Source organism: Cytobacillus firmus (assembly GCF_023715565.1).
Lineage (GTDB): Bacteria > Bacillota > Bacilli > Bacillales > Cytobacillaceae > Cytobacillus > Cytobacillus firmus_C.
Window position 1 is genome coordinate 1 of sequence record NZ_JAMBOJ010000012.1, and the last position, 57671, is coordinate 57671.

The window sequence follows — 57671 nt, forward strand, 5'->3', positions numbered from 1 at the left end:
AAGGAAATTCACTGCCAAAAAATAAGAATTTAAAGAATTAATACCCTGAAATAAGAGAAAGGTGAATTTGAGCGCACTCAAATTCACCTTTCTTACTATCTGAAGCTAGTTTTGTCCCAGCCCCTTTCGTTTATTTTTTAGCCGTTACTTTTGTCAGCAGTTGGTCAGAAGCTGCAATTTCCACTCCTTTATAATAATGGGTAACGATTTCTTTGTAGTTCTTTCCTTCAGCTGCCATGCCATTTGCTCCGTATTGGCTCATACCGACTCCGTGGCCATAGCCCTGGGTGTTGATGATGATATTGCCACCTTTGCGCTCCCAGGTAAAGTCTGTGGATTTAAGGCCCAGTTTCTCTCGAATGTCTTTTCCGCTGACTATTTTCCCGTTAATATCCACTTTGGAAACCCGCTGGCCGGCTGTTCGCTCAGTCACTTTGCCGATAGTGCTGTCATTTGGAAGCTTCACGCCCAATTTCCTTTCAAAATCCTGTACAGAGATCACCTCTCTGCCGTTAAACTTCGGCGACTGAAGGTCCCATTTGCTTTCTACACTCTTTAAATAAGGAACGGAATTTGGCCAGATGGCTTCGGAATTTTCGGTAAAGCCGTTGCTTGTTGAAAAGAAGGAAGCTGTTATCGGCGAGCCGTCAAAGGTAAGGATCTGGCCTCTCGTTTCACTAACGGCTTCTCTTACCTTTTCGATTTTCCACTTATAATCCTTTTTCCACTGCTGCCTCAGTTCCTCATCATTTTTATAAACCTGGTGGGTTACGGTATCATACACTAGTGCCCCTTCAGGAAGTTCCACGCTATCTTTGTTCATCATTTGTTTCACGATAAAGGTTCTTGCCGCCAATGCCTGCGCCTTTAATGCTTCTTCTTCAAACTCGGCCGGCATTTCCGATGCTACCACTCCGACAATATAATCTTCTAGCGGTACCGTTTCCACCTTCTTCTGTGCAAGGCGGTAGACTCCTACCTCTATGGCTGGCCCTTGAGGAATTTCTGCCGCCGTCTCCTTCTTTGCATCAGTCTTAAGTTCCTCGCCAAGCTTCCCGCTGACATTTCCTTCTGTAAAAGGAATAACAAGCAGGGAGGGAACGATGAGTGTGACGGCAAATAACAGTGCGGCTAGTACGATGAAAGGTTTGAATTTTGTCATGTTTTAAGCCTCCATAGCAAATAAATAATTCGAACTCAATTCATGTTTATGGCTATGGACAAGCTAATATGACAATAGATTAATATTTGCTTCATAAGTTCGGTGAAGGTGCAGATAAAGGGTAAATTTGCTGGTCCTTACTTAATTTAAAGCAGTGATTTCCAGCATTTTTAACAGGGAATCCATACAGATTTCTTTTTGTGTGCGGATAAGGCCAATTTGTGTGCGGATAAGTTTTTTTGTGTGCGGTTGGGCAAGATTTATATGCGGATAAAATTATTTGTGTGCGGAAACTAAGTTGATTGAGCGCTCGATCGAAAAAGCAGCAATAGCAAAAACCGCAGAATCGATTTGTCAGTCCTCTGACAGCTCGATTCTGCGGTTTCAGTTGAATATGCACGTAAGGTGACTATTATGACGACTCTAATGCAGCCGCCCTTGATTGCATTACTTATGCGTTCATGTCAGAAACAAGACCGTTGTTAACAGGTGCTTCTTCCACTTCTGTAATACGTTCAATATCTGCTCCAAGGCCTGCAAGCTTTTCGTGGAAGTCTACATATCCGCGGTCAAGATGCTTCAGTTCTGTCACGCGTGTTACACCATCTGCCACTAATCCAGTAAGGATTAAAGCTGCGGCAGCACGAAGATCTGTGGCAGCTACTTCTGCGCCCTGCAGATTGCTTGGTCCGTTCATGATTACAGAACGGCCTTCAATTTTAACATCGGCGTTCATACGGCGGAATTCCTCCACATGCATGAAACGGTTTTCGAATACTGTTTCTGTAATCACACTTGTACCCTGAGCGTGAAGCAATAGGGCCATCATTTGTGATTGCATGTCTGTCGGGAATCCAGGATGAGGCATTGTTTTAATATCAACAGCCTTCAACTTGTCTGGACCCATAACTCGGATGCCTTCAGCTTCTTCAATGAAGGTAACACCCATTTCTTCCATCTTGGCTATTAATGAAGCAGAATGCTCCATAACAGCACCTTTTACTAGGACGTCTCCGCCTGTAATGGCAGCTGCCACCATGAAAGTTCCTGCTTCAATGCGGTCAGGGATGATGTTGTGTTCTGCACCGAACAGTACGTCCACACCTTCAATGCGGATCGTGCCCGTTCCTGCTCCCTTGACCTTGGCACCCATTTTATTAAGGAAGTTAGCCAGGTCTACAATTTCAGGTTCCTTTGCTACGTTTTCCAAAACTGTTGTGCCTTTGGCTAGTGTTGCAGCCATCATAATGTTCTCCGTAGCACCAACGCTAGGGAAATCGAGATAGATTTTTGCTCCGTGCAAGCGGCCTTCCGGTGCTTCCGCTTCAATAAAGCCATTACCAACCTTTACTTTCGCACCCATCGCTTCAAAGCCTTTTAAATGCTGATCGATCGGGCGGGAACCGATTGCGCAGCCCCCTGGCAATGCCACACGGGCACGGCCATTTCTTGCTAATAAAGATCCCATGACTAAAACTGAAGCACGCATTTTGCGTACATATTCAAATGGTGCTTCTACCTTCAACTCTCGAGATGCATTTACTGTTACTGTATTATTTTCAAACTCCACTTCGGCGTTTAAATAGCGTAATACTTCATTAATAGTATATACATCGGAGAGTGTTGGGACATCACGAATTACGCTTTTGCCATCACTTGCTAACAATGTTGCGGCGATAACCGGTAAAACAGCGTTTTTTGCTCCTTCAACTTTCACAGAACCGCTTAACCTTTTTCCGCCGCGGACGATGATTTTATCCAAAGTGTATTCCCCTCCGCGTCCAATTTCTCTATATTAATATTCAATCGTTATGATGGGTGTGCCAATAACTATGTTTGTCTTGGCGCCCATTCCATTTGTCCGTAATCCAAGCTGCATGTTCATTTCATTGCCATTTGTCTCAATCAACTCACCAAAAACAGGTGAATGTGCTGATGTTGAAATAAAATGGTCTTCTTTTAATGACTCTATTTCTGTCGCATTAAAAGCGTCCAGTAGTTGATTTGCAATATCAGGCAAAGACTTATTAATCTTACCATTGAACTCACCCTGGATACAAGAGAAAATTGTGGCATTTCCTCGAAAAATGTCAGAAATCTTACTATTTAGTTCTGCAGCCAGTTTGCTCTGATCTTGTTTCCACCCCTGACCTTTGGCCTCATAAATCAGATACGTCTGAACTTGACCTTTTGTGGGGGTTGATAAAATTTTTATTGCTTCTGACTGAGCATCTGTCTGCTTATAAATAGCTTTTGCTTCCCAGGATTTTTCTGTTTTATGAAAATTCCATTCCCAATCAGGATATTTCGACTGCAGATCTTTGGTGAATGCTATTACTTCCTGAAGGTTCTGGTTTTCCATTTTTTCTCTCGCATGCAAAGTCCAATCTTTGATTAAGATATTCTCGTCCTGTAAAACCGAGGCCATCGTTAACAGGTCAAGCTCCCCTTTGGCTACAGTCGTCTTATTCCCAATGTTTATCATCATGAAACCAATAATGGCAATAATAGATAAAGTACTGAATGATTTTTTCATCTGTAAACCCCTCCCCTTAGTACCATTGTTACCAAGGATAGAGTGAGCATACTTGGGAATTGTCGTCACTTTTTGACAAACTGAAAAGGGTGTAAAATCACTGTTAATTTCGATGCTTTTTCTGCCTTTTTATGCATACTTTGAAAATCATTTCACATGATAGTATGTATGCTGGAAAACAAGCAACAAAAAAATTTTACTCAATAACTGTCAAATTGAAAACATGTATGAAGACCTATATTTATAAAAAATTTGGCTATCATATGCAGCGCTAAAAAAAGGTGATGTGCTGAAGTATAAGCGGAAGCTGCTGGGACCATAAAAGATAGTCGAGAAAGAAGTTGCTGACGGCTGATCCAATTACAATTGAAAGCAGAACATACAATACACGTGCCTGAAAAACATGATTCGCCTTCAATAGGGTTTCAAACCGCAATGCCTGAAGCGCCCACCATGCCAGCGCAATAAACACCAGATGAGACATAATACTGATGAGTGCCTGCTGCCCAAATCCTGATATCATCTTCTTCCCTCCTTTAATTCATTGCCATTTCGCTTACCTGCTTTGTGCGCTACAATACCATTTGACGTTAATACTATCAGGTAAGTTTCATGACTGAATATTTTTTGAAAATTAAGTTTCTTTATTTTTCGCAATTTATAAGTCCATTATATCGAATTGTCGAAAAAACACGAAATTTAAAGAAAGGCAAACAAAAAGAAGGGGAAATTCCCCCCTCCTATGAATACCCCTTTTGTCCCTTTTTCTTTAATAATCCTGACCGCTGCAGCCACGTGCTTTCCGCGGAGAGGAACAGAGCTCCCCGGCTTCGCCTGTGGAATCTCCCGCAGGACATTGAATAAGTTCCACGAATAAGCACCGCACGAAGAAATTGCGTTAGCATTGTCGAGGATCAAGTGGCCTCCGATCCATCCAACTCTGTGGAAAAACCTATGTTTGTTTAGAAAAAAATAACTACATTATTATATATGCTTATTGAAAAAAATCAGTAAACTGATTGAAATTGCCCTGCAGGAAGTCAAATGCGATATTTGGTGCAATTCCGAACAGGATGGTGGCTGCCAGGCTGATGCCGATAACAGCTGTTAAAGCCGCCGGAATCTTAACTTTTCCTGTATCAGCGGCCGGTCTGAAGAACATTTGCACCATGACACCGAAATAGTAGAAATATGAAACGACTGTGGTCGCGATCATAATCGATACCAGTACATAATGGCCTTCATTCGGCACTAATGCACCCATGAAAATATTCAGTTTGCCAATAAAACCGGCTGTCCCCGGAATGCCTGCAAGTGAAAGCAGGAAGATGGCCATGGCGATGGCCAGGAACGGTGCGCGGCGGTAAAGCCCGGCAAATTGGCCGATATCTTCTGAACCTGATTTATGTGTCACATGCTGGATGATTGCGAAAGCGCCAAGGTTCATGAATAAGTAGGCTCCAAGGTAAAACCAGAGCGTATCAAACATGAACAGTGACATGCTAGCAATCACGACCAGCAGGTAACCGGCCTGAGCAATGCTTGAATAGGCAAACAAACGCTTGATATTGCGCTGTCTTAGCGCAATCAGATTCCCAATAATCATCGTGGCTCCTGCAAGGAAGGCAATGTAATCCTGAAGTGCCAGAATCATTGGAAGCCCCTGTACATCACCGGATGGTGCGTTCGCAAAGATTGAGAACAGGATGCGGATAATGATGATGAACCCTGCAGTTTTAGAAACGACACTTAAAAAGGCTGTTACAGGTGTTGGAGCCCCCTGATACACATCCGGCGCCCACATATGGAATGGCGCTGTTGCCAGTTTAAAAGAAAGTCCCACTACAATCATAAAGAATGCAAGGCCTAACAGGTAAATATGCTGTTCGTTATAGATGGATGTCAAAAATCCGGACATTTCCTTTAAATTCGTCGTTCCAGTTAAACCGTATACATAACTCATTCCGAACAACGTGATTGCTGTGGCAATACTGCCGTTGATCACATATTTCATGGCAGATTCGTTTGAATGCAGATTTCTTTTTCTCATGCCTGCCAGAATGTAGGACGAAATGGAAAGAAGCTCAAGTCCCACAAACAATGTAATTAAATCTCCGCTTGAAGACATGATCATTGCCCCAAGTAATGCAGCCATGAACAGATAGAAAAATTCTCCCCTGAATTCTTCCAATCCTTCATTCGGCTCATAGCCAATGGCAATCAGCAGCACCATAGCTGATCCAATTAAGAGCAGAAGCTTAAAAGCTTTTGCAAAGGAATCAAGCCTGAACGTGTCAAATAAAATGGACTCCGGACTATGCCCAATATGGCCCAGTAAAGAAACGAGAGCCGCGATTATTCCGGCAAAGCCGACCCAGCCGAGAATTTTCCGGCTTTGGGATTTCGGCATAAACAAATCCATTAGTGAAAGAGCGGTCGCAACACCAAGGATGATGAACTCCGGCGTCATTATGCCCCATTCATACGATAATAATGTTTCGAGATCCATCCTTCATCACCCTCCTATCCCAAGCATGATCGTTTCAAGTGTTGAGGTCAGCGGTTCGCTCAGCACACTTGGATAAACACCAATCAGGACAATTAAGCCGACTAAGACCAGGACAGGCACGAACTCAAACTTTTTCATATCCGTTATGCCGGCAAAGTCCCGATGCGCTTTGCCATATGTGATACCTAGTACCGCGCGAAGCAGGTAAACAGCTGTCATAATGATTCCGATTGTACCGACTGCAGCGAGAATCGGCATTTCTTTAAACAGGCCAAGGAAGGCCATAAATTCACTCACAAACCCTGACATGCCAGGAAGGCCAAGGGAGGCCATTGCACCTGCAAGAAGGAAGCCTGCCGTAATCGGCATCCCCTTTGCCAAACCACCGAGATTTTGAATATTGGAGGTTTGAAAGCGTTCATAAAGAACACCGACAAGGAAGAATAATAGTGCTGCGATTAACCCATGAGAAACCACCTGGAAAATCGCCCCCTGTATTCCTGCCTCATTTAATGCACCTAACCCGATTAAAACGATTCCCATGTGGGAAATAGAAGAATAGGCAAGCACCATTTTGAAATCGGTCTGAACAAATGCCAGGAACGCTCCATACAGTAAATTCACAACTCCAAGCACTGCCAGCCATACAGCAAGGCTTTGGAATTGCTCAGGAAATATCCCCATTCCGAAGCGGATTAAACCGAAAGCTCCTATTTTCAAGAGCACTCCAGCATGCAGCATAACGATTGATGGCGGAGCTTGTACGTGGACCCTCACCATCCAGCTGTGAAGAGGGAAAATCGGAAGCTTCACACCAAATGCAATTAAAAGCGCAATCAGCATGCCCATTTTCATATTTTCAGAGATTGGCGCAACAAGCTGCGGATTATCTGCGTTCATTGCAGCCATCAAAGCATCAATATTGGCTGTGCCAGTACGGGCAAACAGCACCATAATGACAATCAGCAGAACAGCAGATCCAAGTCCGTTATAGATCAGGAAGCTGTATGCAGCATTTTCCTTTTCATAGTAACCCCATTTCCCGATCAGGAAGAAGGTCGGAATTAATGTGATTTCAAAGAAAATAAAGAAAAGAATCAGGTTTTCAGCGGCAAATACACCCAGCATGCCGACTTCAAGAAGCAAAAACAGCATGAAGTAGCCCTTCCATTCTTTTTTAATATGAATAGAAGCAATCGCTGCAAGTGTTGAAAGTACAGCTGTCAGGACAATCATGATCAGGGAGAATCCATCCAGCCCCAATTCATAATCAATGGAAAAAAGATTTCCAAGCTGGCCGGCATCGCCAAACTGAATCCAGCTTGCTTTTTCATTCAGCTGTTCCAAATCTGCACCTGCCCGGTATTGAAAATAGGCGATCAGCGCCAATACCAGCGCAGGAAGTGTGGCCAGAAAGCCAACTGTCTTGATCAATGATTCCTGCGTTCTCGGCAGGAAAGATAACACTAAAATACCAAGCAGCGGGGAGAAAACTAAAATGGATAGAAAATAAGCTAAGTTCATTTTAAGTACCCCCCTGTAAACGCATAGATGACCACTAAAATAGCAAGGCCGACAAACGCAACTGTTCCATAAGTCTGAATCTGGCCGTTATGGATTTTCGAACCAAGTTTTCCGAGTGCAGACGCAACTCCAGTTACGCTCTTAACAAGACCTTCAACCAGGAATACTTCCAGGAATCGTAGGAATGAACTGATGAATTTCGCCCCATTCACAACGGTCAGCGAATAGAATTCATCGATATAGTATTTATTGTACAGAACGTTGTATGAAAGCGGCATTCTGCTTGTCAGCCAATCGCGTGATAGCGAGCGTTTGCCGTACATTAGCCATGCAAGGAAAATTCCAAGCAGTGATACAGCCGTTGCGACAATCATAATCCATGCTGGCCCTTCAATATGGCCATGGCCCAGAGCATGGTTATCTTCCACGAGCCAATCACCAAGGAATGTTCCAAACCATGGTGTATTCACATATCCAGCTACTACAGCCAGCACCCCAAGCACCACCATCGGCAGTGTCATGACACTTGGTGATTCGTGTACATTCTTCATATCACTTCTTGCTTCACCAGCGAAAACCATGAAGAACAGGCGGAACATATAAAATGCCGTGAAGAACGCGGCAATTACTGCGAGCCAGAAAAGCGCCGTGTTCCCATGTGCCCACGCAGCAATTAAAATTTCATCTTTACTGAAGAATCCGGAAAATAACGGCACTCCGCTGATCGCCAGTGTTCCGATCAGGAATAGAGGACCTGTCACGCGCAGCTTCTTCCATAGGCCTCCCATATGTTCAATGTTCTGTGTATGAACGGCATGGATGACACTTCCTGCTGCAAGGAACAGCAAAGCCTTGAAAAAGGCGTGCGTCATTAAATGGAAGACACCAGCTACATATCCTGCTGATCCCAATGCCAGCATCATATATCCAAGCTGGCTGACGGTTGAATAAGCGAGAACCCGCTTAATATCCTTTTGAACCAGGCCAATGCTTGCTGCAAAGATGGCTGTGAAGGCCCCAATGACAGCAATGGTCATCAGTGCTGTCTCACTTGCCGCAAAAAGCGGGAATAGCGCAGCCACTAAGTACACACCTGCCGCTACCATTGTCGCTGCATGGATTAATGCGGAGACCGGCGTTGGCCCTTCCATCGCGTCAGGAAGCCAGGTGTGGAGCGGGAATTGGCCCGATTTACCGACAGCCCCTACAAAAATAAGAATCGCCGTTAACGTAATCATTGTGCCAGAAATGGCACCTGCTTCAACTGCTGCAAAAATTTCATCATACTCGAAGCTGCCAGCCTGCCAGAATAATAGAATCATTCCGATCAAAAGACCGACGTCTCCGATACGGGTCATGATAAATGCCTTTTTAGCCGCAGCCTTTGCTTCCTCTTTGTAAAAATAGAAACCGATCAGCAGGAAGGATCCAAGTCCGACAAGCTCCCAGAAGAAATACGTCTGAAGCAGATTAGGCGAGATAACAAGGCCCAGCATGGCAAATGTAAATAACCCTAAATAGGCATAGAATACAGGAAAACGATCATCCCCCTGCATATAGCCTTTTGAATACATATGTACCAGGAAACTGACAAGTGAAACAATCACCAGCATCAGTGCATTTAACTGATTAACTTCAAAACCCGCTGTTAACTGAACATCCCCTATAGTCAGCCAAACGCCTTCTGCTTTATAAGTTGGTGCCGAAAAACGGTCAACCAGCACCAATAAGGAATAGACAAGCGATGCCAGGGTAAACAAAATCCCGATATAAGCACTCGCTTCTTTTAGCCGTTTGCCGAATAAAATAAGGAACAAAAACGATAAAAGCGGGAAAAGCGGTATGATCCATGCATTCTCCATCATTATCACAATCCCCTTTTTTGAACACACCCCTTAGCACGGCGTGCCAGATTGGGACCTTATGAACAGGTCCTTTAAGGCGGGAGCCACTTAAGGCCGCCTTTTCATTTCTCTATTCTCAGCCAGTCCGGCTGCATTTTTCACAGTGTCTTTAGTGTTTCATGGCATCCATTTCATCAATGTTAACGCTCTTTTTGTTACGGTAAAGTGAAATCAGGATTGCTATACCTACGGCCACTTCTGCTGCAGCAACCGCAATGACAAATAGCGTAAAAATCTGTCCGGTAATGGACGGTGTGATGCCATATTTGCTGAATGCCACAAGATTAATATTAACCGCATTCAGCATCAGTTCGATTGAGATCAGGACAATCACAGTATTGCGCTTAGTCAAGGCACCATACAGACCGATGCAAAAGAGGATTAAAGCCAATGCCAGGTACGCTTGAACGGGAACTGTACTCATTCCTTTTCCGCCTCCTTTTCATCGTCTTTTTTGGCCAGAACAATGGAACCAATCAAAGCGACCAATAAGAGGACAGAGGTTACTTCAAACGGAATAATGAATTTTGAGTACAGTTCAATTCCGATTTGCTCTGTATTATTGACATGAAGGTCATTCGGCGCTGACGGCAAATCGAGGTTATATATTCCGATGTAGACCGCGAATGCAAAACCGAGAACCCCCACGAATACTAACAGCTTACGCCAGCGGCCGGTATTGGGCTCGCTTGTGTCGTTATGGCGCGTCAGCATGATTCCGAACAGCATGACGATGGTTATCGCACCAGAGTAAATCAAAATCTGGACCGCAGCCAGGAATTCAGCAGAAAGCAGCACATAAATTCCGGCGATGCTGACAAATGTAAATACAAGGGCGACAACCATATGCACAACTTTGGTAAGGTTCAATAAAAGCACGCCGCCGATGACCGCAACTAAAGCTAGAGACATAAACGCTAAAAACTCACCTGAAAACGTCATGCTTTATTCACCTTCCGTATATTTTCATCATTTTCATCGAGCCACTCAAGGTTTTTAAACAGCTCATCGCGGCTATATTCCGCCAGTTCAAAATTATTGGTCATGATAATCGCTTCGGTTGGGCAGACCTCTGTACACAAGTCGCAAAGGATACAAATTTCGAAGTTGATATCATAGGTATCAATGATCTTCCCCTTTTTGGCAGGGTCCGGATGCTTTTTCCCTGTCAGCTCGATACAATCGGTTGGACAAATATTTGCACACTGATTGCAGACAATACACTTTTCAGGGTAAAACTTTTGAATTCCCCTGAACCGGTCCGGAAGCGGAAGCGGCTCATTTGGGTAGTCATAGGTTACCTTTTGGCGTGTCAGGTTTTTAAGGGTATACGATAATCCTTTCGCTAAACCAAGCATGTTTTTCACCCCTTGTAAGAAATGCGGAAGGCGCCCGCTTATTAAGGAACGCAGACTAAGACCGCCACGTCCTGTGGCAACGTCTGCATGACCCGCCTCCTGCGAGCCTCAAGCATAAGACGAGCCGGCTGAAAGGTTGTTCTTTAACCTTTTGGCCGGATTGGCTTAGACCTGAGAGCCGATGGCGCCTGAAGCTGGACAATTTCAGAAATTGCCGATCCTCAATTAAAATATATTAAGCCACTCTTTCAGCAAAGCTGTTAAGAAAATATTCGCAAGTGCTACCGGCAGCAGAACCTTCCAGCCAAATTCCATGAGCTGGTCTGCACGGAGGCGCGGGAATGTAACACGAAACCAGACTAAAGCAAAGATTACAGCCGTAAATTTAAGCGCAAACCAGACGGCGCCCGGAATGAACTCCAGGAACGGCAGTGGAAGCCACCCGCCAAGAAATAATACGGTTGTCAATGAAGCCATGGCAAAGAAGTATACATATTCCGCAAGCATGAAGAACGCCCAGCGGAAGCCGGAATATTCAACATGGAAACCGGCGACCAGTTCTGATTCTGCTTCAGGCAAGTCAAATGGGACACGGTTCAGCTCCGCCGTAGAAGCAATCAGGAATACGATGAAAGCAATAGGCTGCCAAATAATGAACCAGCCATTTTTTTGAGCTTCCACGATTTCATTCAGATTTAGACTGCCGGTTAAAAGGATAATTCCTAATACAGACATAACGAGTGGAATCTCATAGGAAATCATCTGTGCAGCGGCACGCATTCCGCCAAGCAATGCATATTTATTATTGGAAGCCCATGCTCCGGTTACAATACCGACTGTTGTCAGCCCGGAAATGGCGATGTAGTACAGCAATCCAACTCCAATATCAGCAAACTGCAGTTTATCTGTAAATGGAATTGTCGCCAGCACCATGAATGCCGGTGCAAACGCAATAACCGGTGCAAGAATAAACAGCGGCCTGTCTGCAAGCTTAGGAATGGTGTCTTCTTTTAAAAGAAGCTTTAATACGTCCGCAACAGTCTGCAGCAGCCCCCAACGTCCGCCGACCTGATTCGGCCCGTGGCGCAGCTGCATAAATCCCATCACTTTACGCTCCGCCAGAATAGCGTAAGTAACAAACCCCAGAACAACTAATAGTAAAACGGTGGCAAGCAAGAAGAAAATACCGAAATTCAGCAGACCTGCTTCGGAATGGAGAAGTTCTTCTACCATTAACCGTCCACCTCCCCAAGGACAATATCAATTGCCCCTAAAATAGCAATCAAGTTCGCAATGTTTTCGCCTTCAAGCAATTTTGGGAGAATCTGAAGATTATAGAATGATGGCCTCCGGAATTTCATCCGGTATGGCTCCTTCTTTCCATCACTCGCGATATAGCAGCCGATTTCTCCCCTTGGAGATTCGATTCTGACAAATGCTTCCCCTTTTGGCGCTTTGATGATTTTCGGCACTCTTGCCAGAATATCACCTTCTGCCGGGAATTGCTCCACCGCTTGTTCTAGGATTTTTAGTGATTCTTCAATTTCCTGCATGCGCACATGATACCTGGCCCAAGCATCCCCGCCGTCCTGAACCGCGACATCGAAATCAAAGCGGTCATAGATGGAGTATGGCTCATCTTTGCGAAGATCCCAATTTACACCTGTACAGCGCAGATTTGCACCGCTTAACGAGTAGTTTAAAGCATCCTCTTTCGTATACTTTCCTACCCCTTTGACACGATTCATGAAAATTTCATTTCCGGTTACCAGCTGATGATAGCCTTTGAGCTGTTCCCGCATATATGGAACAAACTCTCTTACTTTATCAATCCAGCCTTCAGGAGCATCCCATTTTACACCGCCGACACGCATATAGTTAAACGTTAAGCGGCCTCCGGATATCTCATTCAGCATATTGATGATCATTTCACGCTCTCTGAATGCATAAAGGAATGGGCTTGTTGCCCCAATATCCAGTAAATATGTACCCCACCATACGAGATGGCTGGCAATCCGGCCTAGCTCCATGGTGATTATCCTCAGATATTCAGCCCGATCCGGAATTTTCAAATCCATCATCGTTTCTACTGCATGGACAAGGATATAATTATTCGTCATAGCGGCAAGATAGTCCATTCGGTCTGTATAAGGAATAATTTGCGTATACTGCAGGTTTTCAGCCAGTTTCTCCGTTCCGCGGTGCAAGTAGCCGATGACCGGTTTCGCCTCTTTGATGATCTCCCCGTCAATTTTCAGAACAAGGCGAAACACACCGTGCGTACTTGGATGCTGAGGCCCAACATTCAATAGCATTTCTTCTGTTCGCAGCATTGGTTACACCTCCACATCGTACGGTTCATAGTCTTTTCGCAGCGGATGACCGATCCAGTCTTCCCCCAGCATAATCCGATATAAATTCGGGTGTCCCCTGAATCGGATGCCCAGCAAATCATACGCTTCACATTCCGGCCAATCGGCTCCTGCCCATAACGGCTGCAGTGAATCAATTACCGGCTCATCGCGTTCGATTTTAACCTTGAGTGCAACTGATTGACGGTTTTTGTATGAGTATAAGTGAGCATACACTTCCATGTGGGTCTCAAAATCGGTGCCATGAAGCTCTGACAGATAATCAAAGCCAAGCTGTTCATTATATTTCAGGAATTCTGCCAATTTAAAATATGATTCAGCTCTGGCAACCAAAGTCGGCACTTCCTTGGAGAGATTATTAATATAGTACTCTTCAAGAACATCAGATCCCAGGTTCTTTTCAATTACCTTTACATATTTATCAAGGTAAGGCTGATTAACAGATGGAGCTTTTTCTGCTGCTGGTTCAGCGTCAGCCTTGCTTCCGGCAGCTTTAGCCTTCGCGGCTGCGGCGGCTTTGGCCTTTGCTTTCGCTGCTGCGATTGCCTTTGCCTTTTCGTCATCAGCTGATCCGTCTGCTTTGCCTGCTGCGGCTAATTTTGCTTTGGCAGCAGCGGCGGCCTTTGCCTTGGCAGCTGCAATCGCTTTTGCCTTTTCATCATCCCCGCCACTTTGTTTTGCTTGAGCTGCTGCTTTAGCCTTTGCAGCTGCAGCAGCTTTGGCTTTCGCGGCTGCGGCTGCCTTTTGCTTCGCCATATCCATGTCTTCTGCAGGTGTCTCTTCCTTTGTTTCTCCCTGCTCTTTCGCTTTCAGCTTCGCCAGGGCGGCTGCCTTTGCCTTCGCGGCTGCGGCGGCTTTTTGTTTCGCTAGATCCATATCTTCTGCAGATGTCTCTTCCTTTGTTTCTCCCTGTTCTTTCGCTTTCATTTTAGCCAGGGCGGCTGCCTTCGCTTTCGCGGCTGCGGCTGCCTTTTGCTTCGCCATATCCATGTCTTCCCCAGGTGTCTCTTCCTTTGTTTCTCCCTGTTCTTTCGCTTTCAGCTTCGCCAATGCGGCTGCCTTTGCTTTTGCTGCTGCGGCTGCCTTTTGCTTCGCCATATCCATGTCTTCTGCAGGTGTCTCTTCCTTTGTTTCTCCCTGCTCTTTCGCTTTCATTTTAGCCAGGGCGGCTGCCTTTGCTTTTGCTGCTGCGGCTGCCTTTTGCTTCGCCATATCCATGTCTTCTGCAGGTGTCTCTTCCTTTGTTTCTCCCTGCTCTTTCGCTTTCATTTTAGCCAGGGCGGCTGCCTTCGCTTTTGCTGCAGCCTCTTTTTTCAGCTGTTCAAGATCCTTTTCTCCGCTCATAGGTTAGATCACCTTCTTCCCAGTCTTAGCCTCATAACGGATTTTCTCTTTTAACTTGTTAATTCCATAAATCAATGCTGCCGGGTTGGGCGGGCATCCTGGTATGTATACATCAACAGGGACTATCTGGTCGACCCCTTTAACAACTGAGTACGATTTCACATATGGCCCACCCGCAGTTGCACAGGAGCCCATCGCGATCACCCATTTAGGTTCAGGCATTTGATCATAAAGGCGGCGGACAATAGGAGCCATTTTCTTTGTTACTGTCCCTGAAACAATCATGACATCAGACTGGCGGGGAGATGTACGAAAAAAAGAACCAAAACGGTCCAGATCGTAATGCGATGAACCCACACCCATCATTTCAATGGCACAGCAAGCAAGCCCGAAGGTCATTGGCCACAATGAATTGCTCCGCGCCCACGCTTTAATTTGTTCCAAAGTTGCCATAAACACATTGCGCTGCAGTTCTTCCATTTCTTCCGGTGTAATATTATCCAGCTTTAAATCCATTTCAGCACCTTCTTTTTCCATGCATAAACAAGTCCAATTATTAGCATAAATACAAAAATCAGCATCTCAATCAATGCAAAAATACCAAGCTTCTCATATGCCACAGCCCACGGATACAAAAATACTGTTTCCACATCAAAAATGACAAACATCAGGGCAAAAATATAATAGCGGACATTGAACTGCACCCTAGAATCATGGAATGGCTCAATCCCGCTCTCATATGTGGTATACTTCGTATCATATGGCTTATAGGGCCGCAAAAGCTTCCCCAAAAACAAAGCCACCACAGGCAGCAATACCCCCAGGCACAAAAACACGAAAACTATCAAATAGTTATTCTGGTATAAATTCCAAAGCTCCATGCCCATCCCCTCCAATGCTGAAAATTTTCACAACATTTAAACATGTAACCGTAACCATTATACACCCTACTCTCCCATGTGTCGACACAACCTAAGACTATTATTGGAAATTATTGATGGGCTCAAAAATCAGGTTCTCCGGAAGAGAATTGGGAATTTACAAACCCGCGATTAACAACTTCCTAAGATTATATGAGCTTGCCCCCTGTTAATATCCATTAAATTTATCTTTATATTCATCTACCATTAATAAACAAACTTTCTTCTTTGTCAGTGAGATATGTAACACCCCGGAGTAATTTTTTGTAATACACCTTATAGGAAAAACTTTCTTTTAAAACCATATTAAGGTCCAAATATATCAAATATGACTATTTATCATACTTTATGTCCATATAGCATGACCATTATGATGGTTTGCCATTTTTGCGTTATTTTCCTGAAATCTGCGTAATTTAATTATTACCTCCCTGTTCTTTTTCTCAAAATTTTCTGTGCTAGCATAATAATTGTCAACCAAGCTAATAGGAGGTTTAACATGAAAAAATATTTTTATTATCTGCTCGCGAGCTTAATCATCTGGAGCACAGCAGGTGCAAGCGCATATGCAGAAGAAGTAACTGTAAATAAAGGGGATACCCTATGGTCTATAGCACAAAAACATGAAGTGTCTGTTCAGGATATTAAAAACTGGAATGGACTAACCGGAGATTTGATTCACCCAAAAGATAAGCTTGATGTCTCACCTGAAGAAATCTACATAGTAGAATCCGGTGATACTCTCTGGAATATTGCAAAAAAATACAACATAAATGTACGCAACCTTAAGAAGTGGAATCAGCTTCAATCCGATTTCATCAAACCTGGATTAGAGCTAATCATTTATAAAAATGAATCAATTAAAAAAGAAGCTTCTAATCCTAAGACTGTCGTAAAAGCAGCCAACACCAATAAGCCGGCAGAAAAGGAAGGCAAAGTTCTGACTGTCACTGCAACTGCCTATACAGCGAGCTGCCAAGGATGCATCGGCATTACAAAAACAGGCGTCAATCTTATCGATAATCCGGATGAAAAAGTAATTGCAGTTGATCCGGACGTGATTCCTTTAGGTTCTAAAGTATTTGTAGAAGGATATGGCTATGCAACAGCCGAGGATATAGGCGGCGGAATTAACGGACATGAAATTGATGTATTTATTCCTGGAGAACAGGATGCACTGCAGTGGGGAAGAAAAGATGTAAAGGTTACTATTCTAAATTAAACAAAGGAGGTCTCTCACCGCAGAGACCTCTTATTTCAATTCCTCTATCCATTTACAGGCTGCTACTTGATCAAGTTTGTTTCAGATACCCGGCAAAAAGCTTTTAATAGATTCTTCATACATCGAATCCGGAACGCTTCGTCAAATAAGAACACATTGAATATCTCAGATTCTAGCATAAGGAATACTTGAATGGTGGCATCATCCTTGTTGCTTATATAATTATTTGTAAAATAGATGATTAATTCTCTTTCATAATATTCTATTGTTCCAAATAATACAGTCGACAAGGAAATCACCCCCTGGAATTCTCAAACCTTGTCTTTTATTAAGACCAAATATCTAATTTTGTACGTCGATAACTGTCTAGCTCCAGTGCTTCCGCTTTTCTAAGCATGTTGATACTATATGACTCTATTCTCCAAGTTTCAACAAATTCTGACAATTTTAACTAAATAGTTAAGCTGGTGATTCCTTTTTAATATAAATGAAACATAGATGTTTTCTTTGAAATTTATTTTTGTGATAAAGTTATATTAAGAGCTTAGATTAGGAGAATTACTATGACTAAAAACAACTGCCAAGCTATTCAAAAATTCGATGAGCTCGTTACAAAAAGCAATGAGCTGAAAAGGGAGCTGGATGTGACTCCTTTTGAAGATAAACAAAAGTTCATGAGCCTTCTTAAAAAGCTCATAACCGTGCATAAGAATTTGGATCAGTTAACCTTATATGACCAGACAAAGTATTAAAATAGATGAAGGACAGGCAAATGCCTGTCCTTTCTTCATGTATCAGCATCAACCACTCACCCACCAACATATCAACCATTCATAAAATTCACCTAATAAAACAGGCTGCCCTCTTTGTGGCAGCCTGTTTCTATCATTAGCGTCTTCTTCGGTTTCTAAGGAAGGCCGGTGTATCAAGTGACTCTTCCTGCGGGTCAGCCTGCACACGATAGTTATCCTGCACCGGTTCCCGATATTCCCGGGGCTCTCTGACCGACCGGCGACGGCTTGGTTCTTCTGCATAATGATATGTATGATCATATTCTTTTTCTACAGATGGTCTTGTACTCGGTTTCACCCTTAACTCCTCTTGTTCATTGAAGCCTGTAGCGATAACCGTTACAAGAATTTCTTCCTTTAATGAATCATTAATGACTGAACCAAAAATCATATTCACTTCTTCATCTGAAGCAGAAGCAACAATATCTGCAGCCTCCTGAACTTCATATAGGCTGATATTTGCTCCGCCTGTAATGTTCATGATGACGCCACGGGCTCCGTTGATGGACGTTTCAAGCAGCGGGCTAGAAATGGCTTTACGGGCTGCTTCAGCTGCACGGTCCTCCCCAGTAGCAATCCCGATCCCCATCAGTGCAGTTCCTTTATGAGACATTACTGTTTTGACATCAGCAAAGTCAAGATTGATTAAACCAGGAACAGCAATCAGGTCTGAAATGCCCTGAACGCCCTGGCGAAGAACATTATCTGCTTCCATAAATGCTTCAAGCATAGGTGTTTTCTTATCAATAATCTCCAATAAGCGATCATTTGGAATAATAATGAGCGTATCCACAGCTTTTTTCATGGCTTCGATGCCTGCATCCGCATTGGCTGCACGCTTGCGTCCTTCAAATTTGAAAGGACGGGTTACGACACCAATGGTCAGTGCACCCACTTCACGTGCAATTCGTGCAATAGCAGGAGCTGCACCCGTTCCGGTTCCTCCGCCCATTCCGGCAGTAACGAAGACCATGTCAGCACCCTTCAGCACTTCACGAAGCTGACTTTCACTTTCCTCAGCTGCTTTTCTGCCCACTTCAGGATTTGCCCCAGCACCCAGGCCCCTTGTTAAGGCTGCACCGATTTGCATGGTTACTTCTGCCTTTGATTGATTTAGAGCTTGTCCATCTGTATTAACAGCAATAAACTCTACTCCCTCAACTCCATGTTCGATCATCCGATTAACAGCGTTATTCCCCCCGCCGCCGACTCCGATGACTTTGATCGTAGCGTATTGGTCTATATTTGTATCAAACTCCAGCATTTCGGCTCCTCCTTTTATTCAAATAGACTTGCATGATATAGCTTTAAAAAAGAGAGTAACCTTTAAAGGTTTACTCTCTTCTATTGTAAAGGCCTATATAAAAGAATTCGAGTGATTTATCTCTTTTTTGGGGCAATTTTCTTAAAACTCGGGTGGTAAATATTTCTGAATCAAATGCAGAGCGCCTTGTTCACCCCCGTCAAGCACAAGACGAGGAGCTCTGAAAGGTGTTCTTTACCTTTCTGGGTGGAATGCCCGAAATGTAGAGATGACTGTCCAGAGGCATAAGACGGTTCCAGTAAGAAGGTGTATTTTCTTCTGAAAGGAAACAGCTTATGCCCCCGAGTCCCTGGGAGCCGCAACTAGACAAGCTTACGAGGGGGGTAGGTGCTGGAGCTGGATGCAGATACTCTTCCAAGAGTTATTCACATTATTCAATTTTAAATTTTTTATACAACAAAAAAACACCCCCCAGCCCAGCCAGGAGGTGTTGTGAATTGTTATTAGTACTTTCTTTCCGAAACTTCGATACGGTTGATCGCACGCTGAAGTGCAAGCTCTGCACGACGGAAATCAATGTTTTCACGCTTCTGCTCATTCATGCGCTGTTCAGCACGCTGCTTGGCACGAACAGCACGCTCTACATCAATTTCATCTGCCTGTTCAGCAGATTGCGCTAAAATCGTTACCTGCTCCGGACGGACTTCTAGGAATCCGCCGCTTACTGCGACGAAATCAGTTTTTCCGCCGTTTTTTAAACGAACGGCTCCAATTTGTAACGGTGCAACCATTGGAATGTGTCCAGGTAAAATTCCAAGCTCACCGCTCTGAGCTTTTGTGCTTACCATTTCCACATCTGATTCATACACCGGGCCATCGGGAGTAACAACACTGACTTTAATCGTCTTCATTTTTTACCCTCCTGGTCCAGAATTAGACCTCTACGCCCATTTTCTTTGCACTCTCGATTACTTCTTCGATTCGGCCGACAAGTCGGAATGCATCTTCTGGCAGGTGGTCGTACTTGCCTTCAAGAATATCCTTGAAGCCTTTAACTGTTTCTTTAACAGGTACGTATGAACCTGGCTGGCCAGTAAACTGCTCAGCAACGTGGAAGTTTTGAGATAAGAAGAACTGGATACGGCGCGCACGTGCTACGATTAGCTTGTCTTCATCAGAAAGCTCATCCATACCAAGGATCGCAATGATATCCTGAAGTTCTCTGTAACGCTGTAATGTTTGCTGTACTTGGCGTGCAACTGAGTAGTGCTCTTCGCCAACGATTTCCGGTGACAATGCACGGGAAGTGGAGGCAAGTGGATCCACCGCAGGGTAGATACCCATCTCAGAAAGCTTACGCTCAAGGTTAGTTGTTGCATCTAAGTGGGCGAAAGTTGTAGCCGGAGCCGGATCCGTATAGTCATCGGCTGGTACGTAAATCGCCTGGATGGACGTAACAGAACCTACGTTAGTAGATGTGATACGTTCCTGTAATTTACCCATTTCAGTAGCAAGTGTCGGCTGGTAACCAACGGCAGATGGCATACGGCCTAATAGGGCTGATACCTCTGAACCTGCCTGAGTGAAACGGAAGATGTTATCCATGAAGAAAAGAACGTCCTGGCCCTGATCATCACGGAAGAATTCAGCCATAGTCAAGCCAGTCAGGGCAACACGCATACGCGCTCCCGGCGGCTCGTTCATCTGGCCAAATACCATCGCTGTTTTCTTGATAACGCCTGAATCTGTCATTTCATGATAAAGGTCATTACCTTCACGCGTACGCTCACCAACACCGGCGAATACAGAAATACCGCCGTGCTCCTGAGCGATGTTATTGATCAATTCCTGGATTAAAACGGTTTTACCTACACCGGCACCACCGAACAGACCGATCTTACCACCTTTAATGTATGGAGCAAGAAGGTCTACTACCTTAATTCCAGTTTCAAGAATTTCTACTTCAGTAGAAAGCTGCTCAAACTTAGGAGCCTCTCTGTGGATAGAATCACGACGGGCATCTGCAGCAATTGCTGGATCTAAGTCGATTGATTCTCCAAGCACGTTGAATACACGTCCAAGTGTTACATCACCTACTGGTACAGAGATAGGAGCACCAGTGTCAATAACTTCACTTCCGCGCTGTAAGCCGTCAGTAGAAGACATTGCAATTGTACGGACTGTATCATCACCTAAATGAAGGGCAACTTCAAGAGTTAAGTTGATGTCAACTTCAGATTCGTTACGCGCTGGGTTAGTAACAGTCAATGCATTATAGATCTCAGGAAGCTGGCCGCTTTCGAACTTTACGTCAACAACCGGACCCATAACTTGAAGAACGCGTCCTTTGTTCATCTTTTTCCCTCCTAATTACGAATGCGGAAGCGCCTCGGTCAGCCCCGACAAGCATAAGACAAGCCCTGCAGGAAGGCGTTCTTACCTTCCTGAAGGGATCGGCTTATGACTCGAGGGCTAGGCGCTGTAGCTGGACTACTCTCATTAGAGTATAAATCCAAGTTTTTTTATTCTAACGCGGCTGCTCCGCCGACGATTTCGGTAATTTCCTGCGTGATGGCTGCCTGACGTGCACGGTTGTAGCTTAGGCTTAACGAATTGATAAGCTCTTTAGCATTATCCGTTGCATTCTGCATCGCTGTCATCCTTGCAGCATGTTCACTTGCCTTACTGTCTAATAGAGCTCCATAAATCAAGCTTTCAGCATATTGAGGCAGCAATACTTTTAAAATTTCTTCAGCGGAAGGTTCAAACTCATAAGATGTAAGCTTTGCCGAACTGGAGATATCCGTAAGCGGAAGAAGCTTCTTCTCTGTTACATCCTGTTGAATCGCGCTGACATAATGGCTGTAGTACATATATAATTCGTCAAATGTCTCATCAGCGAACATGCCAACTGTTTTGCTGGCAATATCCTTGATTTCAGCAAATGCAGGCTGGTCCGCAACAGCAACAATATCCAGAATGACGTTCATATTGCGCTTTCTGAAAAAGTCACGGCCTACACGTCCGATTGCAATGATTGCATACTCATCCGGTGATTTATGGCGCTTTTGAATTGTCTGGTAGACATTTCGCAGGACGTTACTGTTATAAGCTCCCGCAAGTCCGCGGTCAGAAGTGATTACAAGGTAACCAGTTTTCTTGACTGGGCGGCTGGTCAGCATTGGATGTGAGACATCTTTGCTTCCCAAAGCGATGCTTGCCGTAACTTCCTGGATTTTCTCCATATAAGGCACGAAAGATCTTGCATTCATTTCCGCCTTATTCATTTTCGCAGCCGATACCATCTGCATTGCTTTTGTAATTTGACTCGTTTTCTTCGTAGAAGTAATACGATTTTTTATATCGCGTAATGATGCCACAGGTTCTCACCACCCTTTTTCAAAGTTTGTCAGACCCTAACAAGAGAAGCAAAGGGAGGGGATTAAACCCCTAACCTTATTTGCATGCTCTATTATTCGGATACTGCGAAAGTTTTCTTAAAGTCGTTAATCGCAGATGCCATATCGTCATCAGAAGGAAGTTCTTTTGTAGTCACGATATGGTCTAACAAATCTTTGCGGTTATGGTCTAACCATGAAAGGAATTCAGATTCGAAACGACGAATATCCTGTACAGGAATGTCATCTAAGAAGCCGCGAGTAAGAGCGTAAAGGATTGCAACCTGCTTCTCAACTTTTAACGGCTTGTTAAGATCCTGCTTTAGAACCTCTACTGTACGGGCACCACGGTTAAGTTTAGCCTGTGTTGCTTTATCAAGGTCAGAACCGAACTGGGCAAATGATTCAAGTTCACGGTATGAAGCAAGGTCAAGACGCAGTGTACCTGCAACCTTTTTCATTGCTTTGATCTGTGCAGATCCACCTACACGTGATACAGAAAGACCTGCGTTGATCGCCGGACGTACACCGGAGAAGAATAGGTCAGACTGAAGGAAAATTTGTCCGTCAGTGATTGAGATAACGTTGGTCGGAATGTAAGCCGAAACATCGCCTGCTTGTGTTTCGATAAATGGAAGAGCAGTGATTGAACCTGCACCTTTCGCATCGCTTAGCTTTGCAGCGCGCTCTAATAAGCGGCTGTGCAAGTAGAATACGTCCCCTGGATATGCTTCACGGCCTGGAGGACGGCGCAATAGCAATGAAAGCTCACGGTAAGCAGAAGCTTGCTTTGTTAAGTCATCATACACAACAAGAACGTGTTTGCCGTTGTACATGAACTCTTCACCCATTGTTACACCGGCATAAGGAGCCAGGTATAGCATTGGAGCAGGCTGCGATGCAGATGCTGTAACTACGATTGTGTAATCAAGGGCACCTTGCTTACGAAGTGTTTCTACTGCATTACGAACTGTAGATTCTTTTTGTCCGATTGCCACATAGATACATACCATATCCTGATCTTTTTGGTTCAGGATTGTATCGATTGCAACGGATGTTTTACCTGTTTGACGGTCACCGATGATTAACTCACGCTGTCCGCGGCCGATTGGCACAAGTGCGTCAATCGCCTTGATTCCTGTTTGAAGCGGCTCGTGTACGGATTTACGATCCATAACACCTGGTGCCTGGCTTTCAATCGGACGTGATTTAGTTGTGTTAATTGGTCCCATGCCATCTACTGGCTGTCCAAGAGGGTTTACTACGCGGCCAATTAGTTCTTCACCAACCGGTACCTCCATGATGCGGCCCGTACGGCGTACTTCATCGCCTTCACGGATTTCTGTAAATGGTCCTAAAATGATAATACCGACGTTATTTTCTTCAAGGTTTTGTGCCATCCCCATAACGCCGTTTGAAAATTCAACAAGTTCTCCAGCCATGACATTGTCGAGGCCATGAGCACGAGCGATACCGTCACCAACAGAGATAACCGTACCTACATCACTCACTTGAATTTCCGACTGATAGTTTTCGATTTGCTTTTTTATCAGCGCACTGATTTCTTCAGCATTGATGCTCATGAGTTTCACCCCTATCTACGAATCTTAGCCTAACAATTGACGTTCAAGACGCTCTAGCTTCCCGCGCAAGCTGCCGTCGAAAATCCGGTTTCCGATTCGAAGCTTGATGCCGCCGAGCAAGTTAGTATCAACTATATTGTCAATACGAAGTGATTTTTTCCCAACCTTAGCTGCAAATGACACAGATAATGCTTCCTTCTCTGCTTCAGATAGCGGACGGACAGTATATACCTTTGCATCCGCGATACCTTTTTTGTCATTCGCCAGGCTTATAAAATGATCTGCCACATCAGAGATATGATCTTCACGGTGGCGTTCAATTAATATCATTAACGTGTTTAGAACAAACGTGTTCACAGATGCAAATGCTTCTTTTAAAATCTCTTTTTTCTTCTCAATGGAAAGCTTTGGAGATTTCAAAACAGACTTTAAATCTGAGTTATGGTTTACTACTTCTTTCACTGCACGAAGCTCTTCTTCCATTTGGTCAAGAAGCTGGTGTTCATTCGCAAGCTGGAAAAGAGCCAACGCGTAGCGCTTTGCTACTGTGGAGCCCGTCATCGCTTTTCTCCTGCCTCTTGAATGTATTCATTGATCAGCTTTTCCTGATCAGCTGCACTTAGTTCCTTCTCGATAACCTTGGAAGCAATTAGGACAGACAATGAAGCGACTTGCGCGCGGATAGCGGCAACCGCCTGTTCTTTCTGCTGCTCGATTTCAAGCTTGGCAGATTCCTTAATGCGCTCAGACTCAGTGCGGGCAGCCGCAATGATCTCCTCACGCTGCACATCGCCTTGTTTCTTCGCATTTTCGATAAGTCCCTGCGCTTCAGTACGTGCTTCTTTTAAAAGATTTCTTTGCTCTTCTAAAAGCTTCTTTGCTTCTGTACGGCTTTCTTCAGCCGCTTGGATTTCACCGGCAATGTGCTCTTCACGCTGCTGCATAATGCCCATTAACGGACCCCACGCGAATTTTTTCAGCAATGCCAACAAGATAATGAACATGAACAACTGGAACAAGATGTCCCCGCCGTTAAAACCGCTGCCTGCAGCGCCTAATACTAGACTGTTTGTTAACACCCTCGATTCACTCCCTTCAAGAGTTGTCCCACTTATGAAACGGAGTCATATGCATGATTCCGATTTAGTTTTACAGTTAAAAACATAAAGGAATGGCGAAGGTTCATGGAATGATCTTCGCCATTTTTGAACGATTGGTACAGTATTAATTAACCGCCGATAACCATGAACGCGATAACAACGCCAATGATCGGAACGGCCTCAACTAGTGCTACCCCGATGAACATTGTAGTTTGAAGCATACCGCGAGCTTCTGGCTGGCGAGCCATACCTTCTACTGTTTTTGAAACGATAAGACCGTTACCGATACCGGCACCTAGTGCTGCTAAACCGATTGCAATTGCTGCTGCTAAAAGACCCATTATTGAGTTCCTCCTTAAATTGTATGAAAATTTATTTGTTTAAAATGTTTTGTCCATGAAATGAACAGGTATATATTAATGGTCCTGGCTCACTTTGTGTGCCATATAAACCATTGTTAACATACAGAAAATGAATGCCTGGATAGATCCGACAAATATTGAGAATCCCTGCCATACAAGTGTTGGTATAACTGCGGCAAGCATTCCGCCTACACCGGCACTTGCGAGTCCTCCGACAAGCAACGTCAGCAGGATTTCACCCGCGTAGATGTTACCGTATAGACGAAGTCCTAATGTCAGAGTGTTTGCAAACTCTTCAATAATTTTCAATGGGAACAAGAAAGGCATTGGCCTGATAAAATCCCGGCCGTATTCTCCTACTCCTTTAAGCTTTACGCCATAGTAATGCGAAAGCCCGACTACCGTTGCCGCTAATGTTAAGGTGATAACAGGATCGGCTGTTGGCGATTTCCACCATAAAGTGTGATCATAAGTGATCGCGAACGGAAGTCCGAGCATGTTTGAAACAAAAATGTACATGATCAGGGTTAATCCAAGGATATGGAATCTTCCGCCTGTCTTCCAGTCCATCGTACTGTTAATGATATTCTTAACAAAATCCATTACCCACTCGAAGAAGTTTTGCATCCCCGTTGGTTTCATGGCCAATCGACGGGTTGAAAGTAAAGCAATAATGAATACAATAGCACTTGCTACTGTGATCATCAGTACGTTTGATAAGTTAAAATTCAATCCTAAAAATTTCACTATAGGAGCTTCATGATGCAATAGTGTTCACCTCTCTTCCCGCTGTTTACGTAATTGAAAAGATTGAAGAAAATAATCTATCATAATGACAATATAGGATGTCATTAATCCAAATACCACACTGATCAGATGCAGCTTATCAGGGTATTCCAGAGCGATCATCACAGCAAATACTGCTGTAGCCATTCTGGATACCGTTCCAAGTGAACGCACCTTCTCGCCTCTCTCGACCGCCTCTCCAAATTGCAGCGCCTTTCGTGAAATCAGCCACAAATTGAACAGACTTAAGCCTGTACCAAAAATCAAGCCAAGAAAAATAGATTGATAAGGTGTAAAACCCCAGCCGAGAACATAAAGAGACAACAATAGGAATATGTATTTCCGCTGTCTTTGAAAAGTTGCTTTGATTTCCGGCATGATGTTCATTCTCCTGTGAAAAAATGTTGGATTAGGCGTAGCATGGCATATATCCCTGCCCCCAGCCCAATGAACAAGCCGATTAAAAGGAATAAAGGCTCAGTTGCTGCCTTGCTGTCAAGCCATCTTCCGGCGAAAATGCCAATGAGCGTGGAACCTACTAACTGGGAAAGAATGGCGGACATTAAGGCCATCGCCTTAAATGGGTTGCGGTCTTTTTGACGCATAAAAACGCATCCTCCCTTAAAGAGAATGGTAAGAGGGTTTGAGGCCATAATTAAACATATAAACATCATGCAGAAGTGGGAAATATGTCTGCAAAAATATTTTGAAAACCCTATCATCTTTTACCCTTTGTAAGCATACAATAGGGCTTTGTCAATGTCAATGCGTTTGGAGTGAAAAAGTTCACAAACAAAAAGGTAAAAATATGGTACGTTCACATATTTATCACATTTAATTTTCGTAATTCTATTGAAAAAGGAGCGAGTTTCTGCGTCGCCCCTGAAAACGCTTTATTTTTTTACTTTAATACTTCCTTTTGATCTGCTGAAGACTCCGGGTCTCCCAGCTGGCCATCTGGCCTTACAAATAGATATGTTTCGATCCAGTCTTCCCTGCCGGCTTTTTTAGCAAACACTTTCGCCAGATACAGCCCCGGCCCAGGCAGCTTTTCAGCAGGAATTTCCTGCAGCAGCTGACCCTTTCCGGCATTTCTTTTCCAATCCAGAAATCCCATGAACCGGAGACTTTCCGAATCAAACATCGCAATTCCGAATTCTTCCGCCCCTCCAGGCAGGTACACCTCATAGCGATACGTTCCAGGCTTATCTCCTTTGCCGATTCCGAATCCCATCACCCTTGGGTAATCCGGCTCTTCCAGCACATACAGATATGGAATATGAATTCTCTCTGCACCTGCTTTCAATAGAACGTAGCCGTCATGGATCTTTTTCTTTAAAAGGGTTGGATCAGCAGACATTTTAATTTCAGCCTCTTTCTTTTCGCCCGGGTTCAATTGAAACGTCATAGGCATTTCCCAATTGATGCCCTGCTCCTTATAGGGCACGGAAAAGGAATAAGTCTGCGTTTTTTCACTTATATTTTCAACCGTTATAAAACTGCTGTGATCATGCAGCCTGTCTGCAATCTGGAACTTCCCGAATTGCATGGACGCCGGGAAGACAAGCGTTTCTGCTTTCAGCGCCTGTTCAAGCTGTATTCGGCCGGCCCCCTGCTCATACGTTCTATAGATTTGTCCATCTGTGTTCTTAATAAGTTTAGCGGTATTCATGAGTGCTGCCTTGATTTTTTCCGGCCCCCACTCGGGATGAGCCTGTTTGAGGATCGCACAGGCACCGGCTACATGCGGAGCGGCCATGCTTGTTCCCTGAAGCGGCAGGTATCCTCCGGGAATGGTGCTATTTATGGCAACTCCCGGTGCCACAACATCCGGTTTAATTTCCCATGTGGATGTAACAGGTCCTCGTGAGCTGAAGTCAGCCAGTATGTCCCTTTCTTCTATTATATTAGTCCGGGCAAGGAGCCTTCCTTTCTTCATGAGCTTCTTGAGGTCCTCTCCTTCTTCCATTGAAAGCGCTGCGACTGGAATGGGAACCTCGCTGTCCAGATTGCCAAAGAACTTGCCTTTTGTATTGTTATAGATAATGACTCCCTCTGCTCCTGCCTCCAGTGCATGGACAGCTTTATCTGTAAACGTCAACTCCCCTCTCTCGATTAAGACTATTTTCCCTTCCACATTCTTCAATTCATCCGGATGCCCAATTCCTCCATCAATCACTTCGTAGGAGCGGTCGAATTCCCAATCCTTTGAACCCTGCAGCAGATCAAGGCGGATTTCACGTCCATTTATACTTAAAAATGGCACCTTTAATGTTGGTGTAGAGGCTCCGACAGAAATGGCTTTCGATGCTGTTCCCGGTGATCCGACGGTCCAGATATTCGGGCCAGAATTACCTGAAGAAGTGACAGCGGTGATTCCTTTTTCAACCGCTTTATTCAAGGCCATGCTTATCGGAAGGTCAGGCCCGTTTACGTTATTTCCCAATGAAAGGTTTAATACATCCACTTTATCCTTTATGGCCTGTTCGATGGCCGCTATCACCTGTTCTGTTGTTCCGCTTCCGCCCGGGCCGAGAGCCCTGTAGGCGATGATGGTTGCTTCCGGTGCGACCCCCTGGATCCTGCCATTTGCCGCAATGATGCCCGCGACGTGAGTGCCGTGCAGTGTGCCTTGTCCCTCGGCTGCCTTCGTTTCCATCGGATCACTATCATTATCCACCAAATCGCGACCGCCGCCATAGCTTCTTCGCAAGTCGGGATGATTATAATCAATGCCGGTGTCAATGACACCTACTTTCACCCCCTTGCCAGTGAGGCGCTGATTATTTTCATCATAATAGCCTCTCGCATTCAGGCCGCCAATGAGCTTGATATTGTCATCGGAATGAACATGATAGGTATTTACCGGTGAAACAGAAGAGATTGAATCCAGCTTTTGCAGGCTTTGCAAGGCGGATGGCTTTCCTTTAACGGAAAAGCCAATTAATGCCTGATTGAATGTTTGCCTGATTTTCAGCTCAGGATTTTGCTCTATTATTTGTTTGATTTCCTGTTTATTATTTGGTTCTTTTAGTACTACAATGGCCACTTTCTCAATATCAGGTGACTCTTTCGGTATAGGAGGGTGTGAAAGTGTTCGGGCTGAAACCGGAGTTTGAATCAAGAATAAAACTAGTATCGTTATGATGTGAAAGAATTTTTTCATTAGAAAACCCACCCTCTTTTTGTTTTAGGGTGGGCTGAATAGAAGCCTTGTATGCGTAAATCATTATATAAATACAGCTAGTTCAAGGATTCATAAACAATATTGGCTACTTTTTTAGAAAGAGCACCTGTGCTTGGGTATGATCCGCTTGGCAAAGGTCCATTGTTTTGTTTATTCGTCAGCAGGATAATCTGAAGGTTTTCCTTTGGATCAATAATAACCTGCGTTCCGGTAAAACCAGTATGGCCAAAGGCTTTGTCAGAATAGCGATCTCCCATGTACCAGCTTTTATCCAGTTCCCAGCCATATCCCTGGCCAAAGCGCTGAGGAGAAGTAAAGAGATCAATCACTTCTTTTTCATACAACTTAGCTTTTCCATATGTTCCGCCATTTAACATGGTCTGGCCCAATACAGCAAGGTCCCTTGCTGTTGAAAATAAGCCTGCATGGCCCGCAACACCTTTATTGCCATAGAAGCTATTTCCATCATTAACTTCTCCCACTAAAGTGTAGTTTCTCCAGTAGTTAAACATATCAGGGCTTTCTTCAACATAGTAACCGAAATCAGGATCATCAATCATTTTATACTCATAAGGATTCCCCCATGACGTAGCAGCAATTTTTTTCTTGAAATTGTCTGGTGGAGTAAACATCGTATCGTGCATTTTTAAGGGTTTATAAATATTTTCTTCTAAGTACTCATCCAATTTCTGTCCGCTGATCTCTTCGATTAAAAAACCCAGCATCATAAAGCTAAAATCGCTATATCTTCTGTCCGTGCCAGTCGGATATTCAAGCGGCAGCTGATTTATATAATTCAGAACCTCTTCCGAATTATCAGCGTAAAGGTATGTCGGCTTCCATGGAGTCAGTCCTGAGGTGTGTGTCAGCAGGTCAGCTACAGTAATATTTTCTTTTCCGTGCTGAGCAAATTGTGGAATAAAATCTGATACCCTGTCATTGACCGAAAGTTGCCCGTCACTGACAAGTTTCATAATGCCCTGGGTTGTTCCCATCACCTTCGTAACGGAAGCAAGGTCGAACATTGTTTTCTTTTTCATTTTTCTGGGGTTCTCGAGCAATTCCCCCATATCATACTTTTGTGCATATCCATACGCTTCCTCTTTGACAATCTTTCCATCCTTAGCTACAAGTACTACCGCACCCGGTGTAACACCATCCTCAATAGCCTCCATAACTGCTTTATCAATACCCTTCAATTGCTCAGGATCAAAGCCAGCCTTTTTCGGGTGTCCATGACTCAATTTCTGGCCGGGCCGTTCTTTGGCATTTACCATATTCCCAGAAAAAGCTGCAGAACTTATGACTAAAGCGAGTAGGATTAACAATAACCTTAATCTTTTCAAAACTTCATCTCCTTTTTAAAAACTGAACAATATACAATATTCTGTATAATTAATACTATCTATCTTTTAATTTATTATCAACCTAGTTTTTAGTATTTTCAGAAAACAGTACTTTCAGATTATAAAAAAACCATCAAATGAATGATGGCTTTGTCCCTTTATGTATTAAAACAGCTGATTCGGTTCCAGTTTTCCTTTTTGAATTAGATGGTCCCGCTTTCTATCTCTCCACATATCCGCCAGGGTCGCTATTATTAATAATACTGTAAGCAGGATTCCTTTTCCTTCTGCCAGTTTAAATACCAGGGCGATGAAACCTTCAGACATGAAGGTTCCCATTAATGAACCCACAAGCATGATGATCCAGACAATCAATGCTCCTTCTAAAACGGCTAATGCTCTCATTTATTCGACCTCCCGGGTATATAAAATCATTATGCCAATACCCCGCAGACAGCAGTCTAAACGTTAATCTTACAATTTGGGCATTCCTTTACTTTCCAAATATCTTCTGCCAGATGCTTTTGCTTTTTTCAGCCTCTAATGCACCGGCTACTTCTTCTACAGACTGTTGTGTCGCCATCAGTTTTTCATAAAGAGATGTAACTTTTTCGCTCTCTTTTTCATAGCCTTGGGCATGGGCATTTCGTAAATCTTCAATTGTGAGTTTGAGTTCTTGCACCTCATGTATCAACTGTTTGTTTTGTTCCCTGATTTTATTCTGGGTTAAACGGGATTGTTCGTTTTGCTGCACGAGGAAGCTGACAAGCTTTTTCATATCTGTCAGTTCAGAATTCACATTCATAAGGGATGTCGAGCTGCTTTCTTCCTCATCTTCCACTGTTATGATAACCGGAATTCCTGCATCCTCAAGCTTTGCTGTGACTTCCTCTTTTTTCAGCCCATCTGAATATAATTTACGGATAAATTTAAGCTTTTCAATTTCGGAAGCCTGGATTTTATAGCGATTATGCTCCTTCCGATAATTTATGTATTCTGCATGCTCCTGCAAATAACGCTTTAAGCTATTCTCAGGTATGTCCGGAAGTGCCTCTTTAAGCTCCTTCATTGTCAAATACTGATTTGCCAACGTCCTTCAGCACCTTTCTTGGTATCTTGCCGATCACCCAGCTCCAGCCGGGCACTACCAATGACTAACCACCTAACCACCAACAAAACCACCACGGTCATTTCCGCCGCCATTCCTTTAACCATAAGTACATCATTTGATCACTCTAAAATCACTAGAAACGTTGATATATTAACATTTTGTAAATAACCATCCAACCATCAACATGTTAACCGTGTTCAAATCTACCTTTCATATCTTCTATACTCTATCATAACTTTTCCAGCGTGGCGGGGAAAGAGCCTTTTAACATAAAAATAAAATAGATTTCCCGGTTCACCTTCAACCATCCACCCACCAACATATCAACCATGATGTTTTTCAGGTAATGTGGCCCGCTTCTCCCCTCCCCTTTTTAGAAAAGGAACAGAAAATGCACCCCTTTTTAAAAGAGGTGCAATTCGATTAGTTTTGCGGTTTATATTCTTCCGGACGATTATTCGTCTGTTTAAAATGATAGCGGATGGCCTCGCAAATTCTTCTGGAAGCATTTCCGTCTCCATATGGGTTGACAGCTTTAGCCATTTTTTCATAAGCTGCCTTATCGGTCAGAAGTTCTGTTGCCAATTCATAAATTGGCTGTTCCTCAATGCCGGCAAGCTTAAGGGTTCCGGCTTCAATTCCTTCTGGTCTTTCCGTAGTGTCACGCAGAACAAGGACAGGCACACCAAGAGATGGTGCTTCTTCCTGAACTCCGCCTGAATCGGTCAGAATCAGATGTGCTCTTGAAGCAAAGTTATGGAAATCAATAACGTCAAGCGGCTCAATCAGATGAATGCGGCTATCGCTGCCAAGGATTTCTGATGCGATTTCCCGTACAGCCGGGTTCATATGAACGGGATATACGACTTGTATATCTTTCTGTTCATCCACCAGCCTTTTAATAGCCTTGAACATGTTGCGCATTGGTTCGCCCAAGTTTTCACGGCGATGCGCAGTCAGCAGCACAAGGCGGTCCTCGCCGATCTTCTCAAGGACATCATGATGATACGTATCTTTAACTGTTGTTTTAAGCGCATCTATTGCCGTGTTACCAGTGATGAAAATACTTTCGCTCTTTTTATTCTCATTTAAGAGGTTTTCAGCTGACTTGGATGTTGGCGAGAAGTGCAGATCAGCCATGACACCTGTAAGCTGTCGGTTCATTTCCTCAGGGAATGGAGAGTATTTATTCCATGTACGCAGTCCCGCTTCCACATGGCCGACGACAATCTGGTTATAGAAAGCGGCAAGACTTGCAATAAACGTTGTAGTGGTATCACCGTGAACAAGCACGATATCAGGCTTTACTTCCTTCATGATCTTATCAAGACCCTCAAGTCCGCGTGTAGTCACATCCACCAGTGTCTGGCGGTCTTTCATGATATTCAGGTCATAATCGGGTGTGACTTTAAAAATATTTAATACTTGATCAAGCATTTCGCGATGCTGTGCCGTCACGGTCACAATCGATTCAAAATGCTCAGGGTGTTTTTGAAGTTCAAGAACAAGAGGGGCCATTTTAATGGCTTCTGGCCTTGTTCCGAAAATCGTCATTACTTTAATCGGACGATCCATGTCGAGCACCTTCCTTTATTAAAAGATGTTTTCAATCTCTTTGTCTGTTCGCTGCTGATATTATTTCGTTCCGAATAAACGGTCGCCAGCATCGCCCAAACCAGGGACAATGTAGCCTTTTTCGTTCAATTTTTCGTCTAATGCTGCAATGTAAATATCAACGTCAGGGTGAGCTTCTTTCACAGCTTCTACCCCTTCAGGAGCAGCGATCAGGCACATGAATTTAATGTTTTTCCCTCCGCGCTTTTTGAGAGAGTGGATGGCTTCAATCGCAGAACCGCCTGTTGCAAGCATAGGGTCAACGACGATGAAATCTCTTTCTTCCACATCACTTGGAAGCTTCACATAGTATTCAACCGGCTGCAGGGTTTCCGGGTCGCGGTATAAGCCGATATGGCCCACTTTTGCAGCTGGAATCAGCTTCAGGATGCCGTCAACCATTCCAATACCTGCGCGCAGAATTGGGATGATTCCCAGCTTCTTTCCTGCAAGAACATTAGACTTCATCGTGCTGACTGGTGTATCAATTGTGATTTCTTCTAAAGGCATGTCACGGGTAATTTCGAATGCCATCAGTGTTGCCACTTCATCGACAAGCTCGCGGAATTCCTTTGTTCCCGTACTCTTTTCACGAATGTATGTAAGCTTATGCTGAATTAATGGATGATCAAAAACGTAAACCTTTGCCATGAGTATCTCTCCTTTTCATTATGCAGATTAGTCGAACCACACTTCGTCTAATTTTACAGAAAAACAATTCCATCGGCAACTATGATTCGTATTTGTAAAAGAAAAGTCATTATTATAACAACAGCGGAAGTCGGGCGTTTATTGGCGACATGGAAGGATTGGCTTAGAACCGGGAGCTAGACAGTTTCACAAAGTCCAAAATTTTCTTATGTTACCACATAAAAACCGGTCTCAAGCTGAGACCGGCTGATTGATTAATATTCCGGATATAAAGTGAAGCTACCTGTTAGGGCTTCGACGCGCTGTGCCGCTTCTTGAAGCTTCCCTTCATCTTCATGATTTTTAAGTGTGAAGGCAATAATGGATGCAATTTCCTTCATTTCTTTTTCGCCAAATCCGCGGGACGTAACAGCCGCTGTACCGATGCGGACACCGCTTGTCACGAATGGGCTTTCCGGATCGAATGGAATGGTGTTTTTGTTGACTGTTATGCCAACCTCATCAAGTACTTTCTCAGCTACTTTCCCTGTCAGGCCAAGGGAGCGGAGGTCAACCAGCAGCAGATGGTTGTCTGTACCTTGTGATACAAGGTCAATTCCTTCAGCCTTTAATGCTTCAGCAAGATTTTTAGCATTCGAAATGATATTGCCTGCATAGGTTTTGAAATCATCCTGAAGGGCTTCACCGAAGGCAACCGCTTTTGCCGCAATGACGTGCATTAAAGGACCGCCCTGGATTCCAGGGAAAATGGATTTATCAATTTTCTTAGCATATTCTTCTTTGCAGAGAATCATGCCGCCGCGCGGTCCGCGCAATGTTTTGTGAGTAGTAGTTGTAACAAAGTCCGCAAATGGAACCGGATTCTGATGAAGGCCAGCAGCTACAAGGCCTGCAATGTGTGCCATATCAACCATCAGCATAGCACCGACTTCATCGGCAATCTCACGGAAACGTTTGAAGTCAATTTCACGCGGATAGGCACTTGCACCCGCTACAATTAATTTCGGCTTAGATGTGCGGGCTTTTTCAAGGACATCTTCGTAATCAATGCGGTGTGTTTCTTTATCCACGCCATATTCAACGAAATTGTACTGCACGCCGCTGAAGTTAACAGGGCTTCCGTGCGTTAAATGTCCCCCATGGGATAGATTCATGCCAAGAACCGTGTCTCCCTGCTCTAACACAGTGAAGTATACGGCCATGTTTGCCTGTGCACCTGAATGCGGCTGTACATTCACATGCTCTGCACCGAAAATTGCTTTCGCGCGGTCACGGGCTAAATCTTCGACGACATCCACATGCTCACATCCGCCATAATAGCGGCGTCCCGGATAGCCTTCAGCATACTTGTTTGTTAAAACAGAACCCTGTGCTTCCATTACCGCTTCACTGACAAAGTTTTCAGAAGCGATTAATTCAATCTTTGACCTCTGGCGTCCTAATTCTTCCTGAATCGACTTCAAAACCTGCTCATCCTGCTGTGCTAAATGCTTCATAAGAATCCTCCCTTTTCTCCAACACACTTTTAATGAAAACAAGCCTCTATGGACTTGCCATTCCTATGTATCGATCTTTTTGTGAAAATTCTTTTTTATTTTAGCACGTTTTTTATAAAAGTGACAGGCACCTATACCAGTTTGCTAAAGTGGTATAGGTACCTGTCACCATCCTTTTAATCCCAGTTCCAATAATCCATCTCCCCAAGGTATGGAGCACGGACTTGTTTTTCGTTGTTTTTACGTTTTAATAGTTCCTTTACCGGGCCGGTAACTACCGCTCCATAGACAATGAATCCAATTTTCTTCAGGTATTGTGACGTTCTTTCAGATGGTCAAGGCCTGTTAGCTTTAAGATTCCTTTTTTTATAGTAATAAAGCGGTCTGGCATGCATCCAGCCGATCCCGCCTTCTCTCCTTTAACTGCTTCTTCCCCCTTTCTCACTGGCTGCACTGTACACACGTTCTTCCTTCTTGAATGTTACACGTTTAATAAAAAAAGGTGACAGGCACCTATACCAGTTAGCTGAAGTGGTATAGGTACCTGTCACCCAAAATGGCGATCAGGGCAGTAAAATAATAATAACTATCTGCAAGATTCGTTATCAGGTTTTCGCTCATATATCGCCCGGGCCCCGCCGATGAGTTTTGGCCTGGTTTTAGCGAGGGTGACGTGCGCCTCGCCGACTGATTTTTGGGAGACGCGGATTGGAACAGCGACATGCTTTAGGTGCATGCCGATCAGTGTGTCGCCGATATCAATGCCGGCATCTGCCTTGATAAACTCCACCATGACAGGATCCTCGAAGTGTTCATAGGCGTATGTCGCCATCGCGCCGCCGGCCTTGCGGTGAGGGATGACGGCGACTTCATCCAGATTTTTTGCCTCAGCAACTGCCCGCTCAACGACTAATGCCCTATTCAAATGCTCACAGCATTGAAAGGCCAGAGCAACCCCTGTGTCCTGGCGAAGCTTGTTCAGACGCTCGAAAATCATTTCAGCCACTTGTTCCGTTCCGGCTGTGCCTATTCGTTTCCCGGCGACTTCACTTGTGCTGCAGCCCACGGCAAGAATATGCTTTTCATTTAAAGGTACTTGTTCGCTAAATTCACGAATGATGGTATCCAATTCTTTTTTCCATTGATCGATCAAAAAGCTCACCCTTTCGAAAGTTTACTTCGTTTCGTAAGCGGTGATCTTTCCGACACGGTTTTCATGGCGGCCGCCTTCAAAATCTGTTGAAAGCCAAACTTTTGCAATTTCACGGGCCAGGCCGGGGCCAATTACTCGTTCACCCATCGCAAGGATATTACTGTCATTATGTTCACGGGTTGCTTTTGCACTGAATACATCATGCACCAGGGCACAGCGGATTCCCTTTACTTTGTTGGCAGAGATGCTCATTCCGATTCCGGTTCCGCATATCAGGATGCCCTTATCGAATTCTCCGCCTGCAACCTTTTCGGCAACTGGCAATGCATAATCAGGATAATCTACTGAGGCTTCGCACTCACAGCCGAAATCTTCATATTCAATGCCCATTTCATCCATTAAGCCTTTTATTTCTTCGCGGAGATTAAGTCCGCCATGGTCTGATGCGATTGCAATTTTCATAATGAAACCCTCCAGTTTGAAGCCGCTTTATTTTGACATTATGCTCTTATTTTGACACAAAACCTTGAAAATATAAAGAAAGGGAGCCGCATTTCGGGCTCCCTTATAGTTTAAATTTAGTAATAGTGCTATTTAATTTTTCTGCCTGCTCTTTTAGCTCGATGGCGAGCTTTTCTACATTGCCGATGACAGCTGTCTGTTGCTGAGTGGCAGCTGAAACCTCCTGTGCGCCTGCTGATGTTTCTTCCGCAATGGCTGCGACTTCCTGGGATTGGGTGGATGTATGCTGGATGCCTTCCATTTGGTTATCTACCAGCCCCGAAATGGCAGACACCGAAGCAGCCATTTCATTGACGACTTTCGCCATCTCTTCTATCACTTCATTTGTTTTCGTGCCTTTTTTCACTTCATTATTCGCAGTCTCCACCTGATAAGAGATTTGCGTGACAACATTGCGAACCTCTTCCTGAATGTTTTTTATCAGTTCTGAGATGCCCTGAACAGCCTGCGCACTTTCATCTGCAAGCTTCCGGACTTCTTCAGCGACCACGGCAAACCCCTTGCCATGATCCCCCGCGCGGGCTGCTTCAATAGAGGCATTTAACGCGAGAAGGTTTGTCTGTGCGGCAATGTCACCTACGAGCTGGATTATTTGCTCTACCTTTACAGCGTTTTGCTCGAGACGCTTTACTGTCTGAAGTGATTCCTCATTATCCTGAGCCAGTTTTTCTATGCCGGAAATAAGTGAATGGATCACCTTTTTTGATTCCATCAGGTCCTGAACCATTTCACCGGAAACATTTTGTGAGGCTTTTGCTGTATCCTGAACTTCCTGTGCAATGCGCAGGACGTCTTCCATAGATTCAGCTGTTGACTGAATAGAAACAGCAGAGCTATCTGCTCCCTGGGAAATCTCGCTGATCGTTCTGGCAATTGCATCTGCCTGTTCTGCAGCTGCAGAGGACTCAGAGGACATGGCAATGACTTTTTCATTTGTTTCTCTAAAGTTCTCGTCAATGTTTTGAACCATATCTCTTAAATTGGAAAGCATATGGTTAAATGCAATGCCCAATGACCGGATTTCATCATCCGACGTGGCAAGCTCTGCATCCTGGCCGATATCGCCGTTTGCAGCCATGAGTGCCGTTTTTTCAAGTTTCTGCAATGGTTTGATGATAAAGCCTGCCGCAAAAAAGGCTAGAACCCCTGACCAGAAAACCCCCATTCCTAAGGTTAATATAGTAAAAACAGCCTCTCCAAATGGAAGCATCCCTTCTATGCTTGGATATAAAAAATAGAGAAATCCAGCACTTGTTGTGTATGTAATGATGGCTATCAACGTGATGAATAAAACAAGTTTTTTTCTAAGGCCAAACTTATAGACCCTTTTCTCCCCCATGATAGTCTCCCCCTGATTAATCTTGTCTCTTTATGCGATCCAAAATTTGATCAATTGCTTCTGTCAGATCTTTAAATGTGCTTCTATATACCTCAACAGGTCCCCCATATGGATCAATAATATCTCCCGCGGCACCAGCAAACTCTTTTAATGTGAAGGTTTTGCCCTCTGCTTCAGGAAACATGGACAGGACTGTATTTTTGTGGCCGGCTGTCATCGTTAAAATATAGTTGGCCCATTCTATTAAATCTTCTCGCATACTGGACGATTGATGCTGAAGCGGAATTCCATGCTCATCCAGCACACTTTTCGTATTTGTGGATGCTTCACTGCCGTCTGCTGCAAATACGCCAGCCGACTTCACATCCACACCGGGAATCGATCTGCTTTTCAAAATGGCTTCTGCCATTGGGCTTCTGCACGTATTTCCCGTACAAACAAATAATACATTTGCCATAGAATCTCTCCCTCTTTTTATATCGGTTTAAACTTAATAAACTTTATCCAACTTCTTACATTATAAGACAATTTTCCTATAACACCTATAGCTCACAAGCAAAAAAAGAAAAAGGGCAGCCTCTACCCTTTTCATTTTTCACAAAATATTAACATTTAAACACCCGGGTCCATTCGACAAAATTCGGGCGGTGCCTGTCACCCTATTAAAAGCTTGACCCCAAAAGCGAGGAGGATGGCGCCACCGAGAGCTTCGCTGTAGGAGCCGATCCAGCTTTGGACTTTTCTGCCAGTGAGGAGGCCGGCCCATGTGAGGATGGTCGCCCCCGCTCCGAAGAAGATGAGCACCAGGAATGTTTTAGCTCCGTAGATTCCAAGGCTTAGGCCAACTGAAAAACTATCCAGGCTGACGCTCAGTGCAAAAATCAGCAGCCCCATACCCACTGGCGTAATTAAGCTGTCTTCTTCATCTCTGAAGCTTGACCAAATCATCTGCACACCTAATAAAAGGAGCAGTCCCCCGCCGGCATATCCGGCAATAGCCCCAAATGTATTTGAAAGGAATCTGCCTGCTATCATTCCCAATAAAGGCATCCATACATGAAAAAGTCCAATGGTTATGCCGATTTTAGCTATTTGTCTGAGGCGGAGTTTGTACATCCCCATGCCAAGACCTACTGAAAAGGCATCCATCCCCAATGCGAATGCCATTAAAGCCAGTGTTAAAATTTCTCCAATCATTACTGACATTTTTCCGCCTCCTTGGACTTGCTAATTCAGCATATGCACGTCCATGAGGATTTAGAATCCCATTGCCTTTTCACAAAACAAAAAACCGCTTCCTGAAGAAACGGTTTCTTTATTATCTACTAATGATCCTGTGTCCAGCTGCTTTCATCAGACGGTTCATGATAGCATGACCGACGCCTTCCCCCGGAAACATCTCGCAGAATATAACATCAGCATCTGTTGTATTAAAATATCTTAACGCTTCATAGAGAGAGCTTGCCACGGTCTCAAGTTTTTCACGCTGTCCGCAGGCATACACATAATCAGCTTGATAGAATTCCCGGTTTTCCACTGTCGTCAGAACGCCGACTGAAAGACCTTCCTGCTTCTTATTCTCAACAAGTTGCTGGATATCCTCTCTTGTTCCTTCTACTAAATAAAGAGGTGCATCCGGTGCATAGTGACGGTACTTCATGCCCGGAGATTTCGGCGCCTGACTTTCATCCGTTAATGCCGGGTCAACACTGACCTCTCCCACAATCTCTTCCAGCTGTTCTCTTGTAATGCCGCCCGGCCTTAGGATAACCGGCACTTCTCCCGTACAATCCACCACGGTTGATTCCACACCAACACCGGTCGGACCTCCGTCCACTAATCCGGCAATTCTTCCTTTCAGATCTTCCCAGACATGGTTAGCCGTTGTCGGACTTGGCTTTCCAGACCGGTTCGCACTTGGAGCCGCAATGGGCAGCCCAGTTTTTTTCAGTAGCGCCAGGGCAACAGGATGATTCGGCATTCTCACAGCTACTGTGGATAAACCTGCTGTGGCATATTTGGAAAGAACGCCCTCCTTATGAATAAAAATAAGTGTTAGCGGTCCCGGCCAAAATCGTTCCATCAGTGTCTGCGCCTTTTGCGGTACTTCCGTTATAAAAGCGTCCAACTGAGCTCTGTCAGCAATGTGGATTATCAGTGGATTATCACTCGGACGTCCTTTTGCCTCGAATATTTTTTTGACTGCTTCATCATTTTTCGCATTTCCGCCTAATCCATATACGGTTTCTGTTGGAAAAGCGACCACTTCATTATCTTTCAGCAGATCGGCAGCCTGTGAACACTGTGTATAACTATCTTCTTTATCCACACTGTTATCCACCGACCATCTTTTTGTAATCATTGTTATCCACCTTCATAAAAAATGTTTTTTTGCTGTCAAAATTCCTATGTTTTCGACATTTTTTTGAACATTCCTTTGGAAAGTATAGTAGAAGAAGCTGGATAACTCAAGTCTTATCCACAAATTGTGCATAAATAAGACCGATTTGTGTATAACTTTGGCAAGATACCCACAATTCACATAGATAATTTTAAAAAGAAAGAGTTATCCACAGTCAGGATGTGTTTAACATGCTCTGATTCGAACAATACTTCCGGCAAGCTTGCTGTTTCTTCCTGTTTGAAACCAAGCAGGCTGAAAAAGGCAAGCGAATTTCGTTTATTGGATGCGAGGTACAAAGCCTCCATGCCCCGATCCCTGGCCAGCATTAATATTTGCTCAAACAAAATAAATAAATCTTTTTCAGTTGCTGTTGATGTCATCACAAGCGATCTTAAAAGACCGGCCTTTCCATGGGGTTCAATTCCCAGGGTAGCCTTAATGTCCCCGGAATCATTCTCCATAATTAAAAAATATTCAATTGCTTCCTTTATCCCATCCGTACTTAAGTTTGCCGATTCCAGAAATGATGCCAGATTCTCCACATCTGAAGCATGAGCACATCTCACTACACCTGTTTCCATTTCTTCACCCCATTTTCTTATTTTCACTCTATGAATATGAAAAAATAGAAAAAGTAGAACTAGATTTTCGGAAAAGCGGAAGCACCCTTACAAAACACTATGAACTAAACACAAAACACGGCAGCTGTCTGATGCGGCTGCCGTGTTTATATTACTATCATATATATTTTTTCTGCGGCAGGTTTAGTTGTTCGAGTTGCCGCCTTTTCGGCCGATTTCTTCGTAGAAATCACGGTCATGATTTTCACTAGTTGCTTCTCCGCCTTTTTTCCCTATTTCCTGGTAGAATTCCTTGTCATGATTATCAGCTGTTGCTTCTCCGCCCTTTTGGCCAATCTCCTGATAAAAGTCCTTGTCATGATTTTCCGCCGTCGCTTCTCCGCCCTTTTGGCCTATTTCCTGGTAGAAGTCTTTGTCATGGTTGTCAGCTGTTGCTTCTCCGCCTTTGGAGCCGATTTCCTGATAGAATTCCTTATCATGGTTGCGGCTTGTTGCTTCTCCACCCATGCGTCCTCGTTCCTCACGAGACATTTTATTGTTGTTACTATTGTTGTTTTTAGCCATAATCTTTCATCTCCTTTTTGTTTGTGTTTTGTTGTTACACTCCTTTACATATCCGTTATCGGGAGAATCAAACGCATGAAAGAAAGATGTTATATGGTTGTCTTACTTGTAATTTGATTTCCATTTTTTAAAATGATTCTAAAAAGGGGTGGGGTTTTGGATGGGGTTCTAACTCTGAATCTCCTTTTCCAGGCTACTTCTGTCCAAAGCCGACTCCAGGCACACCCATAAATCACCATTAAAAGAAAAACCCCGCTCTGCAGCAGGGCTTAACCAAAGATTTTTTCCCAAATTTCTACTAAAAAGAACTTTACTTCTACTGGTTCTTCATCGTCCTCAGTATAAACCGGAGGGGTTTCTTTTTCGGAGTCTGTGTCAGCCGCGATTTCTTCTGCTTGTACAACTCCCTTCTTTTCTCCTTCTTCAAATCCTTCACTTACAGCTACACCGTTTGAGAAGTCAAGGAAGCATAGCGGAGGGAATAGCACGCACCACCAGTTGGCGCCTTTTCCTTCGCCAAGAGTGATAAGGATCGCTTCGTATTCTCCAGCAGGATATAAGAATTGTCCGTATAATTTCGTCGGGAAGCTGACTATTCCAAAGTCGGCATTTACACTTTGGTTCGCTCCTTCTTCAGCTGCTACTTGTTCGGCAATCTTCTGAATCTCAGGCAATCTGGACTGGATAAGCTCGCGGGCATCTTCGATGGAAGTCAGCACTGCCACCCACTCTGTGATTTCTGCATTTACTGCGTCCCTTACTTTTCTTTTAACCGCCTGGTCCTCTTCCTTGTCGCTATTGGCCAGAATGCGAAGCCTGATCGCCTCATTTGGTATGACCATCGGTTCATCTGCTGTCACTTCTGTTTGCGGTATATATAAACTTAATATAGTTCCTAAGGATAAAATCAGTACATATAATTTCACAATCGTCTTTGTGTTCATCATTTCTGCCACCACCCCTTCACTATCCACAGTGTGGACAGGATGGCAGAATCTTAAACTAGTAAAATTAATATTTTTCTAGTTTCTATTAATTTATCTTTTCGACAAAATTCGGGTGGTGCCTGTCACCCGATTTCCGCAAAAACCATCCGGTCTTTGCCGTTGATATCATAGATGGTTTCGATGTTGGCCCCTGGAAAAGCTTTTTGCAGGAGTGCAGAAACTGCTGCACTTTGGCCAGCTCCTACTTCGAAGCCGATGAGAGCACGGTCTTTGATGACGGCTGGCAGCTCCGCCATAAAGCGCTGGTACAGATCCAGCCCCTCTTCCCCTGCAAAAAGAGCACGATGCGGCTCATGCCTGGTGACTACATCTGACATCCACTCGATGTCCCTTTCCGGTATATAGGGGGGGTTTGATAAAATGATATCGAACTTCTTCCCTTTTGAGATAAGGGGCTGGAGAAGGTCTCCCTGGAAAAATTCGATTTCCGCGCCATTCTGTTCTGCATTTTTTTGAGCTAGCTCAAGGGTCGGACCATAGATATCTGTGGCCGTGACAATTAATTCCGGTTTCTCGAGCTTCATCGTAACAGCAATCGCTCCGCTCCCGGTGCCGATGTCCGCCATTTCAAGACCATCCACAGAGCCGAAAATCTTGTTGATTTTCTGCAGAGCGTTATAAACGAGTTCTTCTGTTTCCGGCCTTGGAATAAGCACATCCTCATTCACCCGGAAGGTGCGCCCGTAAAACTCCTCAGTACCGATGATATACTGAACAGGCTGGCCCGCTGCGTGTGCCTGTACTGCACGCTGAAATTCAGACAGAACTTCCGGATTCACTTCTTCGCGCAGATTAGCCAGAAAGCTTGCCCTGCTCATCTTCATAAAATGCTGCAATAGCAGCTCACCGGCATTTTCATCGCGATCGGCCTTCTTTAAAAAAGAAGAAGCCCAGTTGAGGGCTTCATATACTTTCATCGTTGAATTACTCATTGGATGCACTATCCAGCTTGGCAGATTGCTCTTCCACGATCAGCGCGTCAATAACCTCATCAAGCTTGCCTTGAAGGATCTGATCCAGCTTTTGGATTGTTAAACCGATGCGGTGATCGGTTACACGGTTTTGAGGGAAGTTGTACGTACGGATACGCTCAGAACGGTCTCCGGTACCAACTGCTGATTTACGCTGCTGGTCATATTCCGCCTGTGCTTCCCGCTGGAACTTGTCATACACACGGGCACGAAGAACCTTCATCGCTTTTTCTTTATTCTTGATTTGTGACTTTTCATCCTGACAGGATACAACCGTGCCTGTCGGCAAGTGAGTCAGACGAACAGCTGACATCGTCGTATTAACACTCTGTCCGCCCGGTCCGCTTGAAGCAAATGTATCCACACGGATATCTTTCTCATGAATGTCGATTTCCACTTCTTCTGCTTCAGGAAGAACCGCAACCGTTGCCGTAGAAGTGTGAATGCGCCCGCCAGATTCAGTTTCCGGTACACGCTGAACACGGTGTGCGCCATTTTCAAACTTAAGCTTGGAATATGCGCCATTTCCGTTGATCATGAAAATGATTTCCTTATAGCCGCCTACACCCGTTGAGCTGGTTTCAATAACATCGATCTTCCAGCCCTGCGTCTCAGCAAATCGGCTGTACATGCGGTATAGATCACCTGCAAATAAGGCAGCTTCATCACCGCCGGCAGCACCGCGAATTTCCATAATAACGTTTTTATCATCATTTGGGTCTTTTGGAATAAGAAGGATTTTCAGACGCGCTTCCAGATCATCTTTTCTTTCCTCAAGTTCACCCAGCTCTTCTTTAACCATTTCGCGCATTTCTGCATCGAGCTTCTCTTCAAGCATGGCACGCGCATCCTGATACTGCTCTTTCACTTCTTTATATTCACGGTATGTGTCAACAGTTTCCTGAATACCGGACTGTTCTTTTGAATATTCGCGAAGCTTTTTCGGATCATTGACAATTTCCGGATCGCTCAAAAGCTCATTTAATCTTTCATAACGGTCCTCGACAGATTGAAGACGATCAAACACAGCCATTCACCTCAATTTTTTATCCAATAACCGCGGGATTTCCCAGCGGAGTATAGTTAAATTTATTTACAGACGTTATTCCATAACATTCTAATTATAGTATAGCTGAAAGTTACAGTCAAAACGATTCATGGCTTTCTTTTTGTCCGGGAATTTTCAGAAAAATAATTGCCTGGGGTGGTTATATCCTATATATTGATTTTATCAATTGACTCCGCACTGGAAAATGAGGTGAACCGTATGAAAGCCATCGTATTAGGCATTTTCTCCGCCTTCTTCTTTGCTTTCACATTTGTTTTAAACCGGGCAATGGAAATAGATGGCGGGAGCTGGCTATGGAGCGCATCTCTCCGCTATTTTTTCATGATACCTCTGTTGGGTGCCATCGTGGCATTCAGGGGGAATTTGCGGCCCTTATTTATTGAAATGAAAAAGTCCCCATGGCCATGGCTGCTTTGGAGCTTTGTAGGCTTTGGCTTATTTTACGCACCATTATGTTTTGCGGCGGCCTATGGACCCGGCTGGCTGATTGCCGGAACCTGGCAGATTACGATTATCTCCGGTTCCCTGCTTGCACCGCTTTTTTTCGTTGCGTTTGAAACCGGAAATGGAACGGTGAAAGTAAGAGGAAAAATTCCTTTTCGCGGAATGATGATGAGCCTGGTCATTCTTCTTGGCGTTGCGGTTATGCAGGTGGAGCACGCATCTTCCATATCTTTGCGGGATACGCTGCTTGTCATCATTCCCCTGATTATCGCCTCCTTTGCCTATCCGTTAGGCAACCGCAAAATGATGGATGTTTGTGAGAATCGGCTTGACGCTTACCAGCGTGTACTCGGAATGACGATTGCCAGTCTTCCTTTTTGGTTCCTCCTCTCAGTCGCAGCCATGGCAACAAGCGGATGGCCCAGTTTCAGCCAGGTCACTCAATCCGGGTTAGTCGCTCTCTTTTCCGGAGTTATTGCCACGGTGTTGTTTTTTGCAGCAACAGACCTTGTCCGGGGCAATATGCAAAAACTCGGGGCAGTGGAAGCAACTCAATCTCTCGAGGTTCTTTTTGCTGTTCTTGGTGAAGTGGCGCTGCTGGCAAGCCCGATGCCATCCGGAATTTCGTTAACAGGAATGGCCCTTGTCATTGTTGGCATGGTGCTGCACAGTTATGTGACCTCGAACAAGTCTATTTTAAAAAGAAGTGCTGCGTAAAAAAAATGCCCTGGGTAAGCAGGGCATTTTACGTGCGGTCTTCCTGAACCTTCACTTCAATATGATAAGTCGGAAGAGCTTTAATCAGGGCTTTATGCAATTGAGCCTGTGAATCGATCTTTTCCTGATGGGTCATATTGCCTTTCCGGTATGCAGTCACCCACATATCCTCCCCATTGATCCAAACAGCTCCCGGGCGGTATCCCTCATGAGCAGCAACCACTTTGCGGGCCTGGTCGATATCATCCTGATTATCCACGCGCTTGCCGTCAAAGTTGATAAAGTTCGGATTCTGATCACCGCTCATCGTCCGGTCCAATGTATCATTGTCTTCTGTGCGGTCCAGATCGTTATTGATGAATGAAACTCCATCCCGGCTCTCATGGTCATACTCACTCTCAGTCGCCTGATTATTGGCACAGCCAGCCATCAATGTGAGCAGCAGAAGGAACATACTCAGTTTTTTCATTCTTTACACCTCCTTTTTATAGCATGTCCGCTATAAGAAGGATTGTGCGGTCCAAAATAAGGCAGAGCCTGGGGGTAGAAGGCGTTGATTTTTGATTTGGCTGAAGCTTTGGTAAGCATTTTTCTTAGTATTTTGTCCAAAATCTCTCCGGGTTCGGACTCAAATCACAGGATTTTTGCTTTTTGTGTCTGAAGTTGGCCCGGGCTTGGACTCAAACTACCTCATTTTTGCTTTTTATGTCGGTCTCAACCTACCTCATTTTTGCTTTTTGTGTCTGAAGTTGAACCAGGTTCGGACTCAAACAACCGCATTTTTACTTTTTGTGCCTGAAGTTGGCACAGGTTTGGACTCAATCCGCTTTTCATCGCTTTTTGCAAAACAAAAAAACTGCCCGGAACACGCCAGGGCAGAGAGATCGTTAAGTATAAATTTATGATAAAAACTCGGTTGTCTTCTGTTTTTCTAAAACATTGGGTGATTTGGGTACTTCATGATGATGGCGGCAGCGCGGTTCATAGGCTTCTGAGGCGCCAACTAAAATAACCGGGTCATCATATGAAGCTGGATTTCCATTGATCAGGCGCTGTGTACGGCTTGCAGGTGATCCGCAAACGGCACAGACGGCTTGAAGCTTTGTAACCAATTCTGCTATCGCCATGATGGCAGGCATTTGGCCAAACGGCTCCCCGCGGAAGTCCTGATCAAGACCGGCAGCGATAACACGATGTCCGCTGTCAGCCAGGTGCTGAATGACTTTGACAATTTCATCATCAAAAAATTGCACTTCATCAATAGCAATCAAATCAATTTCAGGTGTAATGTATTTAAAAATATCGGTAGACTGGGTCAGGGGTTTAGCTATGACCGAAGTTCCATTATGTGAAACGACAGCTTCATCACCATATCGGTTATCAATCTGCGGTTTAAATACAGCAATTTGCTGTTTGGCGAACTGAGCTCTGCGCACACGGCGAATCAGTTCTTCTGATTTGCCGGAGAACATGCTGCCGCAAATGACTTCCACCCATCCGTGATGATTCATAACGTACATGAACGGCCTCTCCTTCCTCGTTCTAACTAATAGAATGCCTTGCTTTGACTATTTGTATGAAGAAAGGGGTTGAGCTGTTAATGTGCACTCGCGCTTTTTCAAAACAAAAAGGTCCCTGAATAATTCTTCATAACGGCTTATTTTGCAATAAAAAACAGGCAAGAAAGTTAACTTGCCTGTTTTTGTTGTTTATTATTTTTGTTCTGACTTAATGCCGTATTTCTTATTGAAACGGTCAACACGTCCGCCGGCTTCAGCGAATTTCTGACGTCCAGTATAGAATGGGTGGCACTCAGAGCAAGTTTCAACGCGGATCTCTTCTTGAACAGAACCGGTTTCGAACTCGTTACCGCAAGCACATTTCACCATTGCTTTTTTATAGTTAGGATGAATTCCTGATTTCATTCTTTTCATCTCCTTCCGCCCTGAATCATTCGAAACAGAGTTATATATTACGGGCAATCATGAATTGCCGTAAACTTCAAAAACACACTGTCATCATTATAACAAGTCCATGTGTTTTTTGCAATAATTGAATTCTGCATCCTGGAATTTCCAGATGGAATTTTGTTTATTAACGCTGTCGTTGATTTCCGCTGCAGGCACTTGCTTTTCGCGGGAGTCAAGTACCATCCGCTCCAACTAATTAAGATTCCTGGAGAGAATAAATTTAACATAAACAGCATTATTAAAAAACGAAAGTTTCACTAAATTTTATTAACGCTTAGCCTTCATCTCTTCAGCAAGGTTGGCGAAGAATTCTTCGTTTGATTTTGTCTGTCTTAGCTTGCGAAGCAGTTTTTCGGCGAAGTCCGGTGAATCGGACATGGACTTGCGGATTGCCCACAGCTTGTCCAGGTGATCCTTCTGAATAAGAAGTTCCTCTTTACGCGTGCCGGAGCGGCGGATGTCGATGGCCGGGAAGATTCTTCTTTCAGCCAGTGAGCGGTCAAGGTGCAGCTCCATATTGCCTGTCCCTTTGAACTCTTCATAAATGACATCATCCATCCGTGAACCCGTGTCAACGAGTGCAGTTGCCAGAATCGTTAAGCTTCCGCCCTCTTCAATGTTTCGGGCAGCACCGAAGAAACGCTTTGGCCGGTGGAATGCAGCCGGGTCAATACCGCCGGACAGGGTTCTGCCGCTTGGAGGAATAACCAGGTTATACGCTCTTGCCAGCCTTGTAATGCTGTCCATCAGAATTACAACATCACGCTTATGCTCAACGAGACGCATTGCACGTTCAAGCACAAGCTCGGCCACTTTAATGTGGTTTTCCGGCACTTCATCAAATGTGGAGCTGACTACATCTCCTGCAACTGAACGCTCGATGTCTGTTACCTCTTCCGGGCGCTCGTCAATCAATAGCACGATCAGTTCCGCTTCCGGGTGGTTGGTTGTTACGCTATTGGCAATTTCTTTTAAAAGCATAGTCTTACCTGCTTTTGGAGGAGCGACAATCAGACCACGCTGCCCGAATCCAACCGGTGCAAGCAGGTCCATAATTCTTGTAGACAGCTGTCTTGTACCTGTCTCCAATTTCATATGGCGGTTTGGATAAAGTGGTGTCAGTCCAGGAAAGTGAACACGCTCTTTTGCTGATTCGGGATCATCGCCATTCACAGCTTCAACCTGCAGAAGGCCGAAATAACGCTCATTTTCTTTTGGAGGACGGACTTTTCCTGAAACCTTATCTCCGTTTCTCAAATCGAAACGGCGGATCTGGGAAGCGGAAATATAAATATCCTCTGAGCTTGGTGAATAGTTGATTGGACGAAGGAAACCAAACCCTTCAGACTGAATGATCTCCAGGACACCTTCCATGAAGAAGTAGCCCTCCTGCTCTGCTCTCGCCTTCAGGATGGCAAAGATTAACTCTTTTTTCGATAACTTGCTGTAATAAGAAACTTTATATTCACGGGCAAGTTCATAAAGCTCTTTAAGCTTCATATTTTCTAAACTTGAAATATTTAAACCCATTTTTACACCACACTTTTGAAATTTTCAATTATTTCCTCCATATGCAGCTGTTCAAATGATTGGACTTTATATGAAAGGAAAGGGAAAGATACTTTGAGGCACTGAAAATAGCTGAAGATTCTATCATTATGTTCTTAATTAAAGATTTCGAGGAATGGAACGGTTTGCTGTCCGTTTTCGGTTAAAATTATGAGGTAACCTATTCCATGAAAAACAATCTCTATTTTAACCCTTAATGGGAAAATTAATCAATAACAAAATTTGATATGGAAAATATAGCAGGAAGGAAATGAAAATGAGCGGGCTGGCCCAGTTCGGCCAGCACTCATTTTCTATCTGTTTATTTATATTTATTTAATAACAAGATTAGGCTTTTTATTCAGACTATGGCGCCCCTCGACAAAGCGGACTGTTCCTGATTTCGCACGCATAACAATTGAATGAGTTGAACCGTATGAACCTTTGAACTGTACGCCTTTCAAAAGCTCCCCATCTGTTACGCCTGTTGCAGCAAAAATCGCGTCATCGCCTTTGACCAGATCTTCCATAAGAAGGACTTTATTAATATTAAGGCCCATCTTCAAGCAGCGCTCAGCCTCTGCGTCATTTTGCGGAAGAAGTTTCCCCTGAATTTCCCCGCCAAGGCACTTTAGGGCAACAGCTGCCAGCACGCCTTCCGGTGCACCGCCGGATCCGAACAAAATATCGACACCTGTTTCATCAAAGGCAGTATTAATGGCTCCAGCCACGTCGCCATCGTTGATTAATTTAATTCTGGCACCTGCTTCTCGAAGCTGGCTGATGATGTGTTCATGGCGCTCACGGTTAAGCACTGTCGCCACAACATCCTGGATATCCTTGTTTTTGGCCTTTGCTACCGCTTTCAAATTATCCAAAACAGAAGCGTTGATATCAATTTGACCGACGGCTTCAGGGCCGACTGCAATTTTGTCCATATACATATCCGGAGCGTGCAGAAGATTTCCATGGTCAGCTACCGCAAGAACAGCTAATGCATTCCAGCCGCCGGATGCTACGATGTTAGTTCCTTCAAGCGGATCAACAGCGACATCCACGCGTGGACCGTAGCCAGTTCCAAGCTTTTCCCCGATATAAAGCATTGGCGCTTCATCCATTTCGCCTTCCCCGATAACGACTGTCCCCTTCATTGGCACCGTATCGAATACATCTCTCATTGCAGAAGTAGCGGCATCATCCGCTTCATCCTTTAATCCGCGGCCCATCCAGCGTGCTGATGCTAAAGCGGCACCTTCAGTTACACGAACTAATTCCATTGACAAACTTCTTTCCATCGATTTTTCCTCCCCGGATTCTAAGGCTGGCAGCATGGCAAATGCGGACCGGCTTCTTACCCCCGGTACCGCAAGCCTGCCTTAATTTATATTTGTCTGCTGATCCCCTTTAGCATTGGCCCAAGTATGATCAGTCAGCTGTTAATATTCAATGGTGTTCTATTTATGCGTTCTTCATTTGTTCCATTTCTTCTTTGCTCATTTCTTCGCGCCAGATTGTAGCACCAAGTCCATTCAGCTTTTCAACCAGGTGGCTGTAGCCTCTGTCGATATGTTCTAAGCCTGTAACTTCGGTAACTCCCTCCGCCATTAAGCCGGCAATTACCAGTGCTGCGCCGGCGCGCAAATCGCTCGCCTTTACTTTAGCACCCTGAAGCTGAACAGGCCCATTGATGATCGCAGAGCGCCCTTCCACTTTAATGTTGGCATTCATTCTGCGCAGCTCATCAATATGCTTGAAGCGGGCACTATAAATAGTATCAGTGACCATGCTTGTCCCCTCTGCACCTGTTAACAGAGAAGTCAGAGGCTGCTGAAGATCTGTAGGGAAGCCTGGATAGACAAGGGTTTTAATGTCCACAGCTTTCATTTTCTCAGCTGGCCCGACAAATACCTGGTCGTCGTTCGATTCAATCTGAACGCCCATTTCGCGCAGCTTGGCAATTAAGGACTCAAGGTGATGCGGAATGACATTGTCAATCAGCACGCCTTCTCCAGCCGCTGCACCAACAATCATATACGTTCCCGCTTCAATCCGGTCCGGGATGATCGTATGCTGGCACCCATGCAGATGGTCCACGCCATCAATGCGGATCACATCTGTGCCGGCACCCTTGATTTTCGCGCCCATATTGGTCAAAAGCGTAGCAACATCAATGATTTCAGGCTCTTTTGCGGCATTTTCGATAATGGTTCTGCCTTTCGCCCTAACAGCGGCAAGCATTATATTGATGGTTGCTCCCACACTGACAACATCGAGATAAATACGGGCTCCGCGCAGTTCATCGGCACGAAGGTAAATGGCTCCCTGCTCATTGGTCACGCGTGCGCCAAGAGCTTCAAACCCTTTTATATGCTGGTCGATCGGCCTTGGCCCAAGATGGCATCCTCCTGGAAGTCCAATAACCGCTTTTTTAAATCGGCCAAGCATCGCTCCCATTAAATAATAGGAAGCACGCAGTTTTTTTACTTTTCCGTTCGGCAAAGGCATGGAAATCATGGAAGAGGGATCAACTGTCATATCATTTTCAGAGAATTCAACAGTGCCCCCTATTTCTTCAAGCAAATCTTTTAGAATTTGTACATCCGAAATATCCGGCAAACCTTCAATTGTTACAGGCGATTCCGCTAAAATGGTGGCTGGAATTAGTGCGACGGCACTATTCTTCGCCCCGCTGATCCGGACAGTCCCTTTTAAAGGGTATCCACCTGCAATCATTAGCTTTTCCATTTGTAACTCCCTTCTAAGCCGTTGTTAAACACATATGCTGGAATTCGACATCAATCTTCAAAAAATTGATAGCCCTTACAGCAAAAGCTACACACTACTTTTCTAACCAACTTCAGCAGAAAATAGCCATAGCTTCTATAAGAAACCCAGTAGGCTTGTCTTTTTTTAATATCGGAAAAATAGTCTTCGGGAAAATATGCACTTTCATATTATCATGTATCTGCATTTTTCAACATTGCAAGTTGAAAAAGGAACAATTTTCCATGTATTTTTTGCAGATTCCGACATTATCTTTATCTTATAGTTTACACGAAAAATCAAATCTCATGTATTGTATTCAAAAAAAGTTCAAATTAAGAAAGAAGCACTAAAAACCGGGGTACAAGTAATGGGGCTGGCTTTGATCCGATTCAGCACCGAAACAAAGCCAGTTTCCTAGAGTTTTTTTACCGAAGTAAGCTATCTATCCTCTTGAGTTCCAGTCTGCGAGGAACGCTTCGATTCCCTTATCTGTAAGAGGGTGGTTGAATAATTGCTGGATGACTTTATAAGGAACTGTCGCGATATGAGCTCCTCTTAAGGCTGCATCCGTCACATGCTGCGGATGTCTGATGGAAGCCGCGATGATTTCTGCATCAATGTCATGGATCGCGAAGATTTCTGCGATTGTGGAGATTAGATCAAGACCGTTATGGCCAATATCGTCCAAACGTCCAAGAAATGGAGAAACGTATGAAGCACCTGCTCTTGCAGCAAGAAGCGCCTGGTTTGCACTGAAGATCAGCGTTACATTGGTTTTAATGCCTTCTTTTGAAAAGACGCTTACTGCTTTCAGGCCATCCGGCGTCATTGGCACCTTGATTGTGATGTTCGGTGCAATCGCTGCAAGCTCTCTTCCTTCTTTAATCATGCCTTCCGCATCAAGTGCAATGACCTCGGCACTTACTGAGCCCGGCACCAATTCCGTGATTTCACGAAGACGGTCAGGGAAGGATACATTCTTTTCTTTTGCCACCAATGAGGGGTTGGTAGTTACTCCGGCAACTACCCCAAGGGCGTATGCTTCTTTAATTTCGTCCATGTTTGCTGTATCGATGAAAAACTTCATAAAAAATCCCACCTTATTAAATATTCTAATATCTATGTATTATCAAATAAAGCTGTGATTCTGTAAAGCCTTACATTTGGGCCAGGTCAATAAATAAGACAAACCGCCCCTATTTCTAGAAGCGGTTTTCTCTTGCAGTTATTTGATTATGCTTTGTTTGAAGAACCAAATTCGCGCATTTTGCCGATTACTGTTTCTTTAATCGCTTCACGTGCAGGTCCTAAGTATTTGCGCGGATCGTATACTTCTGTATCTGCTGCCAATACTTCGCGAACGCGTTTTGCTGAAGCAATTTGGTTTTCAGTGTTTACATTGATTTTAGCAGTTCCTAAAGAAACGGATTTTTGGATATCCTTTGTCGGGATTCCAGTACCGCCATGAAGAACCAGAGGAACACCTGTAAGGCTTCCGATCTCTTCCATTTCAGCAAAGCCAAGGTTTGGCTCACCTTTGTATGGTCCATGAACAGAACCAAGGGCCGGAGCAAGGCAGTCGATGCCTGTACGCTTAACCAGCTCTTCACATTCTTTTGCATCAGCATAAATCACGCCATCAGCAATAACATCGTCTTCCTGTCCTCCGACAGTTCCTAACTCTGCTTCAACTGAAACGCCTTTTGAATGTGCATATTCAACTACTTTTGAAGTAGTCTCCACATTTTGTTCAAATGGATCATGGGAAGCATCGATCATTACGGATGTGAATCCGGCATCGATTGCCTCTTTACATTTATCAAAACTTGAACCGTGGTCTAAGTGGATAGCCACTGGAACGGTAATTTTATAATCTTCAAGCAGCCCTTCAACCATTTTTACAACCGTTTTAAAACCGCCCATGTAGCGTGCAGCACCTTCGGAAACACCAAGGATAACCGGTGATTTTTCTTCTTCTGCCGCCTGCAGGATCGCTTGAGTGAACTCAAGGTTGTTTAAGTTAAATTGACCTACTGCATAGCCTTCTGATTTTGCTTTATTAAGCATTTCAGTCATAGAAACTAAAGGCATTTTTTCTTCCTCCTTATTGATAATCGTTTAAGTTCAGGCAGACTAAATACTGTTAAAGTTTTCCCCTTAACACTATCGAATATGTACCCTCACAATAGTCCGCTAAACTGAGACGACCCTTTGGAATTCATCTGTTATCATACCAAAAAGGACTTAGAAAAGCCATTATTCCAGCGCGTTTTTATGAAATGTCATAAAGCAAACGCTATCATTTTTCCCGTGTTGGAATTTCAGGTTAAAAACGGATATTTTTGGTTTATTATGAGTTAGGGACTAGCAAATATTTTTTTACTGCCGCCCTGATGTCATCGATATCGAATGGCTTCGCAAAGTGAGTAAGAGCACCCAGATCCTTTGCTTCCTGAATCATATCGAGTTCACCGTAAGCGGTCATGATAATAACGCGGATATCTTTATCCACTACTCTCATTCTTTTTAAAATTTCAATCCCGTCCATTCCCGGTATTTTCATATCAAGAAGAACAAGATCAGGCGAATGCTTGGAAACAATGTCGAGAGCCTGGACTCCATTGGCAGCCTGGTACGTGTCGTACCCTTCCTTCTGCAGTACCTCATTAAGTAAAATACGGATTCCGAACTGATCATCTACGATTAAAATTTTCCCTTTCATCAAGCCACCTCTTTCTGTCGTATTAAAAGCACTTAGGTTTAAAACCATACTGAATTATGACTGCAGGTCACTTAACTATACATTCTCCTACAGCTAATTTCTCTGTGAAAGATGATTATTCCTTCTTAATTTAGCAATTACCTTTGATTATTTTACCTTTCCTTCCCTATTCTCTATAATAGAACCGCAGGAAAAGATGAAGGAGTGAACGGATTTGCTGAAGATGTTTTCTACCCAGCTGACAGGCTTATTTAAAAGACTTCAGGAAAAAGAGGAATTTTCCATAGAGGACAGCGCCCGCCTATTGGCCCAGGCTGCTGCCGGTGATGGAAAAATATATATTTACGGAACTAAAGAAATGACTTCAATCGGCTATGAAGCCGTTCAAAGCCAGGAGCCGCTTAGAGATGCAGCGGTTTTGGAAAAGGAGTCGGAAGTATCAGAAACTGACCGGGTCATCATCTTTTCAAGATATTCGGATGACGAAGACGCAGCCGCTATGGCAAAATCTTTATCTGAAAAAGGAATTCCGTTTGTGGCAGTAAGCACTTTAAGAACTGAAAGTGGCGGCAGTCTGGCCGATTTGGCTGATGTTCATATAGATTTAAAGCTTGCGAAAGGCCTTCTGCCTGATGAAGAGGGCAATCGCTTCGGTTATCCGGCCACGATGGCCGCTTTGTTTGTGTATTATGGAATTAAGTTTACGATTGATGAGATAATGGCGGAGTTTGAGTAGCTTTTGCAAGTTTTAACTGTACAAATACTTCGTGCTCCACAAACAAAAAATCCCTCCGCATCCGGAGGGATTTTTCGCATATTATAGTTTTTCGCTGAACTTCAATGATGCCCCGACAAATTCACGGAATAATGGCTGAGGCCGGGTTGGTCTTGAGATAAATTCAGGATGGAACTGTGAAGCGACGAACCAAGGGTGATCCTTGACTTCGATGATTTCCACCAGTCGGCCGTCCGGGCTTGTACCGGAGAAGACAAAGCCTGCTTTTTCCATATCCTGACGGTAATGGTTATTGAACTCATAGCGATGGCGATGACGCTCATATACCACTTCATCCTGGTATGCCTCAAAGGCTTTTGTATCTTCATTCAATTTGCAAGCCTGCAAACCAAGTCTTAGAGTTCCGCCTAAATCTTCAATATCCTTTTGCTCAGGCAAAAGGTCGATTATTGGATGCGGTGTTTCAGGAGCAATTTCTGCTGAGTGCGCCCCTTCAAGACCCAGTACGTTTCTTGCAAATTCAATCGAAGCCAGCTGCATGCCCAGGCAGATGCCAAAGAATGGCTTTTTGTTTTCGCGCGCATACTGAATGGCAAGGATCTTCCCTTCGATGCCGCGGTCGCCAAATCCGCCCGGAACCAGGATACCGTCCACGTCCTGAAGCAGTTCATTCACGTTCGTGCTGTCCACTTCTTCAGAGTTGATCCATTTGATTTCAATATCAGAATCATAGGCATAACCTGCATGTTTTAAGGCTTCGACAACAGAAATGTAAGCATCCTGCAATTCAACATATTTACCGACAAGGCCGATCTTGGTTTTTTTAGAAAGGTTTAGAACCTTATCAACCAGCTGTTTCCACTCGGTCATCTCTGCTTCTCCGCAATCCAGTTTCAAATGCCTGCAGACGATTTCATCAAGCTTCTGATCCTGAAGGGATAGCGGCACAGAATATAAAGTATCCGCATCTGCTGCTTCAATAACAGCTTCTTTATCGATATCACAGAATAGCGCAATTTTGTCCTTCATATCCTGGGAAATTGGCATTTCCGTACGAAGAACGATGACATTTGGCTGAATGCCAAGGCTTCTTAGTTCTTTAACACTGTGCTGTGTCGGCTTTGTTTTCATTTCACCTGCTGCCTTGATGTAAGGAACCAGTGTACAGTGAATGTACATTACGTTATCGCGGCCGATATCACTCTTAATCTGGCGAATCGCTTCAAGGAATGGTAGTGACTCAATATCCCCTACTGTTCCGCCGATTTCTGTGATAACCACATCAGAATTCGTTTCATGGCCTGCACGGAATACTTTATCCTTGATTTCATTTGTGATATGCGGGATAACCTGCACCGTTCCGCCGTTATAGTCGCCGCGGCGCTCTTTTCTAAGAACTGTTGAGTAAATTTTACCAGTTGTTACACTGCTGTACTTTGTCAGGTTAATATCAACAAAGCGCTCATAGTGGCCTAAGTCCAGGTCCGTCTCTGCGCCGTCACCTGTTACAAACACTTCACCATGCTGGTACGGGCTCATGGTTCCCGGATCCACATTTATGTAAGGATCGAATTTCTGAATTGTAACAGTTAACCCTCTGTTTTTCAGCAGGCGGCCA

The 57671-nt window shown here is 44.2% G+C and carries 60 protein-coding genes (1 of these 60 running past the window's edge); 4 read left to right on the top strand and 56 right to left on the bottom strand.

All coding sequences use genetic code 11. The features are described 5' to 3' along the window. Positions 1 to 130 precede the first annotated feature (130 nt). The 15 genes from spoIID to M3205_RS06515 form a co-directional block, all read right to left on the bottom strand. Positions 131 to 1162 (bottom strand): stage II sporulation protein D, encoded by a 1032-nt coding sequence (spoIID, locus tag M3205_RS06445; RefSeq protein ID WP_251169163.1) that lies wholly within the window; start codon positions 1160 to 1162, stop codon positions 131 to 133. A 451-nt stretch (positions 1163 to 1613) separates the two neighbouring features. Then, positions 1614 to 2924, bottom strand: coding sequence for a UDP-N-acetylglucosamine 1-carboxyvinyltransferase (murA, locus tag M3205_RS06450; protein ID WP_251169164.1), 1311 nt, complete (start codon positions 2922 to 2924; stop codon positions 1614 to 1616). A 33-nt stretch (positions 2925 to 2957) separates the two neighbouring features. Next, positions 2958 to 3698, bottom strand: coding sequence for a YwmB family TATA-box binding protein (locus M3205_RS06455; RefSeq protein WP_251169165.1), 741 nt, complete (start codon positions 3696 to 3698; stop codon positions 2958 to 2960). A gap of 271 nt (positions 3699 to 3969) precedes the next feature. Beyond that, positions 3970 to 4221 (bottom strand): DUF1146 family protein, encoded by a 252-nt coding sequence (locus tag M3205_RS06460; protein WP_251169166.1) that lies wholly within the window; start codon positions 4219 to 4221, stop codon positions 3970 to 3972. A 471-nt stretch (positions 4222 to 4692) separates the two neighbouring features. Then, complete coding sequence (nuoN, locus tag M3205_RS06465) at positions 4693 to 6207, bottom strand: NADH-quinone oxidoreductase subunit NuoN (protein WP_251169167.1); 1515 nt, start codon at positions 6205 to 6207, stop codon at positions 4693 to 4695. Between the two features lie 6 nt (positions 6208 to 6213). Further along, positions 6214 to 7731, bottom strand: a complete 1518-nt coding sequence (locus M3205_RS06470; RefSeq protein WP_251169168.1) for an NADH-quinone oxidoreductase subunit M — start codon at positions 7729 to 7731, stop codon at positions 6214 to 6216. Next, positions 7728 to 9596 carry an NADH-quinone oxidoreductase subunit L gene (gene nuoL, locus M3205_RS06475; RefSeq protein WP_251169169.1) on the bottom strand — a complete coding sequence of 623 codons (1869 nt, stop codon included), beginning with the start codon at positions 9594 to 9596 and terminating at the stop codon, positions 7728 to 7730. Before nuoL ends, M3205_RS06470 begins: the two co-directional genes overlap by 4 nt. A 148-nt stretch (positions 9597 to 9744) precedes the next feature. Further along, entirely contained in the window at positions 9745 to 10059 is a 315-nt protein-coding gene (nuoK, locus tag M3205_RS06480; RefSeq protein WP_035327883.1) for an NADH-quinone oxidoreductase subunit NuoK, read from the bottom strand. Next, positions 10056 to 10577, bottom strand: a complete 522-nt coding sequence (locus M3205_RS06485) for an NADH-quinone oxidoreductase subunit J (protein ID WP_251169170.1) — start codon at positions 10575 to 10577, stop codon at positions 10056 to 10058. The genes nuoK and M3205_RS06485 overlap by 4 nt, the downstream gene beginning before the upstream one ends. Beyond that, positions 10574 to 10993 (bottom strand): NADH-quinone oxidoreductase subunit NuoI, encoded by a 420-nt coding sequence (gene nuoI / locus M3205_RS06490; protein ID WP_251169237.1) that lies wholly within the window; start codon positions 10991 to 10993, stop codon positions 10574 to 10576. Before nuoI ends, M3205_RS06485 begins: the two co-directional genes overlap by 4 nt. A gap of 225 nt (positions 10994 to 11218) precedes the next feature. Continuing rightward, entirely contained in the window at positions 11219 to 12226 is a 1008-nt protein-coding gene (nuoH, locus tag M3205_RS06495; RefSeq protein WP_251169171.1) for an NADH-quinone oxidoreductase subunit NuoH, read from the bottom strand. Further along, positions 12226 to 13326, bottom strand: coding sequence for an NADH-quinone oxidoreductase subunit D (locus tag M3205_RS06500; protein WP_251169172.1), 1101 nt, complete (start codon positions 13324 to 13326; stop codon positions 12226 to 12228). The genes nuoH and M3205_RS06500 overlap by 1 nt, the downstream gene beginning before the upstream one ends. Before the next feature lie 3 nt (positions 13327 to 13329). Next, entirely contained in the window at positions 13330 to 14709 is a 1380-nt protein-coding gene (locus M3205_RS06505) for an NADH-quinone oxidoreductase subunit C (RefSeq protein ID WP_251169173.1), read from the bottom strand. 3 nt (positions 14710 to 14712) lie between these two features. Beyond that, on the bottom strand, positions 14713 to 15225 hold the full coding sequence (locus M3205_RS06510; RefSeq protein WP_035327895.1) for a NuoB/complex I 20 kDa subunit family protein: 513 nt from the start codon (positions 15223 to 15225) through the stop codon (positions 14713 to 14715). Continuing rightward, on the bottom strand, positions 15216 to 15590 hold the full coding sequence (locus tag M3205_RS06515; protein WP_035327896.1) for an NADH-quinone oxidoreductase subunit A: 375 nt from the start codon (positions 15588 to 15590) through the stop codon (positions 15216 to 15218). The genes M3205_RS06510 and M3205_RS06515 overlap by 10 nt, the downstream gene beginning before the upstream one ends. A gap of 538 nt (positions 15591 to 16128) precedes the next feature. Here M3205_RS06515 and M3205_RS06520 point away from each other — a divergent pair. Next, positions 16129 to 16851: a LysM peptidoglycan-binding and 3D domain-containing protein gene (locus M3205_RS06520; protein ID WP_251169174.1), complete on the top strand. Its 723-nt coding sequence runs from the start codon at positions 16129 to 16131 to the stop codon at positions 16849 to 16851. Between the two features lie 62 nt (positions 16852 to 16913). Here M3205_RS06520 and M3205_RS06525 read toward each other — a convergent pair whose 3' ends face one another. Then, a complete protein-coding gene (locus tag M3205_RS06525; RefSeq protein ID WP_251169175.1) occupies positions 16914 to 17141 on the bottom strand; it encodes a hypothetical protein in 228 nt (75 codons plus the stop codon). Positions 17142 to 17414: 273 nt separating this feature from the next. On the opposite strand from M3205_RS06525, the gene M3205_RS06530 reads away from it, so the two are divergent. Next, positions 17415 to 17603 carry a hypothetical protein gene (locus M3205_RS06530; protein WP_251169176.1) on the top strand — a complete coding sequence of 63 codons (189 nt, stop codon included), beginning with the start codon at positions 17415 to 17417 and terminating at the stop codon, positions 17601 to 17603. 136 nt (positions 17604 to 17739) lie between these two features. Here M3205_RS06530 and ftsZ read toward each other — a convergent pair whose 3' ends face one another. The 30 genes from ftsZ to prfA all read right to left on the bottom strand — a co-directional run bounded on the left by ftsZ (position 17740) and on the right by prfA (position 45108). After that, positions 17740 to 18906, bottom strand: coding sequence for a cell division protein FtsZ (ftsZ, locus tag M3205_RS06535; RefSeq protein ID WP_251169177.1), 1167 nt, complete (start codon positions 18904 to 18906; stop codon positions 17740 to 17742). A 503-nt stretch (positions 18907 to 19409) separates the two neighbouring features. Beyond that, complete coding sequence (locus tag M3205_RS06540; RefSeq protein ID WP_251169178.1) at positions 19410 to 19817, bottom strand: F0F1 ATP synthase subunit epsilon; 408 nt, start codon at positions 19815 to 19817, stop codon at positions 19410 to 19412. A gap of 22 nt (positions 19818 to 19839) precedes the next feature. After that, positions 19840 to 21261: a F0F1 ATP synthase subunit beta gene (gene atpD / locus M3205_RS06545; protein WP_251169179.1), complete on the bottom strand. Its 1422-nt coding sequence runs from the start codon at positions 21259 to 21261 to the stop codon at positions 19840 to 19842. Between the two features lie 167 nt (positions 21262 to 21428). Further along, the gene (locus M3205_RS06550) at positions 21429 to 22286 is read right to left on the bottom strand and encodes a F0F1 ATP synthase subunit gamma (protein WP_251169180.1); all 858 of its coding nucleotides are present in this window, start codon (positions 22284 to 22286) and stop codon (positions 21429 to 21431) included. A 92-nt stretch (positions 22287 to 22378) separates the two neighbouring features. Then, positions 22379 to 23887 (bottom strand): F0F1 ATP synthase subunit alpha, encoded by a 1509-nt coding sequence (atpA, locus tag M3205_RS06555; RefSeq protein WP_076257122.1) that lies wholly within the window; start codon positions 23885 to 23887, stop codon positions 22379 to 22381. A 24-nt stretch (positions 23888 to 23911) separates the two neighbouring features. After that, positions 23912 to 24448: a F0F1 ATP synthase subunit delta gene (locus M3205_RS06560; RefSeq protein WP_035327929.1), complete on the bottom strand. Its 537-nt coding sequence runs from the start codon at positions 24446 to 24448 to the stop codon at positions 23912 to 23914. Then, positions 24445 to 24966: a F0F1 ATP synthase subunit B gene (locus M3205_RS06565; RefSeq protein ID WP_251169181.1), complete on the bottom strand. Its 522-nt coding sequence runs from the start codon at positions 24964 to 24966 to the stop codon at positions 24445 to 24447. Before M3205_RS06565 ends, M3205_RS06560 begins: the two co-directional genes overlap by 4 nt. Positions 24967 to 25115: 149 nt before the next feature. After that, a complete protein-coding gene (gene atpE, locus M3205_RS06570; RefSeq protein ID WP_009332220.1) occupies positions 25116 to 25328 on the bottom strand; it encodes a F0F1 ATP synthase subunit C in 213 nt (70 codons plus the stop codon). Between the two features lie 75 nt (positions 25329 to 25403). Beyond that, positions 25404 to 26117 carry a F0F1 ATP synthase subunit A gene (gene atpB / locus M3205_RS06575; RefSeq protein WP_251169182.1) on the bottom strand — a complete coding sequence of 238 codons (714 nt, stop codon included), beginning with the start codon at positions 26115 to 26117 and terminating at the stop codon, positions 25404 to 25406. 6 nt (positions 26118 to 26123) lie between these two features. Further along, positions 26124 to 26513, bottom strand: a complete 390-nt coding sequence (locus M3205_RS06580; RefSeq protein WP_251169183.1) for an ATP synthase subunit I — start codon at positions 26511 to 26513, stop codon at positions 26124 to 26126. A 5-nt stretch (positions 26514 to 26518) separates the two neighbouring features. Beyond that, on the bottom strand, positions 26519 to 26740 hold the full coding sequence (locus M3205_RS06585; protein WP_095243235.1) for an AtpZ/AtpI family protein: 222 nt from the start codon (positions 26738 to 26740) through the stop codon (positions 26519 to 26521). Positions 26741 to 27036: 296 nt separating this feature from the next. Next, the gene (locus M3205_RS06590) at positions 27037 to 29301 is read right to left on the bottom strand and encodes a S8 family serine peptidase (protein WP_251169184.1); all 2265 of its coding nucleotides are present in this window, start codon (positions 29299 to 29301) and stop codon (positions 27037 to 27039) included. A gap of 77 nt (positions 29302 to 29378) precedes the next feature. After that, entirely contained in the window at positions 29379 to 30599 is a 1221-nt protein-coding gene (locus M3205_RS06595) for a serine hydrolase (protein ID WP_251169185.1), read from the bottom strand. Positions 30600 to 30833: 234 nt separating this feature from the next. Beyond that, positions 30834 to 31073, bottom strand: a complete 240-nt coding sequence (locus tag M3205_RS06600; RefSeq protein WP_251169186.1) for a hypothetical protein — start codon at positions 31071 to 31073, stop codon at positions 30834 to 30836. Positions 31074 to 31161: 88 nt separating this feature from the next. Then, positions 31162 to 31737 carry a hypothetical protein gene (locus M3205_RS06605; protein WP_251169187.1) on the bottom strand — a complete coding sequence of 192 codons (576 nt, stop codon included), beginning with the start codon at positions 31735 to 31737 and terminating at the stop codon, positions 31162 to 31164. Between the two features lie 465 nt (positions 31738 to 32202). Then, on the bottom strand, positions 32203 to 33354 hold the full coding sequence (gene wecB / locus M3205_RS06610) for a non-hydrolyzing UDP-N-acetylglucosamine 2-epimerase (protein WP_251169188.1): 1152 nt from the start codon (positions 33352 to 33354) through the stop codon (positions 32203 to 32205). Between the two features lie 60 nt (positions 33355 to 33414). Next, entirely contained in the window at positions 33415 to 34044 is a 630-nt protein-coding gene (upp, locus tag M3205_RS06615; protein ID WP_076257107.1) for a uracil phosphoribosyltransferase, read from the bottom strand. A 254-nt stretch (positions 34045 to 34298) separates the two neighbouring features. Continuing rightward, entirely contained in the window at positions 34299 to 35540 is a 1242-nt protein-coding gene (locus tag M3205_RS06620; RefSeq protein WP_251169189.1) for a serine hydroxymethyltransferase, read from the bottom strand. A 176-nt stretch (positions 35541 to 35716) separates the two neighbouring features. Then, a complete protein-coding gene (locus tag M3205_RS06625) occupies positions 35717 to 35851 on the bottom strand; it encodes an anti sigma factor C-terminal domain-containing protein (protein WP_285886202.1) in 135 nt (44 codons plus the stop codon). A 275-nt stretch (positions 35852 to 36126) separates the two neighbouring features. Next, positions 36127 to 36693 carry a TIGR01440 family protein gene (locus tag M3205_RS06630; protein ID WP_285886201.1) on the bottom strand — a complete coding sequence of 189 codons (567 nt, stop codon included), beginning with the start codon at positions 36691 to 36693 and terminating at the stop codon, positions 36127 to 36129. A 21-nt stretch (positions 36694 to 36714) separates the two neighbouring features. After that, the gene (gene rpiB / locus M3205_RS06635; RefSeq protein ID WP_251169191.1) at positions 36715 to 37155 is read right to left on the bottom strand and encodes a ribose 5-phosphate isomerase B; all 441 of its coding nucleotides are present in this window, start codon (positions 37153 to 37155) and stop codon (positions 36715 to 36717) included. 103 nt (positions 37156 to 37258) lie between these two features. Continuing rightward, entirely contained in the window at positions 37259 to 38554 is a 1296-nt protein-coding gene (locus M3205_RS06640; protein WP_251169192.1) for a methyl-accepting chemotaxis protein, read from the bottom strand. 16 nt (positions 38555 to 38570) lie between these two features. Next, positions 38571 to 39011, bottom strand: a complete 441-nt coding sequence (locus M3205_RS06645) for a low molecular weight protein arginine phosphatase (protein ID WP_251169193.1) — start codon at positions 39009 to 39011, stop codon at positions 38571 to 38573. A 197-nt stretch (positions 39012 to 39208) separates the two neighbouring features. Then, positions 39209 to 39760, bottom strand: a complete 552-nt coding sequence (locus tag M3205_RS06650; RefSeq protein ID WP_251169194.1) for a manganese efflux pump MntP — start codon at positions 39758 to 39760, stop codon at positions 39209 to 39211. Positions 39761 to 39872: 112 nt separating this feature from the next. Continuing rightward, positions 39873 to 40916 carry an L-threonylcarbamoyladenylate synthase gene (locus M3205_RS06655; RefSeq protein ID WP_251169195.1) on the bottom strand — a complete coding sequence of 348 codons (1044 nt, stop codon included), beginning with the start codon at positions 40914 to 40916 and terminating at the stop codon, positions 39873 to 39875. A gap of 176 nt (positions 40917 to 41092) precedes the next feature. Continuing rightward, a complete protein-coding gene (locus M3205_RS06660) occupies positions 41093 to 41539 on the bottom strand; it encodes a GNAT family N-acetyltransferase (RefSeq protein WP_251169196.1) in 447 nt (148 codons plus the stop codon). Between the two features lie 183 nt (positions 41540 to 41722). Beyond that, positions 41723 to 42103, bottom strand: coding sequence for a KGG domain-containing protein (locus tag M3205_RS06665; RefSeq protein WP_251169197.1), 381 nt, complete (start codon positions 42101 to 42103; stop codon positions 41723 to 41725). A 269-nt stretch (positions 42104 to 42372) separates the two neighbouring features. Beyond that, positions 42373 to 43047, bottom strand: a complete 675-nt coding sequence (spoIIR, locus tag M3205_RS06670; RefSeq protein ID WP_251169239.1) for a stage II sporulation protein R — start codon at positions 43045 to 43047, stop codon at positions 42373 to 42375. A gap of 125 nt (positions 43048 to 43172) precedes the next feature. Continuing rightward, positions 43173 to 44027 carry a peptide chain release factor N(5)-glutamine methyltransferase gene (gene prmC / locus M3205_RS06675; protein ID WP_251169240.1) on the bottom strand — a complete coding sequence of 285 codons (855 nt, stop codon included), beginning with the start codon at positions 44025 to 44027 and terminating at the stop codon, positions 43173 to 43175. A gap of 7 nt (positions 44028 to 44034) precedes the next feature. Further along, a complete protein-coding gene (prfA, locus tag M3205_RS06680; protein WP_251169198.1) occupies positions 44035 to 45108 on the bottom strand; it encodes a peptide chain release factor 1 in 1074 nt (357 codons plus the stop codon). A 240-nt stretch (positions 45109 to 45348) separates the two neighbouring features. Here prfA and M3205_RS06685 point away from each other — a divergent pair, with 240 nt between their 5' ends. Next, the gene (locus M3205_RS06685) at positions 45349 to 46311 is read left to right on the top strand and encodes a DMT family transporter (RefSeq protein WP_251169199.1); all 963 of its coding nucleotides are present in this window, start codon (positions 45349 to 45351) and stop codon (positions 46309 to 46311) included. Between the two features lie 28 nt (positions 46312 to 46339). On the opposite strand, the gene M3205_RS06690 is transcribed toward M3205_RS06685, so the two are convergent. From M3205_RS06690 to M3205_RS06730, 9 genes are all read right to left on the bottom strand, one after another. Further along, on the bottom strand, positions 46340 to 46780 hold the full coding sequence (locus tag M3205_RS06690; RefSeq protein WP_251169200.1) for a hypothetical protein: 441 nt from the start codon (positions 46778 to 46780) through the stop codon (positions 46340 to 46342). Positions 46781 to 47210: 430 nt separating this feature from the next. Beyond that, complete coding sequence (locus tag M3205_RS06695; RefSeq protein ID WP_251169201.1) at positions 47211 to 47831, bottom strand: thymidine kinase; 621 nt, start codon at positions 47829 to 47831, stop codon at positions 47211 to 47213. A 192-nt stretch (positions 47832 to 48023) separates the two neighbouring features. Beyond that, a complete protein-coding gene (gene rpmE / locus M3205_RS06700; protein WP_009332279.1) occupies positions 48024 to 48236 on the bottom strand; it encodes a 50S ribosomal protein L31 in 213 nt (70 codons plus the stop codon). 312 nt (positions 48237 to 48548) lie between these two features. Beyond that, positions 48549 to 49811, bottom strand: coding sequence for a transcription termination factor Rho (rho, locus tag M3205_RS06705; protein WP_251169202.1), 1263 nt, complete (start codon positions 49809 to 49811; stop codon positions 48549 to 48551). Between the two features lie 350 nt (positions 49812 to 50161). Then, on the bottom strand, positions 50162 to 51124 hold the full coding sequence (gene glpX / locus M3205_RS06710) for a class II fructose-bisphosphatase (protein WP_251169203.1): 963 nt from the start codon (positions 51122 to 51124) through the stop codon (positions 50162 to 50164). 163 nt (positions 51125 to 51287) lie between these two features. Continuing rightward, on the bottom strand, positions 51288 to 52574 hold the full coding sequence (locus M3205_RS06715; protein ID WP_095243210.1) for a UDP-N-acetylglucosamine 1-carboxyvinyltransferase: 1287 nt from the start codon (positions 52572 to 52574) through the stop codon (positions 51288 to 51290). Positions 52575 to 53037: 463 nt separating this feature from the next. Next, complete coding sequence (gene fsa / locus M3205_RS06720) at positions 53038 to 53682, bottom strand: fructose-6-phosphate aldolase (RefSeq protein ID WP_251169204.1); 645 nt, start codon at positions 53680 to 53682, stop codon at positions 53038 to 53040. A 146-nt stretch (positions 53683 to 53828) separates the two neighbouring features. Continuing rightward, positions 53829 to 54686: a class II fructose-bisphosphate aldolase gene (locus tag M3205_RS06725; RefSeq protein WP_197206428.1), complete on the bottom strand. Its 858-nt coding sequence runs from the start codon at positions 54684 to 54686 to the stop codon at positions 53829 to 53831. Positions 54687 to 54945: 259 nt separating this feature from the next. Continuing rightward, a complete protein-coding gene (locus M3205_RS06730) occupies positions 54946 to 55320 on the bottom strand; it encodes a response regulator (RefSeq protein ID WP_172581936.1) in 375 nt (124 codons plus the stop codon). A gap of 211 nt (positions 55321 to 55531) precedes the next feature. Here M3205_RS06730 and M3205_RS06735 point away from each other — a divergent pair, with 211 nt between their 5' ends. Next, the gene (locus tag M3205_RS06735; RefSeq protein ID WP_251169205.1) at positions 55532 to 56053 is read left to right on the top strand and encodes a DUF2529 domain-containing protein; all 522 of its coding nucleotides are present in this window, start codon (positions 55532 to 55534) and stop codon (positions 56051 to 56053) included. Between the two features lie 81 nt (positions 56054 to 56134). On the opposite strand, the gene M3205_RS06740 is transcribed toward M3205_RS06735, so the two are convergent. Further along, positions 56135 to 57671, bottom strand: the 3' portion of a protein-coding gene (locus M3205_RS06740; protein WP_251169206.1) for a CTP synthase. It continues 71 nt past the right edge of the window; only the last 1537 of its 1608 coding nucleotides appear in the window; its start codon lies beyond the right edge, outside the window — the gene reads right to left on this strand; the stop codon is at positions 56135 to 56137.

Coding starts and splice junctions, on each gene's coding strand:
- spoIID (WP_251169163.1), bottom strand. CDS start 1,162: ATGACAAAATTCAAACCTTTCATCGTACTAGCCGCACTGTTATTTGCC.
- M3205_RS06455 (WP_251169165.1), bottom strand. CDS start 3,698: ATGAAAAAATCATTCAGTACTTTATCTATTATTGCCATTATTGGTTTC.
- M3205_RS06460 (WP_251169166.1), bottom strand. CDS start 4,221: ATGATATCAGGATTTGGGCAGCAGGCACTCATCAGTATTATGTCTCAT.
- nuoN (WP_251169167.1), bottom strand. CDS start 6,207: ATGGATCTCGAAACATTATTATCGTATGAATGGGGCATAATGACGCCG.
- M3205_RS06470 (WP_251169168.1), bottom strand. CDS start 7,731: ATGAACTTAGCTTATTTTCTATCCATTTTAGTTTTCTCCCCGCTGCTT.
- nuoL (WP_251169169.1), bottom strand. CDS start 9,596: ATGATGGAGAATGCATGGATCATACCGCTTTTCCCGCTTTTATCGTTT.
- nuoK (WP_035327883.1), bottom strand. CDS start 10,059: ATGAGTACAGTTCCCGTTCAAGCGTACCTGGCATTGGCTTTAATCCTC.
- M3205_RS06485 (WP_251169170.1), bottom strand. CDS start 10,577: ATGACGTTTTCAGGTGAGTTTTTAGCGTTTATGTCTCTAGCTTTAGTT.
- nuoI (WP_251169237.1), bottom strand. CDS start 10,993: ATGCTTGGTTTAGCGAAAGGATTATCGTATACCCTTAAAAACCTGACA.
- nuoH (WP_251169171.1), bottom strand. CDS start 12,226: ATGGTAGAAGAACTTCTCCATTCCGAAGCAGGTCTGCTGAATTTCGGT.
- M3205_RS06500 (WP_251169172.1), bottom strand. CDS start 13,326: ATGCTGCGAACAGAAGAAATGCTATTGAATGTTGGGCCTCAGCATCCA.
- M3205_RS06505 (WP_251169173.1), bottom strand. CDS start 14,709: ATGAGCGGAGAAAAGGATCTTGAACAGCTGAAAAAAGAGGCTGCAGCA.
- M3205_RS06510 (WP_035327895.1), bottom strand. CDS start 15,225: ATGGATTTAAAGCTGGATAATATTACACCGGAAGAAATGGAAGAACTG.
- M3205_RS06515 (WP_035327896.1), bottom strand. CDS start 15,590: ATGGAGCTTTGGAATTTATACCAGAATAACTATTTGATAGTTTTCGTG.
- M3205_RS06520 (WP_251169174.1), top strand. CDS start 16,129: ATGAAAAAATATTTTTATTATCTGCTCGCGAGCTTAATCATCTGGAGC.
- M3205_RS06530 (WP_251169176.1), top strand. CDS start 17,415: ATGACTAAAAACAACTGCCAAGCTATTCAAAAATTCGATGAGCTCGTT.
- ftsZ (WP_251169177.1), bottom strand. CDS start 18,906: ATGCTGGAGTTTGATACAAATATAGACCAATACGCTACGATCAAAGTC.
- M3205_RS06540 (WP_251169178.1), bottom strand. CDS start 19,817: ATGAAGACGATTAAAGTCAGTGTTGTTACTCCCGATGGCCCGGTGTAT.
- atpD (WP_251169179.1), bottom strand. CDS start 21,261: ATGAACAAAGGACGCGTTCTTCAAGTTATGGGTCCGGTTGTTGACGTA.
- atpA (WP_076257122.1), bottom strand. CDS start 23,887: ATGAGCATCAATGCTGAAGAAATCAGTGCGCTGATAAAAAAGCAAATC.
- M3205_RS06560 (WP_035327929.1), bottom strand. CDS start 24,448: ATGACGGGCTCCACAGTAGCAAAGCGCTACGCGTTGGCTCTTTTCCAG.
- atpE (WP_009332220.1), bottom strand. CDS start 25,328: ATGGGTCTTTTAGCAGCAGCAATTGCAATCGGTTTAGCAGCACTAGGT.
- M3205_RS06580 (WP_251169183.1), bottom strand. CDS start 26,513: ATGCCGGAAATCAAAGCAACTTTTCAAAGACAGCGGAAATACATATTC.
- M3205_RS06585 (WP_095243235.1), bottom strand. CDS start 26,740: ATGCGTCAAAAAGACCGCAACCCATTTAAGGCGATGGCCTTAATGTCC.
- M3205_RS06590 (WP_251169184.1), bottom strand. CDS start 29,301: ATGAAAAAATTCTTTCACATCATAACGATACTAGTTTTATTCTTGATT.
- M3205_RS06595 (WP_251169185.1), bottom strand. CDS start 30,599: ATGGTAAATGCCAAAGAACGGCCCGGCCAGAAATTGAGTCATGGACAC.
- M3205_RS06600 (WP_251169186.1), bottom strand. CDS start 31,073: ATGAGAGCATTAGCCGTTTTAGAAGGAGCATTGATTGTCTGGATCATC.
- M3205_RS06605 (WP_251169187.1), bottom strand. CDS start 31,737: ATGAAGGAGCTTAAAGAGGCACTTCCGGACATACCTGAGAATAGCTTA.
- wecB (WP_251169188.1), bottom strand. CDS start 33,354: ATGGATCGTCCGATTAAAGTAATGACGATTTTCGGAACAAGGCCAGAA.
- upp (WP_076257107.1), bottom strand. CDS start 34,044: ATGGCAAAGGTTTACGTTTTTGATCATCCATTAATTCAGCATAAGCTT.
- M3205_RS06620 (WP_251169189.1), bottom strand. CDS start 35,540: ATGAAGCATTTAGCACAGCAGGATGAGCAGGTTTTGAAGTCGATTCAG.
- rpiB (WP_251169191.1), bottom strand. CDS start 37,155: ATGAAAATTGCAATCGCATCAGACCATGGCGGACTTAATCTCCGCGAA.
- M3205_RS06640 (WP_251169192.1), bottom strand. CDS start 38,554: ATGGGGGAGAAAAGGGTCTATAAGTTTGGCCTTAGAAAAAAACTTGTT.
- M3205_RS06645 (WP_251169193.1), bottom strand. CDS start 39,011: ATGGCAAATGTATTATTTGTTTGTACGGGAAATACGTGCAGAAGCCCA.
- M3205_RS06650 (WP_251169194.1), bottom strand. CDS start 39,760: ATGTCAGTAATGATTGGAGAAATTTTAACACTGGCTTTAATGGCATTC.
- M3205_RS06655 (WP_251169195.1), bottom strand. CDS start 40,916: ATGATTACAAAAAGATGGTCGGTGGATAACAGTGTGGATAAAGAAGAT.
- M3205_RS06660 (WP_251169196.1), bottom strand. CDS start 41,539: ATGGAAACAGGTGTAGTGAGATGTGCTCATGCTTCAGATGTGGAGAAT.
- M3205_RS06665 (WP_251169197.1), bottom strand. CDS start 42,103: ATGGCTAAAAACAACAATAGTAACAACAATAAAATGTCTCGTGAGGAA.
- spoIIR (WP_251169239.1), bottom strand. CDS start 43,047: ATGAACACAAAGACGATTGTGAAATTATATGTACTGATTTTATCCTTA.
- prmC (WP_251169240.1), bottom strand. CDS start 44,027: ATGAAAGTATATGAAGCCCTCAACTGGGCTTCTTCTTTTTTAAAGAAG.
- M3205_RS06685 (WP_251169199.1), top strand. CDS start 45,349: ATGAAAGCCATCGTATTAGGCATTTTCTCCGCCTTCTTCTTTGCTTTC.
- M3205_RS06690 (WP_251169200.1), bottom strand. CDS start 46,780: ATGAAAAAACTGAGTATGTTCCTTCTGCTGCTCACATTGATGGCTGGC.
- M3205_RS06695 (WP_251169201.1), bottom strand. CDS start 47,831: ATGTACGTTATGAATCATCACGGATGGGTGGAAGTCATTTGCGGCAGC.
- rpmE (WP_009332279.1), bottom strand. CDS start 48,236: ATGAAATCAGGAATTCATCCTAACTATAAAAAAGCAATGGTGAAATGT.
- rho (WP_251169202.1), bottom strand. CDS start 49,811: ATGGGTTTAAATATTTCAAGTTTAGAAAATATGAAGCTTAAAGAGCTT.
- glpX (WP_251169203.1), bottom strand. CDS start 51,124: ATGGAAAGAAGTTTGTCAATGGAATTAGTTCGTGTAACTGAAGGTGCC.
- M3205_RS06715 (WP_095243210.1), bottom strand. CDS start 52,574: ATGGAAAAGCTAATGATTGCAGGTGGATACCCTTTAAAAGGGACTGTC.
- fsa (WP_251169204.1), bottom strand. CDS start 53,682: ATGAAGTTTTTCATCGATACAGCAAACATGGACGAAATTAAAGAAGCA.
- M3205_RS06725 (WP_197206428.1), bottom strand. CDS start 54,686: ATGCCTTTAGTTTCTATGACTGAAATGCTTAATAAAGCAAAATCAGAA.